The sequence below is a fragment of the Pseudozobellia sp. WGM2 genome (assembly GCF_017810075.1).
GTDB lineage: Bacteria > Bacteroidota > Bacteroidia > Flavobacteriales > Flavobacteriaceae > JADNYK01.
Genome location: NZ_JADNYK010000004.1, coordinates 1 through 57,671 on the forward strand (window position 1 = coordinate 1; position 57,671 = coordinate 57,671).

53 protein-coding genes and 1 tRNA gene (1 of these 54 running past the window's edge) are annotated in these 57,671 nt (G+C 36.2%); 31 read left to right on the forward strand and 23 right to left on the reverse strand.

Annotated features, from left to right (window positions below):
• Positions 1-159 precede the first annotated feature (159 nt).
• Positions 160-402 carry a type II toxin-antitoxin system ParD family antitoxin gene (locus IV512_RS09875; protein WP_209402911.1) on the forward strand — a complete coding sequence of 81 codons (243 nt, stop codon included), beginning with the start codon at positions 160-162 and terminating at the stop codon, positions 400-402.
• On the forward strand, positions 399-701 hold the full coding sequence (locus tag IV512_RS09880) for a type II toxin-antitoxin system RelE/ParE family toxin (protein ID WP_209402913.1): 303 nt from the start codon (positions 399-401) through the stop codon (positions 699-701). Before IV512_RS09875 ends, IV512_RS09880 begins: the two co-directional genes overlap by 4 nt.
• A 272-nt stretch (positions 702-973) precedes the next feature.
• Here IV512_RS09880 and IV512_RS09885 read toward each other — a convergent pair whose 3' ends face one another.
• Positions 974-1,132 (reverse strand): hypothetical protein, encoded by a 159-nt coding sequence (locus IV512_RS09885; RefSeq protein ID WP_209402915.1) that lies wholly within the window; start codon positions 1,130-1,132, stop codon positions 974-976.
• Positions 1,133-1,459: 327 nt separating this feature from the next.
• Here IV512_RS09885 and IV512_RS09890 point away from each other — a divergent pair, with 327 nt between their 5' ends.
• From IV512_RS09890 to IV512_RS09945, 12 genes are all read left to right on the forward strand, one after another.
• Complete coding sequence (locus tag IV512_RS09890) at positions 1,460-2,344, forward strand: hypothetical protein (protein ID WP_209402917.1); 885 nt, start codon at positions 1,460-1,462, stop codon at positions 2,342-2,344.
• 822 nt (positions 2,345-3,166) lie between these two features.
• A complete protein-coding gene (locus IV512_RS09895; RefSeq protein ID WP_209402919.1) occupies positions 3,167-3,871 on the forward strand; it encodes a hypothetical protein in 705 nt (234 codons plus the stop codon).
• Between the two features lie 195 nt (positions 3,872-4,066).
• The gene (locus tag IV512_RS09900; protein ID WP_209402921.1) at positions 4,067-4,987 is read left to right on the forward strand and encodes a hypothetical protein; all 921 of its coding nucleotides are present in this window, start codon (positions 4,067-4,069) and stop codon (positions 4,985-4,987) included.
• A 220-nt stretch (positions 4,988-5,207) separates the two neighbouring features.
• Positions 5,208-5,771: a TetR/AcrR family transcriptional regulator gene (locus IV512_RS09905; RefSeq protein WP_209402923.1), complete on the forward strand. Its 564-nt coding sequence runs from the start codon at positions 5,208-5,210 to the stop codon at positions 5,769-5,771.
• A gap of 169 nt (positions 5,772-5,940) precedes the next feature.
• The gene (locus IV512_RS09910) at positions 5,941-6,801 is read left to right on the forward strand and encodes an alpha/beta fold hydrolase (protein ID WP_209402925.1); all 861 of its coding nucleotides are present in this window, start codon (positions 5,941-5,943) and stop codon (positions 6,799-6,801) included.
• Between the two features lie 80 nt (positions 6,802-6,881).
• On the forward strand, positions 6,882-7,802 hold the full coding sequence (locus IV512_RS09915; protein WP_209402927.1) for an MBL fold metallo-hydrolase: 921 nt from the start codon (positions 6,882-6,884) through the stop codon (positions 7,800-7,802).
• 108 nt (positions 7,803-7,910) lie between these two features.
• On the forward strand, positions 7,911-8,477 hold the full coding sequence (locus tag IV512_RS09920) for a Crp/Fnr family transcriptional regulator (protein ID WP_209402929.1): 567 nt from the start codon (positions 7,911-7,913) through the stop codon (positions 8,475-8,477).
• 77 nt (positions 8,478-8,554) lie between these two features.
• On the forward strand, positions 8,555-9,295 hold the full coding sequence (locus IV512_RS09925) for an SDR family NAD(P)-dependent oxidoreductase (protein ID WP_209402931.1): 741 nt from the start codon (positions 8,555-8,557) through the stop codon (positions 9,293-9,295).
• 337 nt (positions 9,296-9,632) lie between these two features.
• Entirely contained in the window at positions 9,633-10,871 is a 1,239-nt protein-coding gene (locus IV512_RS09930; protein WP_209402932.1) for a C45 family peptidase, read from the forward strand.
• A gap of 383 nt (positions 10,872-11,254) precedes the next feature.
• The gene (locus IV512_RS09935) at positions 11,255-12,013 is read left to right on the forward strand and encodes a hypothetical protein (protein ID WP_209402934.1); all 759 of its coding nucleotides are present in this window, start codon (positions 11,255-11,257) and stop codon (positions 12,011-12,013) included.
• 275 nt (positions 12,014-12,288) lie between these two features.
• Positions 12,289-12,930 carry a cation transporter gene (locus IV512_RS09940; RefSeq protein ID WP_209402936.1) on the forward strand — a complete coding sequence of 214 codons (642 nt, stop codon included), beginning with the start codon at positions 12,289-12,291 and terminating at the stop codon, positions 12,928-12,930.
• A gap of 384 nt (positions 12,931-13,314) precedes the next feature.
• Positions 13,315-14,073: a hypothetical protein gene (locus IV512_RS09945; protein WP_209402938.1), complete on the forward strand. Its 759-nt coding sequence runs from the start codon at positions 13,315-13,317 to the stop codon at positions 14,071-14,073.
• A gap of 117 nt (positions 14,074-14,190) precedes the next feature.
• Here the strand turns inward: IV512_RS09945 and IV512_RS09950 are convergent, their stop codons facing one another.
• Entirely contained in the window at positions 14,191-15,159 is a 969-nt protein-coding gene (locus tag IV512_RS09950) for a transposase (protein ID WP_209402940.1), read from the reverse strand.
• A gap of 414 nt (positions 15,160-15,573) precedes the next feature.
• On the opposite strand from IV512_RS09950, the gene IV512_RS09955 reads away from it, so the two are divergent.
• The 7 genes from IV512_RS09955 to IV512_RS09985 all read left to right on the forward strand — a co-directional run bounded on the left by IV512_RS09955 (position 15,574) and on the right by IV512_RS09985 (position 23,785).
• On the forward strand, positions 15,574-16,485 hold the full coding sequence (locus tag IV512_RS09955; protein ID WP_209402942.1) for a DUF5655 domain-containing protein: 912 nt from the start codon (positions 15,574-15,576) through the stop codon (positions 16,483-16,485).
• 131 nt (positions 16,486-16,616) lie between these two features.
• A complete protein-coding gene (locus tag IV512_RS09960; protein WP_209402944.1) occupies positions 16,617-17,693 on the forward strand; it encodes a nucleoside hydrolase-like domain-containing protein in 1,077 nt (358 codons plus the stop codon).
• A 219-nt stretch (positions 17,694-17,912) separates the two neighbouring features.
• The gene (locus IV512_RS09965; protein ID WP_209402946.1) at positions 17,913-18,896 is read left to right on the forward strand and encodes a family 43 glycosylhydrolase; all 984 of its coding nucleotides are present in this window, start codon (positions 17,913-17,915) and stop codon (positions 18,894-18,896) included.
• 257 nt (positions 18,897-19,153) lie between these two features.
• Positions 19,154-20,320: a serine hydrolase gene (locus tag IV512_RS09970; RefSeq protein WP_209402948.1), complete on the forward strand. Its 1,167-nt coding sequence runs from the start codon at positions 19,154-19,156 to the stop codon at positions 20,318-20,320.
• Between the two features lie 364 nt (positions 20,321-20,684).
• Positions 20,685-21,257 (forward strand): SMI1/KNR4 family protein, encoded by a 573-nt coding sequence (locus IV512_RS09975; RefSeq protein WP_209402950.1) that lies wholly within the window; start codon positions 20,685-20,687, stop codon positions 21,255-21,257.
• An 87-nt stretch (positions 21,258-21,344) separates the two neighbouring features.
• Positions 21,345-22,484 carry an SMI1/KNR4 family protein gene (locus tag IV512_RS09980; protein ID WP_209402952.1) on the forward strand — a complete coding sequence of 380 codons (1,140 nt, stop codon included), beginning with the start codon at positions 21,345-21,347 and terminating at the stop codon, positions 22,482-22,484.
• A gap of 26 nt (positions 22,485-22,510) precedes the next feature.
• A complete protein-coding gene (locus IV512_RS09985) occupies positions 22,511-23,785 on the forward strand; it encodes a hypothetical protein (RefSeq protein WP_209402954.1) in 1,275 nt (424 codons plus the stop codon).
• A 337-nt stretch (positions 23,786-24,122) separates the two neighbouring features.
• On the opposite strand, the gene IV512_RS09990 is transcribed toward IV512_RS09985, so the two are convergent.
• A complete protein-coding gene (locus tag IV512_RS09990) occupies positions 24,123-24,497 on the reverse strand; it encodes a helix-turn-helix domain-containing protein (RefSeq protein WP_100871958.1) in 375 nt (124 codons plus the stop codon).
• Positions 24,498-24,608: 111 nt separating this feature from the next.
• Here IV512_RS09990 and IV512_RS09995 point away from each other — a divergent pair, with 111 nt between their 5' ends.
• Complete coding sequence (locus IV512_RS09995; protein WP_100871957.1) at positions 24,609-24,986, forward strand: DoxX family protein; 378 nt, start codon at positions 24,609-24,611, stop codon at positions 24,984-24,986.
• A 411-nt stretch (positions 24,987-25,397) separates the two neighbouring features.
• On the opposite strand, the gene IV512_RS10000 is transcribed toward IV512_RS09995, so the two are convergent.
• From IV512_RS10000 to IV512_RS10065, 14 genes are all read right to left on the reverse strand, one after another.
• Positions 25,398-26,672 carry a hypothetical protein gene (locus IV512_RS10000; RefSeq protein WP_209402956.1) on the reverse strand — a complete coding sequence of 425 codons (1,275 nt, stop codon included), beginning with the start codon at positions 26,670-26,672 and terminating at the stop codon, positions 25,398-25,400.
• A gap of 365 nt (positions 26,673-27,037) precedes the next feature.
• On the reverse strand, positions 27,038-28,174 hold the full coding sequence (locus IV512_RS10005) for an exo-alpha-sialidase (protein ID WP_209402958.1): 1,137 nt from the start codon (positions 28,172-28,174) through the stop codon (positions 27,038-27,040).
• Positions 28,175-28,513: 339 nt separating this feature from the next.
• Positions 28,514-28,921 carry a response regulator gene (locus tag IV512_RS10010; RefSeq protein WP_209402960.1) on the reverse strand — a complete coding sequence of 136 codons (408 nt, stop codon included), beginning with the start codon at positions 28,919-28,921 and terminating at the stop codon, positions 28,514-28,516.
• Positions 28,922-29,062: 141 nt separating this feature from the next.
• Entirely contained in the window at positions 29,063-32,332 is a 3,270-nt protein-coding gene (locus tag IV512_RS10015) for a chemotaxis protein CheB (RefSeq protein WP_209402963.1), read from the reverse strand.
• A 48-nt stretch (positions 32,333-32,380) separates the two neighbouring features.
• Positions 32,381-32,941, reverse strand: coding sequence for a response regulator (locus IV512_RS10020; RefSeq protein ID WP_209402965.1), 561 nt, complete (start codon positions 32,939-32,941; stop codon positions 32,381-32,383).
• A gap of 10 nt (positions 32,942-32,951) precedes the next feature.
• Positions 32,952-33,386 (reverse strand): response regulator, encoded by a 435-nt coding sequence (locus IV512_RS10025; protein WP_209402967.1) that lies wholly within the window; start codon positions 33,384-33,386, stop codon positions 32,952-32,954.
• Between the two features lie 6 nt (positions 33,387-33,392).
• Positions 33,393-34,574 carry an ATP-binding protein gene (locus IV512_RS10030; RefSeq protein WP_209402968.1) on the reverse strand — a complete coding sequence of 394 codons (1,182 nt, stop codon included), beginning with the start codon at positions 34,572-34,574 and terminating at the stop codon, positions 33,393-33,395.
• A gap of 143 nt (positions 34,575-34,717) precedes the next feature.
• A complete protein-coding gene (locus IV512_RS10035) occupies positions 34,718-36,340 on the reverse strand; it encodes an ATP-binding protein (RefSeq protein WP_209402970.1) in 1,623 nt (540 codons plus the stop codon).
• Positions 36,341-36,895: 555 nt separating this feature from the next.
• Positions 36,896-37,516, reverse strand: a complete 621-nt coding sequence (locus tag IV512_RS10040) for a LysE family transporter (RefSeq protein ID WP_209402972.1) — start codon at positions 37,514-37,516, stop codon at positions 36,896-36,898.
• 210 nt (positions 37,517-37,726) lie between these two features.
• Positions 37,727-37,814: transfer RNA gene (locus tag IV512_RS10045), tRNA-Ser, on the reverse strand.
• 196 nt (positions 37,815-38,010) lie between these two features.
• Positions 38,011-39,957, reverse strand: coding sequence for an OmpA family protein (locus IV512_RS10050; RefSeq protein ID WP_209402974.1), 1,947 nt, complete (start codon positions 39,955-39,957; stop codon positions 38,011-38,013).
• A gap of 12 nt (positions 39,958-39,969) precedes the next feature.
• Positions 39,970-40,896: a type IX secretion system membrane protein PorP/SprF gene (locus IV512_RS10055; protein WP_209402976.1), complete on the reverse strand. Its 927-nt coding sequence runs from the start codon at positions 40,894-40,896 to the stop codon at positions 39,970-39,972.
• Positions 40,897-40,948: 52 nt separating this feature from the next.
• Positions 40,949-43,636: a gliding motility-associated C-terminal domain-containing protein gene (locus IV512_RS10060; RefSeq protein ID WP_209402978.1), complete on the reverse strand. Its 2,688-nt coding sequence runs from the start codon at positions 43,634-43,636 to the stop codon at positions 40,949-40,951.
• 380 nt (positions 43,637-44,016) lie between these two features.
• Positions 44,017-44,511: a CAP domain-containing protein gene (locus IV512_RS10065; RefSeq protein ID WP_209402980.1), complete on the reverse strand. Its 495-nt coding sequence runs from the start codon at positions 44,509-44,511 to the stop codon at positions 44,017-44,019.
• Between the two features lie 426 nt (positions 44,512-44,937).
• On the opposite strand from IV512_RS10065, the gene IV512_RS10070 reads away from it, so the two are divergent.
• The 6 genes from IV512_RS10070 to IV512_RS10095 all read left to right on the forward strand — a co-directional run bounded on the left by IV512_RS10070 (position 44,938) and on the right by IV512_RS10095 (position 50,683).
• A complete protein-coding gene (locus tag IV512_RS10070; RefSeq protein ID WP_209402982.1) occupies positions 44,938-45,942 on the forward strand; it encodes a glycosyltransferase in 1,005 nt (334 codons plus the stop codon).
• A 112-nt stretch (positions 45,943-46,054) separates the two neighbouring features.
• Positions 46,055-47,974 (forward strand): BatA domain-containing protein, encoded by a 1,920-nt coding sequence (locus tag IV512_RS10075; RefSeq protein WP_209402984.1) that lies wholly within the window; start codon positions 46,055-46,057, stop codon positions 47,972-47,974.
• The gene (locus tag IV512_RS10080) at positions 47,971-49,224 is read left to right on the forward strand and encodes a dihydroorotase family protein (protein WP_209402986.1); all 1,254 of its coding nucleotides are present in this window, start codon (positions 47,971-47,973) and stop codon (positions 49,222-49,224) included. The genes IV512_RS10075 and IV512_RS10080 overlap by 4 nt, the downstream gene beginning before the upstream one ends.
• A 10-nt stretch (positions 49,225-49,234) precedes the next feature.
• Positions 49,235-49,549 (forward strand): hypothetical protein, encoded by a 315-nt coding sequence (locus IV512_RS10085; protein WP_209402988.1) that lies wholly within the window; start codon positions 49,235-49,237, stop codon positions 49,547-49,549.
• A gap of 55 nt (positions 49,550-49,604) precedes the next feature.
• Positions 49,605-49,928: a hypothetical protein gene (locus tag IV512_RS10090; protein WP_209402990.1), complete on the forward strand. Its 324-nt coding sequence runs from the start codon at positions 49,605-49,607 to the stop codon at positions 49,926-49,928.
• 95 nt (positions 49,929-50,023) lie between these two features.
• Positions 50,024-50,683 carry an alpha/beta hydrolase gene (locus tag IV512_RS10095; protein ID WP_209402992.1) on the forward strand — a complete coding sequence of 220 codons (660 nt, stop codon included), beginning with the start codon at positions 50,024-50,026 and terminating at the stop codon, positions 50,681-50,683.
• A 30-nt stretch (positions 50,684-50,713) separates the two neighbouring features.
• Here the strand turns inward: IV512_RS10095 and IV512_RS10100 are convergent, their stop codons facing one another.
• Entirely contained in the window at positions 50,714-51,208 is a 495-nt protein-coding gene (locus IV512_RS10100) for a hydrolase (RefSeq protein WP_209402994.1), read from the reverse strand.
• A 22-nt stretch (positions 51,209-51,230) separates the two neighbouring features.
• On the reverse strand, positions 51,231-52,007 hold the full coding sequence (locus IV512_RS10105; RefSeq protein WP_209402996.1) for an MBL fold metallo-hydrolase: 777 nt from the start codon (positions 52,005-52,007) through the stop codon (positions 51,231-51,233).
• Between the two features lie 77 nt (positions 52,008-52,084).
• On the opposite strand from IV512_RS10105, the gene IV512_RS10110 reads away from it, so the two are divergent.
• Entirely contained in the window at positions 52,085-53,545 is a 1,461-nt protein-coding gene (locus tag IV512_RS10110; RefSeq protein ID WP_209402998.1) for a TonB-dependent receptor, read from the forward strand.
• A gap of 73 nt (positions 53,546-53,618) precedes the next feature.
• Here IV512_RS10110 and bcp read toward each other — a convergent pair whose 3' ends face one another.
• Positions 53,619-54,065, reverse strand: coding sequence for a thioredoxin-dependent thiol peroxidase (gene bcp, locus IV512_RS10115; RefSeq protein ID WP_209403000.1), 447 nt, complete (start codon positions 54,063-54,065; stop codon positions 53,619-53,621).
• A 64-nt stretch (positions 54,066-54,129) separates the two neighbouring features.
• Here bcp and nth point away from each other — a divergent pair, with 64 nt between their 5' ends.
• On the forward strand, positions 54,130-54,792 hold the full coding sequence (nth, locus tag IV512_RS10120; protein ID WP_209403001.1) for an endonuclease III: 663 nt from the start codon (positions 54,130-54,132) through the stop codon (positions 54,790-54,792).
• Between the two features lie 234 nt (positions 54,793-55,026).
• On the opposite strand, the gene IV512_RS10125 is transcribed toward nth, so the two are convergent.
• The 3 genes from IV512_RS10125 to IV512_RS10135 form a co-directional block, all read right to left on the reverse strand.
• A complete protein-coding gene (locus tag IV512_RS10125; protein ID WP_100872415.1) occupies positions 55,027-55,608 on the reverse strand; it encodes an RNA polymerase sigma factor in 582 nt (193 codons plus the stop codon).
• A gap of 375 nt (positions 55,609-55,983) precedes the next feature.
• Entirely contained in the window at positions 55,984-56,127 is a 144-nt protein-coding gene (locus IV512_RS10130; protein WP_209403003.1) for a hypothetical protein, read from the reverse strand.
• Positions 56,128-56,201: 74 nt separating this feature from the next.
• A complete protein-coding gene (locus IV512_RS10135) occupies positions 56,202-56,783 on the reverse strand; it encodes an RNA polymerase sigma factor (protein WP_209403005.1) in 582 nt (193 codons plus the stop codon).
• Positions 56,784-57,027: 244 nt separating this feature from the next.
• Here IV512_RS10135 and uvrA point away from each other — a divergent pair, with 244 nt between their 5' ends.
• Positions 57,028-57,671, forward strand: the 5' portion of a protein-coding gene (gene uvrA / locus IV512_RS10140; protein ID WP_209403007.1) for an excinuclease ABC subunit UvrA. It continues 2,134 nt past the right edge of the window; 644 of the gene's 2,778 nt are visible here — the first part of the coding sequence; its start codon is at positions 57,028-57,030; its stop codon lies beyond the right edge, outside the window.

A 57,671-nucleotide genomic window follows, 5' to 3' on the forward strand; every position in this document is an offset into this window, starting at 1 on the left:
AGTATCCAGCCGAACCTCGAAATCACTCTTCTATATCAACTCTTTTATTATTCTAAATATCTTATCTTCAACTTAAGAAACAAACATACGAGCCGAGACGTTGTGTGCAATTTGGCTAGGTTACCAAAATTTGGTATATTCGAGTAAATTTTAGTCAAAATGGGAAAAAACACATCAATATCACTCGGAAATCATTTTGAGAATTTCATCAGAGAAGAGGTGAATTCTGGTAGATATGGTTCGGTCAGCGAAGTAATTCGTTCTGCATTACGTTTATTAGAACGTGAAGAAAAGAAAGAAATAGAACTTATAAAAGCTCTCGAAATTGGAGAAAATAGTGGATTTGTTGAAAACTTTGATCCAAAACAACACCTGAAAGAGTTACATCGTAAACACTTATGAGTAAAAACAAATATCGCATAAGTCAACAAGCGATTGAGGATTTAGACAAAATTTGGCTCTATACGCTTAACAAATGGTCTAAAGAACAAGCGGATAGATATTTCGACTTAATAATAGCGGAAATTGAATTTCTTGCGGACAACTATCTGATTGGAAAATCCGCAGAGCAAACACGAAAAAATTATCGCGTAACGAAAATCAAATCGCATCTGATTTTTTACAGAAAAGTCGAAAATGAGATAGTCGAAATCATTAGAATTTTACACCAGAGAATGGATATAAAGAAACGACTGAAATAAAAAAACTGCACACAACGCCGTGTTCTATGAAAAGCCCTACTTCAGTTCTCTAAAGTTAATATTTAATTTTTTAATTACCTCATAATGTTGTTTTTGGGGTGATGAACCGTTGATAATTCCGATAGGATTATCAATCATTCAACACCTATATAACTTGCTCCGCATCCTATTTGCGATACACCTGTTTTATTAGGGTTTACCGGCATCTGTATAATCATAAATTATAATAGACCTGATCACTTGCTATAAAGATGTGATTTCAACTTATCGAATCACCCACGTTGTTTTGTGGTACGGGTCTCACTACTATTCTGTGAGCAGTCAAGGTCCAACGCCCCTTTCAAACGCCTGTAGAAATTGTTGCTCGGTATACGTTCGCTCAACTGGAAATGTGCGAACAGTTTTTCCTGGTAGTCCTTTTTTCCCTGCATGCCTAAAGTTACGGTCCATCCCCGGATCGGCAATGATCATCAACGACTTTTTCGCTAACTTGTGCAACAGACACAAAACCTATAAACAATACGGGCTTCGGGCTTAATCGAAAGGTTTGTGTATTTTTATGAAGTGACTAAATCATATCAATTTAGCTTTGGTGTAAAAATTATAAAATAAGGTTTTGCTTAGTTTTGTATTGTTATAGGATTTTTTTATAAAAAATCGTACTAATCATAACTTGAGCAATCTAAAAATTGATGAGCCCCTGTTTAATCGAAAAATTACTATTCTCAAGATATATAACTCCAATAACCAACAACCAAATGCAGAAGATTAGTACACTTATTGTATTGATAGCAATTATTACATTAAGCTCTTGTAGATTTAATCAATCGGTGAAAAAAGATTTGATAACAGGGGCATATTCCAGAGGTGATGGAATTGGAGTTGATGCTATTACAATTGAAATAAATGGAGAAACTGACAATAAAAATAAATTTGTCTATGGGCAGAATGTAAGTCTTGTGTTCAACAACGTTACAGGACTAACGAATTCAAACGGAAAGACTTTTCCCAAACTTTTATTATACGTGCTAAAAAATGAGAAAGACACCGTTCTTTACAATCCAAACTTGCTCAAAAGTCTAACTAACGGAACCGAAGCTTCGCCATTGCGATTAAAAGCAAATTTCAGAACTGCTTTACCGCACCAAAGCAATGAAAAATATCAAGTTTTTATTGAAATAACAGATAAAAAAGGTGATGGAAAATTTAATTATGAATTGCCTTTTGTAGTAAAAGAAAACGACTTATTGGATGTAAAAAGTAAAGGAATAGATTACTCAAATATATATTTATGGAATGAAACTCTAAAACAACCTGTTTTAGATAGTAATGTAAGTTCTGAACATCTCTTTATTCTGATACTCAATGATATTGAAGGTTTGGAATTGGTTAAAGAAAAGGTTTTTCCAATTTTCTCACTTAACTTAACTGATAATAAGGGCAAAAAAATAATTTCCGACCCTAATCTTTTGAGCGCTTATGACGAAGTCGGAGTTAGTCCTAAAGAATTAAAAAATCAAGTAACCGCTAAACTTACATTTACCAAAGGAGCAATTAATAATCCTTACAAATTGTCTGCTATATTGAAAGATAAAAATTCGACAAAAGAAATTTACATTTCGACTGAATTATATATAAATTAAAATTGCAAAAGTGATATCTTAGAATTTAATCTTAGAAAGATTGTCTAAAGTTAAATCAGTCAAGCAAACCATATCAGATAAGTTTTTAATACGTAACTACTGTTGCTTGCCTAGTCAACGTGGTCTAAGAATTATTAGGCCATTTACATTCTTCTGTGCTCAGGACGTTATTTCTTCGTTTGCGCTATATTATTCTATTGCTGTCTATTTAAGCACTCTAATCCATAGGATAATTCATTTTTTTATGACCGCCAAAAACCCATGCCAATGGTTTTTTGGTGACCTAGACAATACTCTACAAGTTTAACTGCCTACATGTTCATAACCATTTTCAAAATGATTCACTTTTGATGTTACTTTATATCATATTTAAAGTATAAAAAAAAGGACCATACAACGTATATCTAACACTAAATCGATTGAGGTAACGTTATTAACTGAAATGGAAGATGATGAACATTCAATAAAATAAATCAGGTATGTGATTTAATGTTATAGACAAGTAAGTAACAAATTCATATTGAATGGATTTATGCTAAAATTTAAAAACTTGAAAAACATGGGATTAGCAAACGGGACTAAAAAAATTATTTAAGCTAAAGCCAAGTTGTTATGTAGATATATACCGACGGAGAAACGAAGCGAAAAATGATTAGGTCCAAATGAATCTATACAATAACTAAAGTGGTAGTCAAAACTTAAACCAAGAGTTATACATTTAAATGACTCATTATAAAGCCATTATTCAATATTAAAATAAAAAATAGCAACTTAAAACCCTTAACTTTAGGTTGGTAATTTGTGTTAAAAAAAGTATTAAGTATGTCAATGTGGGAAATAGAAGCCTTAATGGAAAAAACGGTAAGGCTAATAGATAAAAGTGAATTCAAATCAAACGAAAAACGAAATTTGATTTGGAATACCTATAATTTACAGAATCAATTTGATTGTAGTTTTACACATTTTAGGTTAATCGAAATTTTAAAGAATAACGAATATGTTCAACAATATGATATTAGCGATTTTCCTTTGACCAATGGTTATAAAGATTTTTTCTTTGATTTAGTGAATAAAGATTTTGAATGGATTAGACAAATCCCTACGGAAGATTGGTCAGAAAACAATGAAGAAATAGCATATTGGGATAAGGCGAGCAATAAAATATTCGTAGATTTTGCTTCTGATTTTTACACGCTAAATAAAGGAGAGTTCTCGAAGGAATATGATCCATTACATTTTGGTCTAATAATTATTAAAGAGGGGGGCAGGCAAAACGATAAATCCATAGTATATGAATGGGCTTCTTTTTTGGTCAATTATTTACTAGCCTGGTTTCCTTCTAATAAATCAACTACAGAACTCAAGAATGAATATTTTTCTGAAATTAAAGATTGTATACTACAATTTGATTACTCCGATTATAAAGCTTCACACCAAGGGCTGGATATCATTAATATGGACGTAAATTGGTTAGACGAAATGTCTGAAAATCAGAAAGAACTGATTAAATATTTGACCCAAAAGTAACTGCTACTACTAAAGTTCAAAAAACAGTACAAAGCTGGTACTAATCAATAGAACGTTTAACCAAGCGAATAGAAGATAATTAATTCTGCGGAAATTGAGAGTTGTTAAAATATTTTAAAAATTTTCACCTTAGTCACAATACATTCTCAATTATCGAGATAGGGTAAATGATGTGGTGATTGCAATGATACAAATATGAAAACTTTTGTAAAGATAAAAGACAACCTGAGTGAAAAAGAAGTTTCAAATCTTGATACCTTTTTAGAATCACATAATATTTATGGAATAGAGATTTCTTGTTTTGGTGGTGCATTTGGTCCTGTTTGGGATAAAGAGAAAAGTTATAACCTAGATCATATAACCAAACTATCTAATCTGAAAGGTTTGTCATTATTTCTACCTAAAACAACCGATCTAACATTCTTACCGAGCAACCTGAATTGGTTAAATATTGGAGAATTTGATAGTAAGAAAGTATCACTAAAACCAATTGCCACCCTTGACAAACTACTATTTTTAAGTCTTGTTAAAAATTCTAATGATATTGCAGAACTTTCAAAATTAACACAATTACGGCAAGCATCATTTTCAGGGTATAAATTAAATCAACTTGAGTTTGTTAGCGAATTAATAGAATTAGAGAGCTTGTATTTAGGTTTTGGAGGGGGAGAGAATATAAATTTTTTGAATGCCCTACGAAGTTTAAAAAAGCTAGATATATTAAGAATTAGAAGTTTATTCGATATATCGGTTATTTCAAGACTGTCAGAATTGGAATGTTTAAAAATTGAAGACCAAGCGCAAATAACTGAACTCCCTGATTTTTCAAATCTCAAGAACTTAAAGCATTTATCCTTAGTCAATTTAAAGAGTTTAACGGATATAAGTGCACTAGAGAATAGTCATATTAAAGAATTGGTGTTATTAAAGACCAACTTAACTATTGAGCAGTTGAAACCCTTGGTTAAATCTAAAATTGAAAGAATTTGTATTAGTATGAAAAATAAAAATGAAACCCAGCAAATTGAAGAGATTTTAGGAAATAGGATTGTAAGTTATGTTGAGACAGATGCTCAAAGGCAAAATGAAATTGTTTACTACACCCAAAAGCGGTAAACCTTGCACAACCCCTTAAACAGTATCAAGATTAAATTATTTAAAGCCTCTTTACGAGGCTTACTGTTTTTATACAAATATATCTTGAGGCTTTCTAAAGTTAAAGCTAACTGGTTGTGTAGCCCTACCCGATTTGACCTCCTCCCAACTCCTGCAACATTTTTCAAAAAATAATTACCGAACGTTTGGTAAAATATTTTGCAATTTATACATTCGCAGTATGAGACCACAAAAGATTGAAGAGCAAGAGATGCTTAATGGCTTTGCAAAACTTTTTAAGGAGAAAGGATATGAAGGTACTAGCTTGGCTGAATTAGCAGTAGTTACCGGATTAAAAAAAGCAAGCTTATATCATCGGTTCCCGAAAGGAAAAGAAGAAATGGCAAAAGCGGTATTGCTGAGTATCAATGAATGGGTAGAGAAACATGTTTTCAATACGTTAACCAATCCATCACTCTCTCCAGAAGAGCGACTTAAAAATGGATTACAATCCATTCAGAAATTATACGATGATGGCAACACCCCTTGTCTTTTACAAGCCTTCTCAGTGCAGTCTGGAATAGAGGTATTTCATCAACTGATTAATGATTCTATGTCAGATTGGGTGGATGCATTTACAAATATCGGATTGGCATTTGATCTAAGTCAGTCAGCAGCAAAAGAAAAAGCAACTCAAGTGCTTATTGCTATTCAAGGTAGCCTAATCGTATCTAGGGGATTTAATAACCCCAATATTTTTATTAATTCCTTAACTAATATCGAAGCCATGTATACCCAAGAATAAAAAAATTTAACCTAATATTTTACCGAACGTTCGGTTAATAAAAATTATAATACTACAAGTAATTGATATGAAAAAAAAGAAATGGATATACATGTTAGGTATAGCACTAATAATAGGCTGTACAAGCAACATAGGCGACACAAAAAAGATAAATAAAACTGAAAATAAAATGAATCTAATTAAATACAGAACTATAGTAGTCGACGGATTATCAATTGCTTATCGTGAAGTCGGGCATGCAAGTAAACCAACAATTTTATTGTTACACGGTTACCCGTCATCATCACATCAGTACAGAAAGGTGCTTAATCAACTCGGCGATGAATTTCACCTCATAGCTCCAGATTATCCGGGTTTTGGTAATAGTGATTTTCCTTCTCCTGAAGAATATGAGTACACCTTTGATCATATCGCCCACACCATGCAGTCATTTATTAAATTAAAGGGATTGGACTCCTTTGCTATCATGATGCAAGATTATGGGGCCCCTATCGGTTTCAGAATTGCCACTGCGATCCCCGAAAAAGTAACCGCGATTATTACGCAAAATGGCAACGCTTATGAAGAAGGTATCGGTGAAGCTTGGGCAGGTATTAAAGCATTTTGGAAAGATCGCAATGAAAGAACCGAAAAAGCTTTGCTACCGGCATTTACGCTAGATGGCTTAAAATGGCAATATACCCACGGTACTAGAAATGCTGAAAACATCAATCCTGATACGTGGCAATTAGATTATTTACGAATGTCACGGCCTAACGCACACCAAGTAAATTTAGATTTATGGTACGACTATCAAAGTAATTTAGAATTGTATCCTAAATGGCAAAAGTATTTAAGAGAGCACCAACCACCCGTTTTAGTGGTTTGGGGTAAAAATGATGAATACTTTCCGGAAAGCGGTGCTGAGGCATTTAGGAAAGATGTTAAGAAAATAGACTATAATATTTATGATACGGGACATTTTGCTCTTGAAGAAAATGGAGATGAGATAATATCAAAAATTCGAGATTTTATGAATGCTTTAGACTAATTCACAAAGCTTACAACACATTACTGTCGACAGCATAAACAATAGGTTTTCATACCCTAACCAATTGAATATTAAATAAAATGAGAGCAATTTTAAATAGAACATTACTATTATGTAGTATAGTTCAGATACTAAGTGCAAAATCTTTAGCACAAGAAAAACAAAACCCCCTTGTAACCCAAATCGGAGCGGTAGAAGTTATATCATTATCTGACGGGGTTGTGCCGACAGATGCCTTTAAATTATTAAAAGAGGAACATTCGGGCCAAATCGATAGTTTGCTTTATAAGTCTAAAGTAGAAAACCCGGTAAACATTCAAGTCAATGCATTTTTAATTCTGTTAGGGAATAAAAAAATACTGATTGATGCCGGAGCGGGAGATTTTTTAAATATAGACTCCGCAGGAAAACTTGTAGAAAGTTTACGAATGGCGGGGTACCAACCCAAGGATATCACAGATATACTACTAACTCATGTGCATGCGGATCATTCCGGAGGACTAGCGATTGATAATGAAATTGTGTTTCCAAATGCTATAATTCATTTAAACGAACTTGAATACAACTATTATACCGATACTAAGAATCTTGAGGGACTGAAAGAAATGGAACGCGCATTTTTCCTAAAAGAACAAGTAATACTAGAATTATACAAAGACAGAATAAAAACTTTTAAAGGTTCTAAAACAATATTTCCCGGTATAAAAACGGTCCCACTAGTAGGTCATACTCCCGGCCACACGGCTTACTTACTTAAAAGTAGCGCTAGTAAAATTCTGTTTTGGGGAGATATGGTACATATCAAAGAGATACAATTCGTATTGCCAGATCTTGATGATTTTTATGATATGGATATGGAAAAAGGAAAGCGCCAACGACAGAAAGTATACAAAGCTTTAACGCGTAAAAAAACAACTATTGCAGCTGCTCACATTAAGTTTCCCGGTTTGGGTAAACTTAGAGAAAGCAAAAATCGATATGAATGGATTCCTATCGAGTAGCTTAGTTGGTAGTACCAGTTTTTGGTTTAATCTTTTTATGATATTTGACTTCTAATTTTTTACCATTTGACAAACTCCAAGAAATTTTAAGTTAAGATTTTTACGACTATGGATAGGCTAATAAATTATATATTGGAGTTTGGGCAGTTAAACACACAACAAATTGAATTGATCAAACGTAGCGCTCACGAAATTACACTTCGTAAAGGGGCATATTTTTCAGAAGCAGGTAAAATACCCAATCAAGTTGCATTTGTGATAGAAGGTGTTTTCAGAGGATGTTATTATAACTATAAAGGGGAAGATATAACGCGCTGTTTTATTCAGGAAAACAGTATAATGTGCGATTATGTGAATTTTGAGGCCAATGCTGTTTCTTCCGATTATCTGCAAGCCTGTACCGATAGTAAGCTTATTGTCTTTTCAAAGCAAAAGTGGGACGAACTTTCACAGATCATTGTCGAATGGGATGCCATTAAAAATAAAATGGTTCAAAATTGTATGTATCAAAAGTCTAGAAAAAATCCCGTAATCTCCCAAGATGCTACAACACGTTATTTAAACTTCATAGAAAGTCATCCCCTACTGGTTAATCGTATTCCCTTAGCGTATATCTCATCTTATCTAGGTGTAACCCAACAATCGTTAAGTCGAATAAGAAAAAACATAAGTTGATATTGCTTTTTACCATTTGTTAAACAAAATCTCTTTTGACCCCTCTAATTTTATTTCATCATTAAAAATGAAGTTAAATGAAGAGCGTATTAATTACAGGAGGCAACAAAGGTATTGGCTTTGCTACGGCTAAATTATTATTACAGAAGGGGTATTACGTTTATCTAGGTAGTAGAAATACACAAAATGGAGCTATCGCAGTCGAAAAACTCAAATCAGAAGGCCTAACCCATGTAGCGTATATTTCAATAGATATAACAGATAACAATTCAGTCAAAACAGTTTTCAAAGAAATCGCTAACAAAACGGATGTCTTAGATATCTTGATTAACAATGCAGGAATCAATGGAGGAAATGAACCCTACACGGCTTTAGAAGCCAAACCAGAAGAATTTCAAGCTGCATTTGATGTCAATGTGATAGGGGCTTCACGAGTTACACAAACATTTATCGGTTTACTCAAAAAATCTAAAGAACCTCGAATCGTAAATTTAAGTACAAGTGTAGGTTCACTTGCTTTGCAAAGCGACCCGAATTGGCCAGCTTATGAATATGCAAAATATGCCGTTTATGCAGCTTCAAAAGCAGCCTTGAATATGTACACCATACACTTGGCCTATGAACTTCGTGATACCAATTTTAAGGTAAATGCTGTTTGTCCAGGATTAACTGCTACAGATTTCACTTTTGGAAATGGAGGAAACGTAGAGACGGCAGCTAGAAGAGTGGTCAAGTATGCAACGATCGGTAAAGATGGGCCTACCGGAAAATTCTTTAGTGAAGAAACAAACCCTGAAACAGAACTAATAGCTTGGTAATGATAAATAACGCATCGCCAACAATGGTATCATAACAATTGATCAATGAGGTACCAATTATGGAACACTACAGACCGTTTTCCACACTACGTTACATACACTAACCCGATGATACACAATTATTCGTAAAATTTTTATGCTTTTTAAGATGTCAGGTCGCTACGCTCGGTCACCTAAAGGTGAATCCAAATCGCTACACGGCTTCGCCATTTCCGGATGGTGACAAATACGCACCACCAATCAAAACTTTGAATATCAACACCTTCCGCAATCTGGTATGTTCATTTGCATTTCAGTTTTTACGTACCTTTCCGTATGCCAACGAAAATTTAATCGCATGGCTGTATCTAGTCCTTGCGTAAGTGGCCTTAAAACCACCGCAATTCACATTTACAATATGAAAAATGTCATTACTCTTCTTTTTCTAACCTTGAGCATCAGCTTTACAGCTTTTGGTCAAACATTGAAAAACAAAGAAATAAAAATACCAGCCGTTGAATACAGACAAGGTATATACTATTTAGAATTAGATAGCAGTACCCCGTACGAAAGAGGCTACCAACATGGAGCAGCCTTAAAATTTGTCATCAAGAAAGCTTTAAAGAATTTTGAAAATTGGATAAAGGAAAATACATCTGTAAAAATACCTGAAGAGGCCATTTCTGACTTTACCACCAATAGACGGTATATTCAATCGGTTAAAGCTCAATTACCTGAATTGTTTAATGAATTTCAAGGCATTGTTGATGGTGCCCAAGTAAATTTTGACCAACTCTTTGCTTATCAAAGTTTTGATGAGTTCTATTCGTATTTGGAAGCTGGCAATCATTTTAAGACCAATGAAGGTAATTGTACCACAACAGGTGTTTTTGGCAGAAAAAACAAAGCGAACTACCTGACACATAATAATGACCTGCCCAGCTATCATGAAGACGCGGTAACGATACTGAAAATTAAATATCCAAATTCAGATGTAGTCATACTACAACAAACCTTTGCTGGTCAAATCGCTCAAAATGGAGTAAACAATTACGGTGTCGCTGTTGGAATAAATACCATAATAGACCTGCCTGTATCGAACACGGGTATTCCTGTTTCGTTTAACGTACGAAAAATACTGGAGTCAAAAAACAGTGCCGAGGCTCTTGAATATCTCAAAGAGGTGCATTTCGGAACTTCAATGAATTACTTAATTGCGGATCGAGAAACTGCGATTGCAGTAGAAACTTGGAAAGATACTATGAAAGTTATTGATCATAAGAACCGACAATATATAGCGCATACCAATCATACCTTGCAAGAAAACGCAGCTGTTATTTACGAGATAGATGCCGAGGTGAACGATAGCAACTTTGGGTTTACCCATGGCCGATTAAAGCTGGCCAATAAAATTTTAGAAGCCGAGGCAAATGATATAGATTTTGAAGGATTGCAAAAACTAAAAACAACCCGACCTATTCTGAATGGCAGTACACTTATGGGTACCATCATACGTATTCCGAAAAAGGGATTTCCTGTTTTATGGACTACCGGAGGTTCGCCAACTATTTTTCACCACGTTAAATTTACGTTTTGAAAGTACCGCAACTAATACTTGGTATATTTCATTGTTGGCACTCCCCTACTTGCTAAAATTCTTGCGGATTTTCTATTCTTTTTGTATTTTCTAAACTAGGCTTTAAAAACACGTAACAAACCATATTTTGCAGTAAACCTTTGAAATGAAAATTTTAGTATAATGCAAACTCGTATACCTCCTCAAGAATAAATTTTGCAAACCCTTTTCCCATGCATCTTAATGGTTACGGTTTAGATTAAAGTACCATAGTAAAGATTTAATGAACACTTCAATAAGAGTAGCTACCAAAAACGAAATATATAATCAAGGCACTACAAAAAGTAATTTAACACTCATTTCTGTCAAAAGAAAAACCTATTTTAAAAATAGCATTTTTAATTATGGTAATCACTTTACATCAAAATAAGACACTTACAAACCAACTTCCATCTGTTCTGCCTAAATCATGCACGATATGGTTAGAAAACCCTAAAGAACAGATAGAAGAATTAGTAGCTTGGTTCTCAAATTATCATCAAACCGAAGTGGAAATTTTTACCATTGGGAAGTTGAACTTCGCTCCAAAAACCGAAGATTTTCCTGATAATCCACTTCTTAGCAGAATGGAAAGTCATAAATTTTTCCAAGGGTTACCAAACCTTCGAAAGCTCAAAGTGTATGGCTGGGGACTTTTCGACACAATTTCCCATCCTTTGATTGAAGAGTTATACTTAGATGGGTGCCCCATATGGGATCCCGGAGTGTGGAATGGTCCTATCAAAGATGGTATGGTATTTTCTAATCTAAGAAAGTTGGTTTGGGAACGCGCTGAAGACAAGCATGGTTTAAGTTGTTTTGAAGGAGCTGGTTTAGTATGGGCATTAGATCGATCGCAAACACCAAAATTGCTTGAGATCGAGGCATCAGATGCCACATCTGCACAACTTTGTGATATGTCTTTAAAAAAGTCGCAGAAGACACCTTTTGAGAGGGTTCGGATAAGTTCAATATGGGAAGAAGATGAAATTAGGGTCCGTATTAAGAAATTAGAAATAACCTATGTCGATAATACTGTCAACTACGCTGCAATTGCCAAGAAATACAAAATGGCTATCTATAAAGTAAAGGCTGATGGTAGTACAATTCTCATTGCAGATTAGTTTTGGTTGTCTTTCTGTTGATTATATTTTTACTAACCCTTTTTTAAGAGGTTTAAGTTTTGCGAAAGCAGACCCAAAATTCAAGATTCTCTATGAATGAACATATCCAAATATCATTGATTAAAAAAAGGTTTTCAAACCGTTTGTTATAAGACCAAACAAAAGCCTTGCCTCACAGGCCGGTCGGGAATGAAAAGTTTCCTTTACCGGTTCTACTGGCCACAGGCGAGACGTTCTGCCCAAGCTAAAAAAAATCTCGAATTGAAATTAAAACTATGTCACTAGCTAAATTCGAAAAAAATAAACTTTATAAAGTTGCTCTCGGCCTCGCGATATTTACGATAATCTATAATGTGGCCGAAGGCCTTATCGCTACCTACCTCGGGTTTGAAGATGAGAGTTTAGCATTGTTCGGTTTTGGTTCCGACAGTTTTATAGAGGTCATTTCGGGGCTCGGGATCGCCCATATGATCGTAAGAATACAGAAACAACCTGACAGCAATAGAGATAAATTTGAACGAACTGCGTTACGCATTACAGGTTTTGCATTTTACGTATTGGTACTTTCACTTGTAGTAACCAGTTTGTACCATATTTATACGAACCATAAACCGATCAACACTTTTTACGGAGTTATAATTTCTGCAATTTCAATCCTTGTAATGTGGCTTTTGGTGGCTTGGAAAAGAAACGTCGGAAAAAAACTGGATTCAGACCCCATTTTAGCAGATGCGAACTGCACAATGGTTTGCGTTTATATGTCGATAATCTTACTTGTAAGTAGTGGAATTTACGAACTGACCAGTATACCGTACATAGACAGTATCGGAACCCTTGGGCTTTCGTACTTCGCATTCAAAGAAGGAAAAGAATGTTTCGAAAAAGCGAATAGTGATAAATATTGCGGTTGCGATTGATGCAGATATACATTTTCTAAAGAGTAGCTAACTATTAGGTATCGAAATAAGGCCCTGGCAGAAACCAGAGATTGAAATAAGCGCTAAAAAAGATAAGATTTGTCTGGTGATAAACCAATAATCCTCTGCCCCGTTTGTGCAATATTCCCATCTGTAGCTTAGTTTGCCATAATAATTACCGACAGCCAACCATTACGCTTTCCCGTAATCTACTAAAAGCAAAATTTTTTATCTTTCAAGTGGAAAACTAAAGCATACTTCCCTCTACTGCTTTAGAGATTAGAATTGCTTGTAACGTTGTTAACGAGTGAGTACTTATATACCTGAATATATCAACTTGTACATATGTCTGTGCGTTAGGCATAATTTGACCAAACCAAGGAAATGAGTGATTTCAAAGAAAAACAAAACAAACGAATCAAACAAAGTAAAATTTTGTTCTTGATTGGAATTTTACTAGTTGTATTAATTCCAATTATTATAACGCAATTCTCTTTTCTCTTTGATTTTACAAATACTGGGCAAATTGGAGACACAATTGGTGGAATAACGGCGCCAATAACTAATTTAATCGGAGCAATTCTTGTGTACTATGCTTTTCTAGTTCAACTTGATGCTAACAAATTAATTTTTCAACAAATACAGGAAGAAAAAGCAGAACAAAAAATTTCAAAAAACAGAGAATATGTTTTCGAAATTTTCAAATTCTTAAAAGAGGAATTCTATTCATTTACAATAACTAGTGACAAGAGAATTGGTTCTGGAGACCAATCTAAATATGTTTTAGTTGAATATAGAGGAGTTGAGGCTATGGAAAAAATGTTCCATAAACTTATGAAAAGTCACGACAAAAATGACTGGCGTCGTGATAATATCAAATTATTAGAGTTTTTGAACATTATAAGTCTTTTTAAAAATTTCCTAACAAAACTTAATGAAGTTGAAATAGCACAAATTGACAAGAAATTTTTTTTGGAGAACGTTGAATATATCTATACTTCAAAAATTAAAGTGAGTATTGATAAAATGATTCAACCTTGCGAAAAATGTGGAGAATTTCACGGTGGAAACCCAGAACGAATTATTGAAATCAATGATGAAATTCACGAACTGATTGAAAAAATCAAAAAAAACTATGCCTAACAAAGAACTGAGGTAAAAAACAAACAAATTTTTCTTTGATCTGAGACAATACTCTTCTAGGCCCATAGATTCTAAAATCGGTTTCTTTGAGCTTTTTTTATTCAATTCATCTTCTATTTATCTAGGCAATACGGAAACATAAGTTTCGTCATAGGGACTTCCGGACTTTGCAATGGCAAAGGACTGTTTAAGCAGTTTGTTGGCCACCGCTATCAATGCCAATTTCTTGCTCTTCCCCTTGTTCACGATCCGCTCATAGACCTCCCTGCATGCCCTGTTGTGCCTGCAAGCGTTAAAGGCACATAGGAACAACAGGTTCCGAAGCTTTCTATTGCCGACCTTACTTATCCGTGCACGACCTCTTACGCTGCTCCCCGACTCACGTATCGTTGGGGTTATACCAACATAGCTACAAAGCTGTGAGGCCGTTTCGAACTTGCTAAAACCATCGGTCACCACTATTAAGAACAGAGCGGTCTTTTGACCTATGCCAGGTATGGTGGTCAGCAAGGTCAATTGCTCTTGTCGGTCCCCTTTTACCAACGACAAAATCTTTGATTCGATAGCTGCCACCTCCTTATCGAGCTGCTTCTTGTTGCGTATCAAGGAACGATATACAAACGTTGAGGGTATGCCCAAAACAGCTTCCCCATGAATCTTGTTCTTGGTTGCCGTACGCTGTTTCAAATAAGAATCCAATAACCTGAACAATTGCAGGCACTCACTCTGAATATCCGTCAAGGCACTGTAAATAGGCACTTCATTGGTCAATGCATAATCACAAATAGCCTTTGCATCGCTCTTGTCCGTTTTTACCTTAGCCAGTTTCATCTGAATAAATCGTTTTATCGACAAGGGATTTACTACCGATACCGCTACTCCATTTTTGTAAAGAAACTGTGCCAATCTGTAATGGTAATATCCCGTGGCTTCCATAACGACCAATGAGTCCCCCGGTAAGGCCTTCAGGAATTTCCCGAACCCAGGTCCATCGTTATTGTAATGGTCATGGCCAGTGCAACTGCCATGTACGTCAAAGAAATCCTTACTGATGTCCACACCGAAAGTTTCTTTATATTTATTCATAGGAAATGATTTATGAAAGAACTGGCTACCGGTGCCACAACAACTTGAAAACGAGATCTAGGTCTCACAGAACTGAACGTGGTTCGAGTAGTAAAAGAGAGAGGATTATCAATGTTGACGAAGTCGAACGCTTCAACGTATAACTTAACCTTAATTCTCTCTTTTGTTCTTTCTGGTTATATCAACAATTTAATGAGAATCAAACTTAAGCCGTATAAAAAATTTGCTAGTTTTAGCTAAACCAAAGTTAGTTGTTCGTTTGCTAGCTCCTGATTCTCCTTCGGAAAATCCTCGCACACAAACACGCAACTATTCTATACATACCCGTGCGCATTCAATAGAAAAAATAAATGGCAGATAAATTAATAGGGAAGAATTGAAGGAATTAGAAGAGCTAATAGAAAAATTTTAGAAATGGCATTATTTAAAATAAAACATCAACTTGAATACATAAAAGAAATGCCTTTTAGATTAGAGAAAGAGATTCAAGTCTTAACAGAGCATAACTTAAAAGCAGTTTTCGGGCTTGACTTTGTAAAATCTGAATTTGCACTCAATAATTTCAGAATTGACACATTGGCGTTTGATAAAGAAGCAAACGCTTTTGTAATCATCGAATACAAACGTGACAAAAACTTTAGCGTAATCGACCAAGGATATGCCTACTTATCTTTAATGCTAAACAACAAAGCTGATTTTATTCTTGAATTCAATGAAAATTTAGATAAAACTTTAAAACGAAATGACGTTGATTGGTCTCAATCAAGAGTTCTATTTGTCTCGTCAGCTTTTACTAATTACCAGAGGGAAGCCATCAACTTCAAAGATTTGCCAATTGAATTGTGGGAAATAAAAAGGTTTGAAAACGAAACAGTTTTTTTTGACCAAATTCAAAAAGCAGGTGCTCAGGAAAGCATTAAAACAATCTCTAAAACAGATAATACAATTGACAATGTCGCTAAAGAAATAAAGGTTTATTCAGAGCAGGAGCATTTAGAAAATGTAACTGAGGAAATAAAGGAGCTTTATGAAAAACTTAAAAGTGCAATACTGAATTTCGACAACATTGAAGTTAAGCCTAAAAAGAAATATATAGCCTTTGTTTCAGGGCGTAATGTAATTGATATTCACCCTCAACGAAAAGCACTAAAAATGTGGCTGAATATGAATATTGGCGAACTTGATGACCCAAAAAACTTAATGAGAGATGTTTCGACAACAGGACATTGGGGAAATGGAGATTACGAACTACAAATTAACTCTGATGATGATTTGGAATACATTTTAAGTCTTGTGAAACAGTCAATTAAGAAGAATAAAAAATAACGAAATGTCAACAATTAGTATATTGCAATGCTCACTCCGATATGCTACGATACCATCACGGAACGTTACCTAATTTCTAAATTTCACACCCACCCCAAACAACTATATTGAAATAGTAAGAAAAACCCCAAATGACCACCACCAAGGCTATAAAAAACAATTGGGCGTTACTACGTTTTAGTATCCTGTTTATCTCATTTGCGCAACGTGAAGTCTCAGCGCAAACTTTTGATGTTATCATCGATACCGACCTTGGTGGTGATCCAGATGATATTCAATCCTTATTCAGGGCGGTACACTATAGCGATGTCCTTAAAATAAAAGGCATTATATCTACCCCAAATACCGATATTGAACTTCACCCTTGGGATACTGTTCCGCATACGATCCTAATTAAAGATTGGATAAAACGAATAGATGTCGACCAACTTCGAACAAACGGTTATAACGATTTAATGACCGAAAGCGAACTACTTTCGCTCGTAAAAGCGGGATCGAACAAACCGGGCAATCCCTCAACAGCAAAAAGCAGTGAAGGCTCACAATGGATCGTTGATATTGCCAAAAACTACACCAAAGAAAACCCATTGTACATACTGGTTTGGGGCAGCATGACCACCACGGCACAAGCCCTATTTGACGCACCCGATATTGCCGGTAACATTAGAATGTATTATATAAGTTCATCGAATACCTTACATGACCCTGCAAGTAGAGATTTTGTATTTGAATTTATGCAAAATCAATACCCAGAACTGTGGTGGATAGAGAATGGAATACTTCCCAAGGGTACCCATGAAACGTTTCGCGGCGTCTATCAATCGGGTATACAAGACGGGGAATGGGGTTATACGAGGTTTACGGCGGCCAATATCCGCAATCACGGCTCTACCCATAACGGCTTATTTAAAGAGAAGTGCGGTGATGTATTTCCGTTGGCCAACTATCCAAAGCATAGCCTAAAAGAAGGCGATAGTCCGTCCATCTTGTATCTCATAGCTCCCGTAATCGGGCAGCTGGGTAATGTGAACGACCCAACACAAGAAAGCTGGGGCGGGCAATTTAGACATTTCAATAAAGACCGCTATCCAAACTATTATGTCGATTTAGACAAATCACCCGAAGAATGCCAATATACCATCGGAAAATGGCGGTATGACGTGATGAATGATTGGAAACTAAGATGGGACCGTTACGATACTAATTAACGAATAGATCACTACCATCTACATAGCGGCTATAGCGATTCGTACTCGTAAAGTGGTGCTACGATTTCTTCAAAGCAGTAGCTGCTAAATAGCTAAAAATTAGAATATTTGGCAGATAGCGTTAATTTACTAAATTTGATAACTTACAATAAGTGTTAATGTTACACAGTAAAGACATACTTCTACCCCGCAGTTCATTAACACCTTAAAAATCGCTAAATGATGATCGCTATTAATGGTAAACAATTGCTTTTTACGGCCTGTTTGGTATTGACCACAACTGTAGGGTTGTCACAAAACCCATTAAATTTTGGAGAAGGAATGCTTTCTGCCGACCCCTCTGCCCATGTATGGGAAGACGGTAGGTTGTATGTATATGCATCACACGATGAGCCTTGCCAAGAAGATTTTTGGATGAAAGATTGGCGTGTATTCTCTACTGACGATTTGGTGAATTGGACGGATCATGGCGCCATTATGAACGTAAGTGATATTTCATGGGCCGATAATTATGCCTGGGCACCAGATGCCGCGTTCAAAGACGGGAAGTATTACTTCTGTTTTCCGGCCGGTACGGGGTTTAAAGACCGTGTAAACCCTGAGAACAGCACCAAGTGGATGGGCATAGGAATTGGAGTAAGCGACTCCCCTACGGGTCCGTTTGAAGACCATATAGGCGCACCATTATGGACAGAGCCTTATGCCAATGACCCTTGCCTATTTATCGATGATGACGGCACACCTTACTTGTATGTACATGCCATGGGAGCAGATTACAAGGTGATTGAGCTTACCGACGACATGAAGGCGGTAAAAGGAGATTTTGAAAAAATGGATATGGGCGGATATGAGCCAAAAATGGAAGGTCCGTTTGTTTTCAAGAGAAACGGTAAATACTACTATACCATTGCCGAGAATAACAGAGATCTATCATATTACATGTCAGATAGCCCAAAAGGACCATGGACGTATAAAGGTATTTTTATGAAGCAAGAGCATGATAGTAACAACCATGCCTCTATGGTAGAGTACAAAGGCCAATGGATGCTTTTTTATCACAAATGGTACGAGAACAACAGCGGTTGTGAAGACCAAAAATTAGAACGGAAAATAAATGCCGAATACCTGTACTTTAATAAAGACGGTACTATTAAACCTCTAAAAAGAACGGAAAAAGGGCTTACGGCCAAGTATAAAAAATAGAGTAGTACTTTACTCCAACCATTTATATTCAAACTGTAATCAACTTCAAACGATTACAGTTTTTTTATGTAATTTACCCTTTTCTAAGCTTGACCTCCCCCCGAGATTAGGTTCGATTATATCACCAAATTGTTTCAAGTCTGAATTGTGGAAATTCATCGAAAATGTAATTTTTGAAAAGTTTCCTTCCCTCCCCTTCTACTAGCAATTTAGAGAACCGTTACATCCAACTAAAACTAAAAAGTATGCGTACTTTAATGAATACGATCACAACACTGACCTCTTCAATTTTGCTCATCGTATTGGTATTTGGTTGTAACTCAAAAAACAAAAAATCTGTTGAAAGTACTCAAAACGCTGCTTCTCAAAATGTACTTTCCCCGGTAATCGATTCTATTCATTCAGAGATACATAATGGAGATTTTGGATTGATCGACCGTTTTATGGTCACACAAAATGAAGCGGTATTGGCCGATTTTAAATATGAGCAAGATTATGAAACCATTGTTCAAGAATATGATACCACCCATCATCAATACAATTTCAACAGTGTAGAGTGGCACCCCTATTACAAAGAAACCGAATTGCACACGCTACAGTCCGTCACTAAAAGCATTACGGCTATCCTATTTGGCATTGCATTAGATGCTAATCCCGATTATTCCGTCACAGATAAAGCTATGCCACTCTTAACCAATGAAGAGGATACTATTCGAGATGCACGAAAGGAAAAAATAACTATTGAAGATTTATTGACCATGCGGAGTGGTTTAAAGTGGAATGAGGAAACTGACCACAACGACACTACCAATGACTGTTTTAGACTAGAAGCTAGTGACCACTGGATAGATTATGTTTTAAGCAGGCCTATGGATACATTACCAGGTTCAAAATTTGTATATAACGGTGGCGGCACCGTTCTGTTAGGAAAAATCATAAGAACTATTACAGATAAACGAATTGACAAATGGGCTGAAGAAAAATTATTTGGGCCACTTGGCATTACCGAATACTATTGGAAAGAAACTCCCGATGGAGAAATCGATACGGAGGGCGGCCTATATCTTAAGGCAGAAGACCTGGCCAAAATAGGGTCGTTATTGTTAAATAAAGGGAAATGGAACCATACACAAATTGTTTCTGAAAATTGGTTCACAACATCCACGAGCCCTATAGTAAAAGGGGTTAAACCCCACTGGGGCAATAAGACAGGGTATGGCTATCAATGGTGGATTCCCGAATACAACGATGATGGCAAACCCAATATTTACGCAGGCAACGGTTATAGTGGGCAGTATTTGATGATGAATCCGAAATACAATTTAATAGTCGTCTTTAATGGTTGGAATATTAATGATCAGCCAAAAAAGTCAACTTGGCGGGTTTTGCAAGACCGAATACTGCCGGCGCTTGAGAATAAATAACTTGGTATACGGGTAAGTTTATAATTCGTTGATATTTACATTAGTTTAAGTCTTCCACACTATAATATGCACCATGTAAAGCAATGCCAATTTGAACTAAAATTCTGAATAATTATTTCTTCCACTCTTGGTATGACGTCTATATTTTCCACTGAATTCATAAAAAAATAGGACCCGTACGGTAATAACCGAATACTATCATCATTATATCTTCGTTGATAAAAAAGATTCAAGTTGTGCATTTAACGTAATAATTAAGCTATCTGAAAATTATACTTAAAACTAAACCCCTTGGCACTCATTAGATATGAGATATTTAATTTCTGTATTAATTTTATTCATTAACTGTTCTAATATAAATGAAATGAAAATCGAATTAGAAAAACTTGATAGTCATTTGAGAGAAAAGCGTCCAGACTATTATAGTAAGCTCCAAAAGCCTTTATCTGAAGCGCAAATTTCAGCTTTAGAAGCTGAATTTGATACGAAGTTGCCCAATGATGTAAAAGAACTCTATTTATGGAAAAACGGGCAAGCATCTGACTGCTACGTAGCCTTGGTAAATAATTCATTGTTCGAGCCATTAGAACAAGTCTTAGCAACAAATAAAGAATTTACCGAGATGATAGGCTATGATTTTACTATTGAAAATTGGTGGAACAAAAACTGGCTACCCATTTTAGGTAACGGTGGCGGCAGTTATATCTGCTATGATCTAGAAGGTATATTTACTGGAGAAAAAGGACAATTGGTAGAATATTGGAATGAATATAATGACAGGCCCGTAATCGCGCCAAGTCTTACGGATTTTATAAAAAAGATGAATCAATATTATGACGAAACACCTGCCGAAGAATTTGATGAGTTTTTTGATCTTAGTGATGACATATCTGATTGGAGAAAGGAATTTATTGTAGACCAACCCATAAAAAAATAGATGTTTCCAAACATTTGAAGCAATTGAAAAATGAAATATGCATCAATTCTGTTTTTGTTAATCGTAACAACTAATTGCACAAATAAAATGGATATAAAATCAATACCGTATAACAATCAATTAAAAAAATTACAGCTTACCGATATTCCGTTCAATACAGTGGTTTTGACTGAAATTCCTGAACCTTTTTACACTGATTATTCGCACCATAAAAATGAAATTGCCCGAAATCATAAATCATTCGATACCCAAGAGTTCAAATCTTTATTGTTAGAACAATTGTCGGAAAAACTTGGCGAGAATGTGGTGCGACTATTGTTCATTACCCCAAAAGAAACAGGGCTGCCCTACGATGCGTTTGCCTATTTATCGAATAAAGAAATTGTAGCCCTGCATATTGATAAAAATTTGAATTTAGACCAATGGATGAGCATTGTACTTGAAAGACAATATAAAAATCTTGAAAGGGATAAATTAAAGGGGCTGTTTGAAAGTCAACCAGAGTTAAATCCGAATCCACAATTTATGTTGACCTTAGGTAAAGGTGAATTTTCAAAAAAGATGGTGAATTCTGGAATGTTAGTAGATGAACGCCCGTATGAAAATACCGGAGCCTACCTGCACAAAAGGGCACCCGAACAATACAACGAGGCAAAGATTGCCAAAGAAAAGCAGCACTACATTAAAAAATACATTGATACCAGTGGCGCTAGCATTAACTCCGACCAATTGTCACAATTGTTCAACGAATTTCTTACTACTAAAAGTTTAAGTCCAAACCCAGCACAAAACAACGAAAGCGTTTATAGTGAGTTTGAATCTTTGGCAAATTATAAATATCCGGAGGAACTAAAAGTACTATTAAACCACCATAACGGTATTGAAAACACAGGCTTTTTATCTGCTGAGCAAATACTTGCCGAATGGAAGAATTGGAAAACCATTTTCGACGACCCCAATTGGAGGTTGGCCGATTTAACGGGTAACAACCACCCTGATGGCAGAAAAACCATAGGCATGTACACCAACCCTTATTGGGTGCCATTTTTGAGTACATCAGGCGGAAATTTCATTGCCATAGATTATGCCCCGGGCAGTAAGGGTACATCGGGCCAAATTATTGCATTTGGTGCCGATGAAATAAAAATTCGCTTTATCGCCGAAAACATGGAAGACTTCTTACGGCAATTTATAAATGGTGATAAAGTTTTAAATAACGGATTTTAGATTATCAATTCTATAACACATAATTCATGTTCTGGAAAAGCAAAACAAAACTACCTGCAGAAAAAAGCATTACATATATTCAGCATAATATCTTTTTTATTGAACGGCTTATAGGTACAGAAAATTTTACAAGCTTCCCGTTGATAAATCCCAATGAATTTCTATTGGATTTTGATGGCACCAAGGAAGGGGCTCTGTTGCTTTTTAAAAAAATAATTGCCGTTTTAGGGCTAGAGGAAATAGCGTTCAAACTAGATTTTCATTGGGAAAAACCAGTAAAATCTAAACTCCACGAAGGTATTATAGATTTAGCCAGTTTATACCAGAAAGAGAAACTTACTTTAGGCACTTATAAGGCAGAGAAAGAAAAATATATTGTTTCTATAGAAATGTCGTTGCTCAAGAATGCCCATATTCTTGTTTATACAATGGCGCATGAGCTATCACACTACATCTTACTTACACAAAAGAAACTTTTCTACAATGATGAAAAGCTTACCGATTTAATGACCATGGTCTACGGTTTCGGAAATTTCTGGTTGAATTCACAAAACTGGAAAGCTAATTCTTTAGACCATACGATGGGGTATTTTACGAAAGAAGATGGGGCCTATGCCATGGCTTTTCTCTTGAACTATAGAAATGTACCGATAACAGCTTTGCACGGTTTAGATAAGTCTGCCCACAAGCTATTGAACGACTACGGTCAAGCCATAGAAAAATCAGATGTTAAGGCAATGGGGGATAAAAACCACTTTACCGATGCTGAAATCAACACCAGGTTGACCGCCCCTTTGATTGATTACCTATGTGATATTCTAAATGATGAATTGTTAGACTATTCGTATACCGATGGGGTTTTAGCGCATATTATGCTTTACAATGACTACGTAAAAAAAGGCAAGGGAAAACTGTTTTCTAAAAGAAGAACTGATGTTATAACAGCTATAAACAATGAAATACACAAATACATAGATCTAACTTTAGAAGAACAAACTTTAGTAAATGGTGCTTTTAAGATTTTTGACTTATATGGTAACAAGCCGCTTTCGGAAAGTTCTTTTAACGATATTAAAGTAACATGGAAACAAAATCTGGAAAGCAGAAATGAAATGCTAGAAGAAATTTTAGAGCATATTGAAATCACAAAAAAACTAGATCCACAATTAATGCACCCGCTACGAAAAGAGCTGTGCCATAAACTTATCCCCTATTTAGAAATGAAAATTGTTGACGAATACGGAGCTGAATATTTGCAACCATCGCTGAACAAATCAAAGGGCCTGTATGCTAATCAATAGCCGTTTTTAGAAAAATGGCATTTCCCCCGCCCTGACCGCTATGCGCTCCGTAATCCTCTTTTAGTATTCGCTAGGTTAGTGCTCGCCACTCTTGAGCCAAGACCACTGACCCTATAAATTTATCTGCATATTTCTATGCCACAAGCCAAAAAATTATAAAGAACCCTTTTTTCATATCACGGGCTACATAGTCAAGCACCAAGACTCGCATAGCTTATTAACCCGCAGATTTACACAGGTATGGATAATTGATTTTCAAATTTTAAAAATGTAAATTATTCGTCATGCGAAAAGTTGGAATCCGGTCTTAACGATACAAAACATCGCTCACCTCAAATCAGGTACGATTAGAGCTTACTATCTCCGAATTTGCCCCAAATATTTTTTTTCTATGATTGACCCCCCAATTATATAATTCAAAAATCACTTTTTCCAATGTTTTGGAATGCTCTGTGGGCCTATATTCTGTTCTTACCGGAAAACCGTTTAAAATAGTTCTGGTAATTAACTGATTTTCTTCCATATCTTTCAATTCCTTTGACAGTACTTTAGTACTTAGTTTTGGAATACTACGTTCAATTTCCCTAAAGTGTTTATTTCCTTCCCAAATTGAAATTAAGATTAAAAGTTTCCATTTACCACCTATTACATCTAATGTATCTCGTACAGGTAATAAAGCAGACATACATTCCTTATGCTCTTTCTTTTTCAATGCTATGGAGTTTTGATTACCTCAAGGTAACTGATTACCTCAGGGTATCTGATTACCATTGGTAATCAAAATTAGTTAATTTTGGCGTATTATTAATGAAAACGATTTAAAATGAAAAACAAGGTTCTCACAGTTTTATGTATTCTATTCGGGTTAATGATGATTAATTCTGGTCTAAACAAATTCTTCAATTATATGCCAATGCCGGAAATGTCTGAAGAAATGATGCAAATAATGGGCGGATTTATGACCATAAAATGGATTTTTCCACTTGTGGCAATTGTAGAAATTATTGGTGGAGTATTAATTGCAATTCCGAAAAAAAGAGCATTGGGTGCAATTGTAATTCTTCCAGTTATGATAGGGATCTTTGTGCATCATTTAGTGCACGATATGGCAGGTATTGCAATAGCAGCAATTTTATTAGCTATTAATATTTGGGCAATTATTGCCAATTGGGATAAATACAGACCAATTATAGAAAATTAGTTGAGTAATTCAACTTTTAACTTAACCTGGTGCTGAAATAACACTACTGATAACCAAATATCTAAGCCATAGCGAAATTTACACTTCGTCTGTGGTTTTTCATGCATTTTGAGGCTGCTCTAAACCAAAAAAAAGCATCTAAATGACCTCCTCCCCCAAAATTAAGACAGCTTAAAAGTAAAGTTTTCAATTTATATATCTCTGCAGCATTATCCCAGATATAGCTCAGTTATATAGCATTTTGCTAAAACTCCGTTGTGTACTCTTTTTTTGGTTTTGACATGTTTTCTAGGTTATTTTAAACAGTCAAAATACTCTTTTTTTAATGGCTAATTAAATGGAGTAAGTCCACTTGAAAGACCACAAAGCATAATGGTCCAAACCTGTAGCGCTTTTGCCCTTGAGGTATACTTATTCAACGTGAAAAATCGATATAAACTCTGTGGTATACTCCTCTATGACGTTCGTTGAGGGTGTAACTTCAAATTTATTAGAAATAAAATCGTGGTAGGAATCAGATTGTATAAAAAAATCAGAGTTATGTAGCTCTAAGTCATTAATTTGCAGTAATTCATACTGATCAATAATAGACTGCGGTACCTTTAGGTTAATAGGATAATTATTTTTCTCTGAATGAATTCTCCAATTTGTATAAGAACAAGAATCTGAATTGGGGCTACGCCATGTATTTTCTTTTCTAATATACTCAAAATCGGTGCTAATTTCAAAATTGGCAATCTCAGTATTTGCGATATCTAGTATTGGCTCATCGGGAAAGATAATTTCTGGTTTTGGCCCATGACTAATATAACTATAATTAAAATTTTCAAAATCAATACGCAAAAGTGTCTCATAATAATCAAATTGGTCTAAAAATCCTAAGGGCAAAGGATCTTGAACATCTGTATTAATTTGTTGTAGAATAAGATAGCCTAAATCATGCTTTCGGTTTTCACCTTTTACCTGACCTACCAACCTGAATATATTAAAAAGATTTGGAGGGAATGGAGGCAGATAGGCGTAAGAGTCATATTGTTGAAATTCATTAAAATTGAAGGTCACAACTTCATCTAATTTAGGACTCTCAAAAAACTTATGTTTTAGGTTTAGATCCCCGTCCATGATAGATACCAAATAATTAGTGTTTTCAAAAAGATTAGTTTTACTGAACTCCAATCTCATGGCAGTCTTAGAGGTATTCGGAATAACCGTGCCACTAGCTGTATAATCAATCCTCGGTGTAGATATAGAACTACTCTTAAAGAGTTGAAAGCCATCATTGCCCGGAATATCAGATACGATAAGCTCAAATTTCCCTATTGCCTCAGGTGTATCGTTTTCGCTGATGAATACTCCCTTATTTGGAACAGACCACCTACTTCCTTTTGCAATTTGAGGAAACGTTTCTATGTCATGAGTAGCATCTCCAATACATGTTTCCAAGTTCTTAAATTGGACTTTAAGAAGAGTGACTGAAAAGCTGTCCGGAATGCTATCGCTCCTTTTCTGAAAAATTAATTGTTCTCCATTTTCAAAGGCGAGATAGTCTAGTAATATTCCCTGAGCATCGTGCAGTATGATCCAATTGTCTTGATTTTCTTCTGTTTGATAATGTTTATCTACATCTAAAGTGAAATAAATCTCTTGTTTAGGTTCTTCCGGGGTTAGTTCAGCTATTTCTTCCATACCCGGTTCATTTGTAGAACTTGAATCTTTTGAACAATTTAAGATGATAGTAGAGAGAAGAAAAAGAGAAATTATATTGAGGCACTTCATATCAGATAAGGTGTTTTTTTAAAAACTTAAATGATCTACATAAATTTACTTTATAAATTGTCTTCAACTGTTTTTCTCACTCCTTTTCCGACGTAAACTTAATTTTAATGGATGTAAGCCTTACTTTTTGTAGCTTCCCATATATTTAGGACAGTTTAAAATTTAAATTTTTAAACTACATACCTCAAATTGACAATTGGTATGATGCTAAATAAATTAAACAATCTCATTGTAGATTGAAGTGCGTGAATGGCCTCTTTAATTTTACGATGGCACTACTTGCCCAACTTTTTAGGGTCTACAATAATATGCTTTACCGATTCTCTGTTATAGGTATAGGTGGCATGAACCATACCATCAGCAGTTTGAATAATTGCCGGGTAAGCGTAACCATGTACCGAAGTTTCATTTTCTATGGTCATTATCGGCTTCCAATCGATACCATTATCTGAAATCGCCAAATTCAATAAATCTCTTCCACGATTTTCTTTGGTTCGAACCTTATGGTTATAAATAAGAAGTTGTCTGCCATCTTTTAAGGTTACGGCATCGGTACCCGAATTGGGGTTGGGCAAATCGATGCCCTTGACATCGCTCCAAGTCTGTCCGTTATCTTCTGACCAAGACTGCCCTAAAACGCCTTGCCTAGTACGGGCCAGCATCATTAATTTACCATCTTTCATCTGCATAATACTCGGCTGAATGGCATCGAAGGTAATTCCGTCGTGAATAGGGCCGATGACCTCCCAATTTTTCATATCCGCATCCGATTTTTCAAGATGGATTTTCCAGTAGGTCTCGTCTCCCTCGATACGTTCACTACTCGACGGATGTAAAATGCTTCCATCGGGCAATTGAAAAGATTTGTTCTTCACAGGGCCTAACAAATGCCCCACTTTTTCATCTTTGCCAATTTTCTCACCCGAAGACCAAGTATAACCGTCGTCTGTAGAAGTTTTCATCATTCCCCACCAATCTCTAGGGTTGGGCCCTTCCTTATAAAACAGATATAACGGCCCGGTCTTGGTTTTAAAAAGTACCGGATTCCAAGTGGCATAGCGAAGAGTATCGTTATGAAAGCCATTGGCCACTTCAACGGGCCACGTCCAGTTACCATCTTTATAATGAGAGACTCGAATACCCACATCGGGGTGATTTTCGTGTGGACCCGCAAAAAATGCAGCGACCAATCCGGAAGGAGTTTCAACTATCGTTGAGGCATGTGCGCTAGCTTCTGGTTTATCATTCAAATCATAAATAAACTCCCTTGTAAGCAGTGCTCCCTCCCCTACCTTTTCTAAAGGGGGAATGAAAAATTTGCCGGTGACATCATTTGGTTTTTTCGATTTATTTTGACCATAGGTCACAGTTGTCACAACTAAAATTAAAACAGCTATTCTTATAAACTTCATATCCTACAAATAAAATCACATACTTTTTAACAAGCGAAATATACAAAGTAACCCTAATATAAATCTGCCTAATTTTTAACCTAAATAGATGGTTTATTACCCTCTGAGAAATTTGATATAGCCAACGCTTAAAATTAATGATGAAAATCGGGCATACCCAAACTCATTATCTCAAAAAAAACCTCAAATAGTAATTCTTGAAACATGCATTTATTTACTGGTAATGTACAACTTCAATTTCTGCCGATTACCAGTTAAATTGTTTACAATGAGGAGCCGGTATGGGATTGCAACACAGTTAGCAATGAATGGCCAACAGGTCTATCAGAAGATAACTTATCAATCAAGGCTTGCAAAATTGGGATATAAGTTTTTAATAAGCTCTATAATTTTATCTTCGGTCATTGGTTTTTCGATATAATCTACCACATCAAAAAACGCTAACGCCTGCTTTTTGTCTGAAGGTCTTAAAGACGAAGAGAACATAACGATTTTAGATTTGGTTTCCATTCCATTTCTTTCCCAAGCATTTAAAAAATCGAAACCGTCCATAATAGGCATATTGATATCCAAAAAAATTATATCAGGAAAGATATAATCTTCTTGCTCCAATAACTCAATTGCCTCCTTACCGTTCATAGCAATAACAACAGATTCAGCAATACTCAAATTATCGATTATCATTTTGGTTAAAAATCCAGCTACATCATCGTCATCTACCAGCATTATTTTTTTTAGTCTTTCCATCGTTAGAAGGAGTTTTAATTTTAATGGTTAAAGTATATGAAAAACCTCTAGGCCTACAAACCTTATTCTTAGTGATTTTCTTATAAAAGCAATCGGTCAACCCATATAGTACTTCAATTGATACAATTTTTCAAAACATGTTTACGACGCCCTAACCTGAAAAAAACAGAAGAACGTTGCACCCTTACCCGGGGCACTTTCTACCTCTATTCGGCCCCCATAACTTTCAAGTATCGATTTGGTAATATGTAGACCAATACCTTTACCTTCGGTATCTAGGTGAAATCTTTGAAAGAGACCGAACAACTTATCTCTGTAAATGGCCATGTCCATTCCACGGCCATTATCTTTTACCGTTATACAGACCTCATCTTCTTTTATAAAGGAAGAGATAATCAATTTTGGGGCTAGATTGGCCTTACGATATTTAATTGCATTGGTAATTAAATTTTGTAGAATACTATGAAGGTGTAGTTCGGGAAAATATACTTTATCGTTTTCAGAAAAATTTCTAACAATTCGGGTTTCGCTGCTTTCGATCAGATTACTTATTCCCTCTTCCACCCGAGTCAGCACTTTATCAATACTTATATGCTCTGATTTAAGGTCAAGACTTTTTTTAATGGCGATTACCTCGTTGAGCGTTCTTATGGTACTGTTCATATTAGACACCGATGTATAAAGCCTTTTAAAAAGGGCCATACCATTTTCTTTAATCGAATCGCTTCTTTTAAGAGCGTCTAAAAGGGCTTCTAGATTGGTAATCGGTGCCTTTAGATCATGAGATGCTACATAGGCAAACTGCTCCAATTCTCTGTTGCTTCGCGCCAATTCTTTCGTTTGGGCATTGAGCTCCGTCTCGATTTCTTTGATTTGACTTATATCTATAAATGTAAAAATTACTCCCTTTATTTCCTTTTTGGTCGTTTTGTACAAGGTGGCCCGCATCAAAAAAGTTTTACCACCTAAGGCCATTACTTCTTTTTCGATCGGCAAAAAGTGCTCAAGTACTTTTTTTGCGATATCGATTATTTTCAGAGACCCAAAGGTGTGGGTAAAATCTCCGACATAGCGACCAATATCGGATGGTGTCACTTTTATATAGGGTAATAATTCATTGGTGAATCTTCTAATGCAAAACTCATTATCCAAGAAAAGGGTAGCTATGTTAGTGCTATGTATAAAATTTTGTAGATCGTCGTTCAACCCCGACATTTCATCTAACTTGTCTTGAAACTCATTGTTGACCGTATAAAGCTCTTCATTGACCGATTGTAGTTCTTCGTTACTGCTCTGAAGTTCTTCATTGGCGGCCATTAATTCTTCATTGGTCGATTGAAGTTCTTCGTTTGAAGTTTCCAATTCTTCAATAGTAGTCTGTAAATAGTCTTTGGTTTCACCCAAGTCTTCTTCTAAACGCTTTATATAGGCATCTTTTTCATGGTTGTAATCGGCACTTACAGAATTGTATTTGCCATGCCCATTAAAATCGCCTTTTACCATCGTTTCCTTAAACGTGATAATGAAATACCGTACTCTACTCAAAGGTTCAAAATAAGGCTTGACCAAAATTTCTAAAAATTCGGATTCCCCGTCTGAAGAGTTGATTATAGGAGATGTAACTTTTGAATTCTCATTTTTGGCCTTCGATACTATATTGCTCAAGGTAACATATAGGTTCTCATTGACCATTTTGAAAACGTTCAGGGTAAAATGCTTCTTGGGTAGCTTTATATACTTGTCTATCTCGCCGGCAACATGTACCACTTCATCTTTCTCGTTGATTATGACCGAAGGAAAAACAAGATCCTCTAATAGAACGTCTTTAAAGTTATTGACCATTTTGGTCTTTGAGACTCCTAAAGTAACAACCTCTGAATCTATATTTAGATTAGAAGTACCCAATTTTTCCTTGCGAGGGACAAGTGGATATAACTTATTGATTTCACCAATTTTTATGGAAGAAACGTTCTGAAATATTTTATACTTCTTATCAATTTCCGCAAAAATTTTGGAATAACTGCCCGTATTTTCACTTGAACCTAAAAATAGGTAGCCATTCTCCCTAAGTGAATAATGAATAAATGAAAGAATTTTTTCTTGAATATCAGATTCAAAATAAATGAGCATATTTCGACATGTGACAAGGTCGATATTATTAAAGGGAGGGTCTTTGACAATATCGTGCCGTGCAAAAATGACCATATCTCGAATAACTTTTTTTATTTCATATCGACCGTCTGAAAATTTAAAATATTTTTTTCGCAGTTCTTCGGAAACCCCTTCCATCAGGTTGGTAAAATAAGAGCCCCTACTCGCAAAATCGACCGACCCTTGATTGACATCAGTAGCGAAAATCTTTACATTGATATTCTTGTTCTGATCGACCATTTGTTCTTTGATCATAATGGCCAAGGTGTAGGCTTCTTGGCCTGTAGAGCACGCCAATACCCATATGCGAAGATCTTTAGATTGTTTTTTTACCAAGGTTTTCAAAACCACATCATCTAGAGCCATAAACGCTTTGGTATCACGAAAAAAAGAGGTGACCCCTATTAACATCTCTTCGGCAAGCGTATTCAGTTCTTTGGTGTTATCTTTTAAAAGTTCGTAATAATCGTTGAAATTTGGTATTCCGTTCATATTCAATCGCCTCTCTATACGGCGAAAAATAGTAGCTCTCTTATAGCGCCTGAAATCAAAGTTGGTTTTCTTATATATAAGTTGAAGTATCTCATCGATTATACCGCCCTCATCTGAACTTATCATTTCCTTTTCCTGCTCAATTTGGGAAATCAAGGCATTAGGTTCTTTGATAAACTTCTCGATTATCTTCGGCATTTTAGAAGGGGGCAGAATAAAATCAACAAGGCCCGTACTAATGGCACTTTTTGGCATGCTATCAAAAGCTGCGGTCAATGGATCCTGCGCGATGACCATACCCCCTTTTTGTTTGATAGATTCAACACCCAACATGCCATCGCTACCCGTCCCTGAGAGAATAACGGCAACCGCCTTGTCTCCGACATCGGCTGCAAGAGACTTAAAAAATATGTTTATCGGCAGGTTCAGGGTTTTGGCGCCTTCTCTACTTTCTAAATGTAGCCTGCCTTTTGATAGCGTTATATTTTTATCTGCAGGTATCGTATAAACGCAATTTGGGCGAAGCACCGTATCGTTGGTGGCCCTACTGATCGTAAGTCTCGTATGCTTTGCCAAAAGCTCTGGCATCATTGACTTATAGTCTGGAGAAAGATGTTGAATGAGCACAAAACTAAGGCCGCAATTTTCAGGCACATTTTTAAAGAAAGCGTTGATAGCCTCTAACCCACCGGCAGACGCACCAATACCGATAATATAAGATATTTTAGCTGCGCGCATTTCATCGCTTGCACTTTTGACCGTTTCCATTTATATATCTTTCATTTACATTGGTGAGTTTTGAATCAACTTCAACTATTATTTTAGAAATTTTTTAATCGCATCTTTAAGTTCTCTATCTTCTAGACTCTCTTTATTATTGTTCTGATTCAAAAATTGATTGATTTTGCTCAATAATTCTTGATTGGTAGATATTCTTGCCTCTATTTTTCGATTGGTTCTTTTCAGCCTCTTATTATACCAAGCCTCTTCATTGTTGCTGAAAATCCGTTCTACTTCACCAACGAGTTTTGACAGGTTAGATTTAAGCACAAAACCAGAAGCACCATTCAAAATAGTCTCGGCAGCAATCTCTTCGCCTACAGTACCGGTAACGAAAACAAAAGGAATTTCTTCATCGAACTCGGTAGTCAACATCAATGCCTCAAGGCCAGAAAAAGTAGGTAATTTATAGTCGGATAGAATAAGATCGGGCTGAAAGTTTTCTAGATGCACCAAAAAGGAATCCTTATCATCGACAACACGAGAAGTTATAAAAAACCCCCCATTTTCAAGTTCTCTACGTATCAGTTCCGCATCTTCTTTGAAATCTTCAAGAATGAGAATTTTGATGTTTCTTCTTTTGTCGGCTAAATTCATGGTCACTATATTAAGAGGAGATGTTCAAGGTCAACCAATAAGTTCCTAAATTTTGAATCGATTCGGTAAACTTTTCAAAATCAACTGGTTTTACGATGTAACTATTGGCCCCAAGCTCATAAGCCTTTTTTACATCTACTTGCTCATCAGATGATGAAAAGATTACCACGGGTATTTCTTTCAGCTTATTATGCTGTTTTAAATGTTTTAAAATTTCAAGACCGTTTACTTTGGGCAGTTTTAGATCTAACAATAGTAATTTGGGCATTGATGAGGCAAACGGGTCTTTTGAAGAATTTTCAAAGAGATAATCCATGGCCTTCTGACCGTCTTCGATTACCTTGGTGCTGATCGTGAAGCCGCAATTCTTTAGGGTTCTAAGAGTTAGGTCTATATCTTCAGGACTGTTTTCAATAAATAATAGCTCAATAGGTTTTTCCTCCATACATTTTTATAAAACAAAATTAAAAGTAGCTCCTTTATAATCATGGCTTTCACCCCATATTCGCCCACCATGTTTAATGATGATTCGGCGAACTATGGCCAGTCCTACCCCTGTGCCCTCAAAATCGACATCTTTATGTAGTCTTTGAAAAACTTCGAACAGCTTAGAGCTATACTTTTCATTGAAGCCAACTCCATTATCTTTCACATAATATACCGTCTCTTTATTAACCATTTTGCTACCGACCTCAACAAGTGCACTCTTTCTCGTTTTCGTAAACTTGAGCGCATTGGATAAAAGATTGGTTATCATAATGGCCAACATCGAAGAATCTCCCTTAGCATGGGGCATAGAATCGCTTACGTTGAATTTCACGATGCGATTTGGGAAGTTGTCGCCGGTTAGCGTATTCCAACAGGTCTGAAACAACCGTTTCATATCTACCGTTTCAAATGAAATCTGCTGACTACTGATTTGACTATAACGAAGTATATTTTCGATAAGGTCTTCCATCCTCCTCACATTACGTATAATGGTCTCGGTGACCACCCGACCGTCAGCATTTAATTCTTTGGCATGGCTTTGCAATAAAATACCGCTATAACCGGAAATGGCCCTTAGGGGAGCTTTTAGATCATGGGATACCGAATAGCTAAAGGCCTTTAGCTCGTTATTGATTTCATATAGTTCTTGAGTGCGTTTTTCTACGGTCTCTTCAAGGGAAGCACGAATTTCAATAAGCTCTCTTGTTCGTTCTTCCACTTGCTTTTCCAAGTTTTCCTTAAGCATTTTTAAGTGCTCAGTTCTAAGTCTTTGTTCGGTAAGGTCTTTGGTTATTTTAATATATCCGGAGACTTCACCTGCATCATCGTAAAGAATCGTCACGACCACATGTGCCCAAAATCGTGTACCGTTTCTTCGAATACGCCAACTTTGACGTTCGACTCTACCAGTTTCTTTTGCCTCGGCCAATATTTGATGTGGAATGCCTTTTGCCCTATCGGCTTTAGAGTAAAAAATATCAAAATTTTCACCAATAATCTCTTCGGAATTATAACCTTCAATAATTTCTGCCCCTAAGTTCCAGCTACAAACGTTTCCGTCAACATCCAAAAGAAAAATGGCATAGTCTTTAATCTCTGAAACCAGGCTAGAACTCAAATCGGACATACTACCTAGTTCATTCATCACACGAAATATTTTAGAGGATTTGGTAAGTAGGAAAGAATGAATCTTACCATATTTAAATTTACCAAAAATTATTACATATATCGAATTTAGAAACAGTTTTTGTAAAAAAAATATTACATAATATACTGAGCGATTATATATTATTCTACTCCCTTTAGACTGAAATAAAAAGTGGCGCCTTTGCCTATTAGCGCTTCTGCCCAAATTTCGCCTTTATGAAACCCTACAATTTTGCGGGCAATGGCCAGACCAATACCAGTACCTTTAAACTCATCTTGTGTATGAAGCCGATGAAAAATGAGAAAAAGTTTGTCGTAATGTTTCATATCAAAACCGGCACCATTATCTTTTACGAAATAGACATTCTTATTTTCTTGGGTTTTGAACCCAATGCTAACCATAGCATTCGACTCTTTTGAAGAATACTTTAAAGCGTTGGATATCAAATTTTCGAAAACCTTACCTATTAAGACTTCATCGCCAATAGCTGGTGGTAGACTCTCTATATACACGTTAATTTTCGACTGCATCGATATTTTTAGGGTCTCGGTTACTTCTTGTGCCAGACGGTGCATATTTATAGGCTTCGAAGCTAAGCCCTGCTTGCCTAAATGGGCCAGGTTGAGCAAAGATTCGATAAGATTGCCCATTTCGGCCCCGTTTCTCGCTATGGTAGCCAACATTTTCCGTCCGTCTTCATCTAAATTGTCATGATAATCGTTCTGTATGATTTTGGCATAACTATTAATAGCCCTAAGTGGTGATTTCAAATCATGGCTCAATGTGTACGAAAAAGTTTCAAGTTCTTTATTCGATTTGGTTAGTTCTGAAGTCCTACTCTCTAAATCCTCTACCGTTGACCAAAGATCATTTTCCGCTTTTTGTCTGGCCCTATCCGTTTTATTTAATCGGCTAACTACGGTTAAACTGATTATAAGAAAGAATACTATAATGCTCAAGGTTAAAATCGCCATGCCAAAATCTAGCCCGTATATTTCCTCAATTTGAAATTGAAGTATTAATGCCCCGACAAAAACCGGAACGATAACAACCATTGGAACTATTCGCCTTGCCACCTTGCCTCCCACATTCTCACTACTTATCTGTGCGGTAATACCCATTTTGGGTCGTGATAGCAGTAATGCCACTCCCAAAAGTAAAAAACAGAATGCGGTGTGCACCGCCATAGGAATCTTTACCAAAAGTGAATAAAATAAGTCGACAACATATAAGTATCCAATGAATGAGAGCAATGATAAGGCCATAATCCCAAAAGATAGAATCTGATATATCCATAACATCAGGGGGCCTTTAACCTTGTAAAGAAACAGATTGATAGCCATCATCAAAAAACACAGTGCCGTGTTTGAAGCCATTCTGTTCGAGAGATATAAATTATTGTCTTCTTGTAAGTCTTCTCCAAAAAGATATGAGTCGATACCCTCCTGAAAATTAAATACATATTCAGCTAATTTTATGAGCACAATAATTAAAATAAGGCTAGCCACAAGCTTACCGATTCTATTCAACTGCTCTTTACTGTCGGATACTAAAATCAGGGACGAACCGGATAGAATAAATAAAACCGCAGTAAGCGGATTCATGGATACGGTTTCAGGAATAACTTGTTTCAGTAGATCTAAATCAAAAATCCAACCAAGTAGAACAACAAATGAAATACCTATTACGCCGTACGCCTGATATCGAGCCGATTGATAATAGTTCTTTTGAAGCGTATTGAACTCTTGATTTAGGGCCTGCATTTCGGGTATGAATTTTAATCTTATAAAATTGAAATCAATTAGCTTAATTGTTGCTATACGTCAATTTTAATAAGATAACTAGTTGAATTGATAAGCGGAGATTCAAACTAAAGATATACATATTTATAAGATTATTCTTCTTTTGAAATAAGTATTAACTTATATTGAAAAAGATTGAATAATATGGCCCGTCAGATAGACACAATTCATTTAAGAGAACACTTGTCGAAGTAAGTTTGTCACTCTACAGTTTCTCAGTATTCTTCTTATGAAACAAATAATGGCAAATAAAGTGCTGATGTGTTTATGGACTCTTGAAATTAAATAATGTAGAGACTTGTTCTTTACAAGGAAAGGGTTCAACTTTATGAAACTTCGAGAAACTAGTATAGAAGACCTGAAAACTCACGGTTTCTGGAGCTGTATGCATTATTAAACAAATAAAAATATGATTTCATCATATTAAACCCCATTCGTAAAATGAAACCTATATAGTGACGATTGTACATTTTTATCAGTACAGTATCACTTCGTAATTTTGTTGTTTACGAAAACTTATTTTAATAGATAAATAAAGTTTCCAATACCCACAATACCCGTAAGGCAGGCTAAAATTAAATCCATTTTACTTGCTAAAGAAGTAATCCGTTTTTCAATTTTTGGGGCCAACATGGCATATACCGAATATATGGAATAGGAGCCCACTGTAGATCCGATAGAAAAGTACAGACTATTTGTAAAGGAATAGGTGAATAATTCCATACCAATAAGTATCGAAATTGACGTAAAGTAGAACGGAATAGCAAATGTATTTAGCAAAGACATACCTATGCCGTGCAAATAGGCTTTTGATTTATCTATTTCTTCTTTTTTCCTCTTCCTATTGGTAAAAAAATGCAATCTGAAAAAGTTAAGGGACAGAATAAGCAGAATACCCGTACCTATTTGTTGTATCAAGGTTATGTATTCCGAATTTTCCATCAAAACATTGGACAGGTAGGCTCCGATATTTGCTTGAAAGAATAATACAGTGGCAAAGCCGGCGATTAAATAAAATGCTGATTTACTGCCACACCGCAGACTAAATTTAACGACGGTCATGTTCAAGAAACTAGGAACTATACTACCGCTGGCAGCGACAATAAAACCTAAAAGAAGGCAAACTATAAAATTCATATTTTACTTTGAAGCAAATGAACGACTAATCGAATAATTCTATGAGTCGCTTCAAACAATTAATAGATGCAAAAGAGAAGTAACTGTCTTATAGACCTCTATATTTTCACTACCTGTTCTCTTATGATTTCTTGAAAATACCAAAGTCTTAAAAAACAAAAACCGCTAGAGTAAACTCTGCGGTTTTCTATTTTCAAGCTCGATGCTTGATGGCGGAGGAAGAGGGATTCGAACCCCCGGAGGTGTGACCCTCAACAGTTTTCAAGACTGCCGCATTCGACCACTCTGCCATTCCTCCTTAAGCGGGTGCAAATATAGAAAGGTTTTTTTTTACCTAAAAGATTTCGCTTTATATTTTTTAATAAAAATTAGTCGTAATCGATTAAACAATTGTTATTTAGTGCATTAAAAACAGAAAGGGTACCTACAGGCACCCTCTCAACTCCACAGATCTAATGTACTAACCGAAAATTAGCATCTTTGAAAGACAAATACTATTTGGTATTCACGCTTTCATTATTCTTTGATATTACAATAAAGTCTGAGCGGCGATTTTCTAAATGCTTCTGATTATTACAAATAACACCGTTAGAACATTCATTTTTGAGTCGATATTCGCCATAACCAAAAGCACTTTCTATTCTGTTTTCGGCGATACCCTTTGAAATGAGATACTTTTGTGTTGATTTCGCGCGCTTATCTGAAAGCACTAAGTTGTAATCATCGCTTCCGCGAGCATCGGTGTGTGATTCTATTTTAATTTTTATTTCAGGGAATTTTCGCATAGCGAACAACACTTTTTCCAATTCTATTTCAGCCCTGGCGGTAATGTCCCATTTGTCATAATCAAAATAAATAGGTTCAACTATTATCTTTTGAATATCGCCATCTTTCTTGACTATGCTCGAAAATTCAGTCAGGTAAACCCTATTTTCCAATGAGGGAGACTCTGGGTTCTCACCTGTTTCTATAGAAACTATTTCTTTAGAATACCCTGCTTTAGAAAAGGCGATTACATTTTTCTTCTTACAAGGGATGGTCAGATGATAATAGCCGTTCTCGTCGGTTCGATAAATAGTAACCAGTTCATCGGTCAGGTTCTTTAACTCGACATTGGCCTCAGCAATAGGCTCACCCGTTTTTTTATCTATAACATAGCCTGCATATTCTAAACAATCGGCTGGTTTTGCCTTTTCGAAACTATAGATATCGTCATCGCCCATGCCGCCGACCCTATTTGACGCAAAATAACCACTACCCTTATTCTCTCCTCGTATAAACGAGAAATCATCCATATTGCTATTAATGGGCGTACCCATATTAAGAGGCATTGAATAATCGTTCTTGGCAAAAATCACCGAACCGAACACGTCTAGACCTCCTAAGCCATAATGACCATCCGAAGAGAAATATAGTGTGTTATCCATTATAAAGGGAAACATTTCTCGCCCTCTGGTATTGATCGCAGGCCCTAGATTCATAGGGTCTGACAAGACATCTCCGGCATTATTCAATTCAACTACGTAAATATCGGACTCCCCATAACCACCGGGCATATTTGATGTGAAATATAGAAACCTACCATCAGGGCTCAACATCGGGTGGCCACAAGAGAAATCTTTACTATTGAAACTTAATGAGGTTACATCGACCAATTCATTTTTCCATATTTTTCCTCTTAAAATCTGCATGTTAGAAAGGCCCTCTTCATTGGCACTCAACTTATTTTTCTTTTTGAGATAGTTTCTGGTAAAATAGACCGTCTCACCATCCCAAGAAAAAGTCAATGTGGCATCATGATAAGAAGATTCAAGGTTGTTCAAATATTTTTCAGGAATAAACCCTTCATCGTTCGGTCTGGTAATATATAAATCTAAATAGGGCTGTTTGTTCCAAGGATAAAGTTCACCTCCAGACTTGATCGTATCTCTAGCCGATGCGAATATTAGACCGTCTTTGAATAGCATTGGGCCAAAATCGGATTTTTTACTGTTGAAGTATTGGTTCTCGATAACAAACCTCTCTTTCTGCTCTAGAAGGCTATCGAGATACTTTTTTTGCCCCATTATCATGGTCAATCTATCTTTGTCGGTATAGAATTCTCTTAAAAGTTCGTCGGCTCTTTCGCCTTTCAGACTCGCTTTTAAGCTTTGAACCAATTTGATAATGTTGCCTTCGCCTACTTCTTTGCCCTGAATTCTATAAAGCATATCATACCATTTGACCGCTTCTTGATACCGGTTCATATTGAAATAACTATCGGCCAATTTTTGAATCGTATTGAGCGAAGGACGTCGTTTTGCCTTGGCCAAATCTTCATAAAGGGCTATCGCTTTATCGAACTTAAAATCGGTGAAAAATTGATCGGCTCTTTCTTCTTTATTTTGGGAGTTCGCCATTAGGCTACACCCCATAACGATGTAAAGTATTATTTTTCTCATAGTAGGTTAGTTTTAAAAGAATCTTGGAGATAATGCCCGCTTCTTGCTATCGAAGAGATTATATTTTAAAATGATTTCGTGCGAACCATCGTTATAACTTTGAAGACCGGTGGTCGAATAATCGTAAGAGTAACCTAAAAAGAAACTCTTTGCAAGGTGAACCCCTGCCAAGGCGCTTACCGAGTCATTGTAGCGATATGCCAAACCTAGGGCCAAAATTTCCTTTACAAGAAAATTACCGGAAACATCAACCGTTATCGGTGCACCTGCTACATGTTTAGTTAATAAAGTAGGCTTGAACTTTAAGTTGTCGGATAGGTCGAACACGTAACCGGCCATGGCATAATACTGGCTTTTTCTGTCGGTTACCGTTGCATCATCATTGTTATAAATTTCTGAATTCAGAAAATTATGGGTCGATACTCCCAAATACCAATTATCGCCATAATAATAGGCTCCAGCGCCAAAAACCGGTCTGAGCTCATTTAAGTTTTGAGCGAATATTGGGTCTTGCCCATCTTCATAAGAGCCTTTAGACCAATCAACCTTTAAAACGTCTATTCCAGCATTAAGTCCTAGAGATAGCTTTGATTTATAACCTACAGGTATTTGATACGAAAAGTTTCCGTTGACATCTATATTATTTCCTGCACCTATATTGTCACTAACAAAGGTCAGGCCCAATCTCACTTTTTCACTGAATTTACCCTGAACGGATAAAGACTGTGTTTCAGGAGCGCCCTCAATACCTACCCATTGCGAACGATGCAGTAAATTTGCCTCTACAATGCTATTTTGCGTAACATAACCAGGGTTGAGTACCATGGTATTGTACATATATTGGGTATACTGAGCCGTCTGCTGTGCAGATAGCCCCTTTACCAAAAAGAACAAATGGCAGAGAAGGATGTATTTGAATATATCTTTATAAGTTTTCATGTATTTTGCTATTAAATTGGTAATGATTTGGGGGGATAGGTCGTGTTGAGGTCTACCTTGCCAATTGCAACCAGCCCACAAGGTTTCTTTCTAGTTCAGGAATATCCAATACGTAGTAGTAAGTACCCGAGGGCAAATGATCACCTCTCTTCAGAACTCCGTTAACATTGGCCAATCCTGTCCAAGTGTTTTGGTAATCGGTTGTTTTGTATACTAGATTTCCATTGCGGTTATAGATTTCAAGTGTATTTGAATAATTTTCGATACATTGAATTTTGAAAACCTCATTAAATCCATCGTTGTTCGGTGAAAATTCATTGAAAACCTTCAAACAGAATTCTTCGCCGAGCACCATTCCGCAAGAAGTTACACTTACATCAAGAGTTATTGATTTATCGGTGTTACAGCCAGAAATGTCTTCATAGGAAACTGTAACACGGGTGTCTTCAAGTTCGGTCCATCTTATAGTCACAAAATCATCGGTAGTCGTACCACCTGCTGTAATAGCACCACCTGTGACTTGCCATTCATAAGTTGTTTTATCACTTCGGGTAGTGTAGGTATAACTACGGCCGCGACAGGCCTCTTCCGATTCACCGATCAAGATGATGGCTTCGAAGTCATCTTCAAGAATTGTAACCGTTATTCTTAATCGGGTACTGCTCTCACAACCATTTTCGACGGCTGCAACATAATAACTTTCGCCATCGACCAAAGGTGTTGCAGGGTCTATCATATTACCTTCCGAGGCACTATCATAGAAAACAACATTTTCTTCATTTATCTGAATATCGGCAACTATAGGATTTTGACTATCACAAAAAACTTGATTTTCTGAATTTGTAGTAGGTGCTGGAACATCTATTATCTGAATAGTTATCGCCACTCTCGCTAAAATAGAAGTAGGTATACCCAAAATACCCGCAAAATAAACTTCACCATCAACCAATTGAGTAGAGGCATCAATTTGCGCGCCGGCACTAAGATCGTCGAACAGAACTAAATTTTCTGAGTCTAGCTGCACATCGGCAATCGTTGCCAAATCAGTTGCACAAAATATTTGTAATACGTTATCAATTACCAACTCAGGCAGCTCTACCAAAATTTCATCGTTGGCAACGCAAATACCATTGTCAATTGTTACTTCTAATATATTATCAGGGTCAGAAACCAGGTCAACGGAGTTCACAACTATCTCAAAAGTAGAATCAGCTTGTACGACAGCATCGAAACTTTGCCCGTTTATTGCCAAAGAAATTACTTCACCAGAATTTACATCTCCGGAGACGGTACCCGTTATAGTGGCCATATCTTCACCATCAAAAATTGAAATGATGTCTTCTATAGATTTTACCACCATTGAACTAACGGAAACATTTTTATCGAAGTCATTGACTTCAACTGTTACCGAAGCCAAATCACCGGGAGCGTTGGTACAACCGGCATCTTGATCGGTTACCGAAACATAGTAAGTAAATGGGGTATCGGCTTCGCTTAGACCAGAAATAATCAATCTACCATTTTCATCAATTTGGTATGTAGCCCCACCCGATATGGTGCCATCGGTAATTTCAGAGTTCATATCAGCATCAAAAAACCATGAAAAATCGCCTTGAATTTCACTCGATGGAACGAGAACAACATCATTCGAAGAACAAACCATGTTCTCATTACCTTGAATTGTAATGCTCTCTTCAGTCGGTATGGCCCTCACGTTCACCCGCGCCGCTGTACGAGGAGACTCTTCTGAACAACCCACCTTGGCCGATGCCACATAATAAGCTGTATCAGCATTAAGAATAGGAGTTGTGAACGTATCACCCGAATTATTAGTATGCACTAAATTTCCACCTTCCTCGGCATCATACCATCTTAGTTCAACTCCATTGTCATTCTCTACTGTAGCCACTAAATCTGCTGAAGTTCCTTCACAAATAAAAACCCCCTCTTCACCTGAGGGTACCGTTGGCTGCCCAGGAGCTGAATAAACTTCGTAAATACGTATTTCTTGCCCAATATCTACACCGAGTAAAGATGATAGGTTAACGTTTATTTCATCAATTGGCTCGTTCACTTGAAAAGCGATTGTAGCGATCTCATCATTCTGTAATAAACCCAATGCATCAACGTCAAGTAAATTTGCTAAATTACCAATGGGTATTGCAGTATCTGAAACCCCTTGACCAGTTACCTCTATTTGGTTCATTATACCCAAGTCCAATAAAGAGGGGGCAATACTCATTAACATGTAATAAACATTAGAGGTATCTCTAGGTTGATCGAAGTGAAAAGTCTGTTCCACATTGGCAAGGGCACTAATAACGCCTAGTCCTAATTCTGAATAGGTGTCGAAATCACCATCTATAGCCGAATCAGGGTCAGTAACCCCAGCACCACCTAAGCCCAGAATATCAATAATCAAACCTTGACTATCTGTCGTTGTCGAGCTTGGTTGGCCACATAGACTGTCTGGCATTATCGACCATGTCAACCTATCTATAATGCTTTTCCTTTTCGAAAAGTTTCTATTAATTTTAATAGCGTTCGACTCGTTAGGGTAAAAATTTTCGAATCCATCTACTACAACGTTTTCGTAATCGAAATTTAAAAAGCCACATGTTGCTAATTTATGTACATTGACAAACTCCGATGCACGAATATGATGATGTGGGAAAATAGAAGAATATAGAAGAAAAAATACTAAAAAATAATTCTTGTTAAGAGTAGTTTTCTGTATCATACAATATTATTTGTAAGTTTAGTACTACTACAACATGGAATTATTCTTTAAATTATTGACATTTTTTAAAACATCTATGAATAGTATTTTTCTTCGATAAATGGTAAACATTTTCGTTAAAATACATCTTACACATGCATTTTAACGGATGCCAAATAAGGGTTTAAATACTTTTATTTAAAGATTTTAAGATTCAAACACCTTAAATGAAAAATATATATTAACTGAAGAGAAGATATTGACAAGGTAGAAGCAAATACTTTATGGTTTTAACCACATACTAAAGAAGCAACGCATTAGCTATAAAGTAAAAGTCCCCGACTTACTTTATAAGTCCGGGACAAAAAACAACTTTGAATTTATTATTCTTGATTTTAACTTTAATTGTAAAATAACTGAGTAAAATAAAAAACACCATTTTGGTCAGCTGTAACACTAACAGCTGTATACTCGAAATTACCTTCCATTACCTTTTTATGTGTTGGGCTATTCTTCCAAGCTTCCAAAATATCTTCTGCATTGGTGAAATCCATTCCTAAATTCTCAGAAACAAAATCAGCATTTGCATCTAGGGATAAATTGGAAGCACGTAAATCAAAATTATCGTGGCTAATAACACCCTCGGAAATCATATAGTCGTTATGTGAGCTTGCATACTTATAAGCAATCGAACTAAATTCTAAAGAGTTAAGTCCGATTGAAGTTCTGTATTCGTTTACCACATCAACAACTTCTTGTTCAATCGTAGAAATGGTTACCTCTTTAGCGGTTGCCGCAACAGATTCGTACAACTCATTTTCTTCAGCGGTCGAAGAAGAACATGAAGTCATTAATGTTGAAATTGTAATTAAGATTAAAATTGAGTAGCGTACCATAGCTTTTTTGTTTTTGCTTTCTTATACAAAGGAACGGTAGATTGTACCCAACCCTAAGTAATCGCTATATGTGGTAAGCTTTGATCGTCTAAGTGCTCTTTTTGGTAAGTATTGGTCTTACAAAAAAGTAAGGGCTTTTTTATATCCCCTTTTTACGACCGTATGACGGAATTTTTGCACTTAATCAGCTCTAAATTTAGTTTTGACGAGACCCCATAATTTGCTTTAACGATGAGGGGGTTAAAATTTCAGTTGTTATGCACTGTAAATCAAAAAATGGTCAACAACCCAAGTAAGATAATTCCTAATTCATAAAAGTTGGCTTGTCGGCCATTCTTTATTTAATCGGATACTTCTTCTAAACATTTTATATTTACTGATTAGAATAAGACGTAACTTATAATTTGTTCTTCCTCATGTAAGCCTATGAATATGCTGGTCAGTATTTTAATTCCGTTTAAGAATACAGAGAAGTATTTGGAAGAGTGTCTCCTGTCCATCATCAATCAGAGTTACAAAAATTGGGAAGTTTTGGCCGTTAACGATTATTCAACAGATAGTAGCGCAGAAATAGTAGCACGGTTCGCAAACATTGACAAGCGCATTAAGCTATATTCCAATAAAGGTAATGGTATTATTGAAGCCCTTCGAACTGCCTACAGTTTGAGCACGGGTCATTTGATAACAAGAATGGACTCTGATGACATCATGAAAGAAAATCGGTTGGAGGTTATGGCCAGCTCCCTGAAAAAATACGGAAAGGGACATTTAGCCGTAGGGCAAGTACGCTATTTTTCCCATAGAGGAATTAGTAATGGTTATGAACGATACGAGCAATGGCTGAATCATTTAACTAAGACAGGTGATAATTATTCTGAAATCTATAAAGAATGTGTTATACCTTCACCTTGCTGGATGACCTACCGAGAAGATTTAGACGATTGCGGTGCATTTACCCCTGATAGGTACCCAGAGGATTACGACCTTACTTTCCGATTTTATGAAAACAATTTCAAGTGTATACCTTGCAATCAAATACTTCATATGTGGCGTGATTATGATACGCGAACATCTCGTACCAGTGAACATTACGCCCAAAACTATTTTTTAGATATTAAACTTCATTACTTTTTGAAATTGGACTACGACCCCAAAAAAGTATTGACCGTATGGGGTGCCGGGTCTAAGGGTAAAGAAATCGCTAAAGGTTTGAAAAAAAGGAACATTGACTTTTACTGGCTGTGCGATAATCCAAAAAAAATCGGTAAAGAAATTTATGGTAAAGAAATGCATCATTTCTCATTATTGACTGAGTTTAAAAATCCTCAGAGTGTAATAACCGTTGCCAATGAAGATGCCCAAAAAATGATAAGGGCTTATTTAACAAAGCTTGAACATAAGACTTTGGTCGATTTTTTCTTTTTTTGCTAGTTTGAACATTATGTCATGGGTATTTCAGCTCTTTTAAAGGTGAATATCGGCTTGATCAATAGTTTATGGCCTTGCTCCTTTTTTGACTATCTTTACCCACTCAATTCAGGAAATGCAGTTTAAATATCCAGAACTTCTTTGGGCCTTATTTCTTCTCCTGATTCCCATTTTTATTCATCTTTTTCAATTACGCCGTTTTAAAAAAACGCCTTTTACCAATGTAAAATTCTTGAAAAAGGTAGTTGTGGAGTCTAGGCGTAGCAATGTTTTAAAGAAATGGCTCTTATTAATTACTCGATTATTGCTTCTAGCAGCTATGGTAATTGCATTCGCACAACCTTTCTTCGCAAAAAAACAAGCCTTAAAAGAAAAAGAGACCGTAATATATCTTGATGATTCTTTTAGCATGCAGTTAACTAGCGAAGGTGCACCAATTTTACAGAGTGCGGTTCAACAATTGATTAAATCAATTCCAAAAAATCAAAAATTCTCGCTCTTCACGAATAAGTCCACTTATAGAAATGTCTCAATTGAGCAACTTCAAAACGATTTACTATCGCTTGCTTTCACGAATAAGCAATTAGGGTTGAATGAAATATACTTAAAGGCCAATACCCTTTTTTCTTCGGACGACAGCACACAAAAAAACTTAATACTCGTTTCTGATTTTCAGCAAAGAATGGGGGATAATGAAATAAATATAGTCGATGACGGTAAAGTTAATCTGGTACGCTTAACTTCCGAATCCACTGCTAATGTCTCTATCGATTCCGTTTACATCAAGAGTATTGCAGACAACCGTCTTGACCTAAGTGCATCGTTATCAACCTCAACTGATTTAAAAAGCATACCAGTATCACTCTATAACGATACTACCCTAACAGCTAAAACCTCAGCTAAATTTGATGGGAATAAAAAAGGGGAAGTGAATTTCACCATTTCTAACAATGAATCTTTTAGAGGCAAAATAGAAGTAATTGATCAAGGCCTTAAATACGACAATCATTTATATTTCAGTATCGGGGAAAAAGAAAAAATAAGGGTACTTGCGATAGGCCCATCGAACAGTGATTATTTAGAGCGAATATTTTCTCAAGAAGAATTTCAATTTTCGACAACGACCCTGAGACAACTGAACTATAGGGAAATCGAAGAGCAACATTTAATAATACTTAATGAGTTGCCCACGATGCCGAGTTCTTTGGCTACAAGTATAAAGGCCTTTGTTCAAACCGGGGGGCACTTCGTCGTAATACCTTCGGCGGAAATTGAAACGAACACATACCATCTTCTTACCGCTAATTTTGGGGTGACTTATGGTGCGGCTGCATCGACGGAAAAAATGATAACCCATATCTCATTTGAACATCCGTTATACGAGAATGTATTTGAAAAGAATATTTCGAACTTTCAATATCCCAAGGCAACAAAACACTTCGCTCTACAATCAACGGCGGCATCTGCGCTGTCTTTCCAAGACCAATCTCCTTTTCTGGTTTCCGGAGCTAATTTTCACTTCTTTACGGCGCCAATTTCAGGTGATTTTTCGAACTTTCGTAATTCACCTTTAATCGTTCCCACATTCTATAATATGGCGCTCAATAGCCTTAAGACTCCCCAATTATATAATTTACTCGGTGAGTCTAACACCGTTGATATACCCATTCAACTATCAAGTGATGCCATACTTAAGATTGCGAAGAAGGATTATGAAATGATCCCCCAGCAGCAGTCTTTAACAAATAAAGTAAGCTTAAACTTTAATGATGAAATAGATGTCGATGGCATTTTTGACATCATTGATCAAGATAATATTATCAATCAAATAAGTTTCAACTTTGACAGAGCTGAAAGTAACCTGAACTATTTAAACTATAATGAAATAGAAGCTTCGACCCATTCTGAATCAATAGCAACGCTATTCGAATCTATGGAAAAGGACAATCGCGTAACAGAGCTTTGGAAATGGTTTATTATTTTAGCGTTGATTTTGCTAATGGTTGAAATACTCCTTCAAAAATATCTTAAATGAACATCCTTTTAAAATCGGCCAAAATAATTGATAACACCCAAAAGGACCTTCATTTAAAGATTAGGGACATTCTGATAAAAAACGGGACTATAGACAAAATAGCTTCGAAAATAGAACCAGAATCAAAGACCAAAATTGTTGAATATGACAACCTTCACGTCTCCATCGGTTGGTTCGACAGCAGCGTTAGTTTTGGCGAACCCGGTTTTGAAGAACGTGAAACTATTGCCAATGGTCTTTATACGGCCGCCAAGAGTGGTTTTACCGATGTAGTACTCAACCCGAACGGTCACCCGGTGCCCGACAGTAGTTCTGATATCGTATTTCTTAAGAATGCCGCTAAAGACCAGCCCACAAATTTATATCCCTTGGGTACCCTTACCATGAAAGGTGAAGGTGAAGATTTAGCAGAATTGTATGACATGAAAAATGCCGGTGCAGTTGGCTTCTATGATTATAAAAATCCTCTTAAAAATTCTAATTTGCTGAAGATTGGCTTACAATACACGCAAAATTTTGATGGGCTTTTACTTTCGTATCCGTTGGATGCTAAAATAGCAGGAAAGGGTATTGTTAACGAAGGTGAAATATCGACTAAATTAGGATTAAAAGGAATACCCGCCCTAGCGGAAGAGCTTCAACTAGCAAGAGATTTATTTATTTTGGAATATACCGGGGGTAAGTTGCATATACCAACAATCTCGACGGCCAATTCTGTGAAGATAATTGCAGATGCCAAGAAAAAAGGCCTAGATGTTACCTGCAGCGTGGCTGTTCATAATTTATTTTATACCGACGATGTTCTTGAAGATTTCGATTCTTCCTATAAAGTAATGCCTCCATTGAGAACAACAAAAGACGCAAAAGCTCTAATTAAAGGCTTAAAGAAGGGGACTATAGATTTTGTGACCAGCGACCACACACCATTGAATATTGAAGAAAAGCGGGTCGAATTCGATAATGCCTCTTATGGTAGTATCGGTCTTGAAAGTGCATTTGGCGCTTTGAACAAGATTTTAGGTACGGAAATGGCAATCGGACTTCTAGCCAAAGGTCGCGAAAGATTTGGCATCGAAACTCCGCAAATAAAAGAAGGTGAGTTGGCATGCTTGGCTTTATGCAATCCGAAGGAGGATTATATTTTCTCAGATAACGATATCAATTCAACCTCTAAAAACAGCATGTTTCTCGATAGCACGTTAAAAGGCCGAGTGTACGGCTCAATAAATAAAGGAGTATTTACCAACTGAAATTAATACCATGAACCAGACAACGATAGACGAAGGAAAAACTATAGCTATCATCAGTTACTTAACATTTATAGGGCTAATAGTTGCCTATCTTATGAACAATAGTAAAAACAATGAATTTGCGAAATTTCATATCGGGCAATCGGTACGAATAGTAATTGCAGGGGTTGCCAATTCGGTTCTCTCTTGGTTTCTGCCAGGTTCACTTTCCATTATAACCACGGTTATAGGTATGCTGTTATTGGTTTTAATAATTCTGGGCATTGTTAACGCGGTTAACGATAAGATGCAACCCTTACCGGTTATTGGCACTGTCGGTGAATAAGCAAGTTGAGTTTACTGATTGATTGTTTATATTATCTTAAGACCTTTATAATCCTATGAATACTATTAAGGAAGGTAAGACTGCCGCTATCATTGCATATTTTACGATTGTAGGGGCTTTGATAGCCATGAGTATGAACGCCGAACCGAAAAACGAATATACCCGTTTTCATACTCGGCAAGCTTTTGGCCTGCATCTTCTTTTTATCGCCTTCGGAATACTTTCGAGTAACTGGGGCAACATGTATTCATTTTTTGGTTTAATGCTGTGCTACACCCTCTTGTGGTTTTATGGTTTTATGGGCGCCTTGACAGAAAAATATCAATCTATTCCTGTTCTTGGGCCCTATTTTCAAAAATGGTTTACATTTATCAATTGAAAATAGTAAAGTACATCACCCATTATAAAGAGTATTGGCGAATTCAATCTACTAATATCTCAAATTCAGAATAGCAAACCCAAATCCAAATCAATATGACTACCGCCCCGTTATCATTAGAACATTTAATTCGACCATCTTCGGTTCAAGAAGGTAAACCCGCTGTATTATTTATGTTTCATGGTTACGGCAGCAATGAAGAAGATTTATTTTCCTTTGCCCCTGAACTACCTCAAGAACTCTGTATTGTTTCCGTTCGTGCCCCCTACCCTATGGAACCATTTGGCCATGCGTGGTATGCTATTAATTTTGATGCGGACCAAGGCAAATGGAGCGATGATGAGCAGGCTAAAGATTCAAGGGAGAAAATCGTTTCTTTTATTGATGAGGCTTGTTCCACTTATGGTCTCGATAATGAAAGAGTAACTCTTTTGGGCTTTAGTCAGGGTACCATATTGAGCTACTCTGTTGCCTTATCCTATCCTGAAAAAATCAAAAATGTAATTGCCCTAAGCGGTTATATTAACGAATCGATTCTAAAAGAAAATTTTAAGGATAAGGATCATAGTTCATTAAAAATATATGCTTCTCACGGTCAGGTAGATCAAGTTATACCCCCTGAATGGGCACAACGCGCTCCAGAATTTTTAAAAAATTTGGACATTGAACATGTGTACGAAGAGTTTCCCGTAGGTCACGGTGTTTCACCACAAAATTTTTACGCATTCAACAAATGGTTAATCGATAAATTTTGATTATTTGTATTCTATAAACAGAAACAGCTCTTAATTGCTTCGCGTGTATAGCAGGTGGTCAAGGGTAGTGAAATCAACTCCTAAATCATCCTTTAATTCATACTTGATCAATAATTCGCCCCAATACTTACCATCTGAAAAGTCGGTCAGTATCCATTTATGGTTAAGCACTTTAATTTTATTGATTTTAAAGTCACTTTCCATACCCTCATACGGTATTAATGGATTATCGCCTTGACTTTCGTTAGTTTCCAATAGTTTATCGGCAATATATCGAGATGGGTCTTCTAGGTTTAAATGATCATAATACGCTAGGGCATCATCATTATTTTCTAATGAAAAGTATTGCATTTCAAGAACTTTCAACTGTGAGGTCCGCACAGAATCTTTTAATTCTTCGATTTCCGTTTGAAGATTTGAAATGTTCTTTTCTTTCGCCTCGGCCAAGTTACCGCTACTAACGAAGAGATAGAGACATATTAATGACATAAAAATAAATAAGTAAAGGAATATTTTACTTTTCATAAAGCTTGTAGGTTTTAACAACTTATACTTCTATAACGAGATTATCGTACGCTAAATGTACACCGGCAGGTAATTTTTTTTCAACTTCCTCATGAAACCCCAAAAGATGACTGATATGGGTCAAATAAGCCTTTTCTGGTCGTATATCTTCAATAAATTTAAGGGCTTCTTCAAGATTAAAATGTGAATGATGAGCTTCTTCCCGTAGCGCGTTTACCACTAATACCTTTGTTCCGTAGATTTTCTCCTTTTCTTCATCATCGATGGTCTTTACATCGGTCAGATAGGTAAAGTCGAAAAAACGGAAGCCGAAAACCTGAACCCGATTGTGATTGGCCTCGATCGGTATTACATTCATATCACCAATAAAAAAAGACTTACCCTTTTCTATAACATTAACGGCAACTGCTGGCGCACCAGGGTATCTATTGGCATCTGTAAATATATAATCAAAACGTCTTCGAAGAGAATCGGAGACACGCTGCTGGGCATATATGGGTATATCGCCTTGTCGAAAAAAAAAGGGCCGAATATCATCTAGACCCGCTGTATGATCCGAATGCTCATGAGTAAATAGAATACCATCTAACTTTGAGACATCATGAGTGAGCATCTGCTGTCTAAAATCCGGTCCGCAATCGACAACATAATTATAATCGTTCCATGAAACCAGTATAGAGACTCGTAGCCTTTTATCTTTTGTATCAGTACTTAAACAAACGGGGTGTTTGCTACCTATTATAGGGATTCCTTGAGAAGTGCCCGTACCCAAAAAAGTGATTTTTAATGGCTCTTTCATCTGCTCTCAAATTTATAACTAAATAATTTAATAGATTACCCGATCTTATTAACTTTGTTTACATCTAAATTGTTAAAATGGCTTCAGTTCTAAGAAGAGATTCCACCTTCGAAAACATTCCCTCAATAAAGGCTAAAACCCTTAGAATCAACCTAAACCCCGATATCTATGGTACCTTCGCCGAGATAGGTGCTGGTCAGGAAACTGCTAGACATTTTTTTAGGTCGGGGGGAGCTTCAGGTACCATTGCTAAAGCAATGAGTGCCTATGACAAAGATTTTAGTGACGCCGTCTACGGTATCGAGACCGATGGTCGCTATGTAACCCAATCTCGTTTAAAGAAAATGCTTTCGCATGAGATGCGATTGATGGAAGAACGAATCAGTAGAGATAGGCACCCTGATCGTTTGTTCTTTTCTTATGCCAATACGGTCGCAACCATAGACTTCTCAAAACGGTATAAGGGCCACGGTTGGGTCGGTATTCGTTTTCAATTAGACCCTAAGCAGAAAGAATTCGATGAAATTGTCTTACATATACGATTTAAACAGAACGAAGCACGCTTGCAGCAAGAAACCTTGGGTATATTGGGCGTTAATTTAATTTATGGTGCATTTTACAAATACCATAAGCCAAGAAAAATGCTCAAATATTTATACGACCATATTGATAAAGATACGGTCGAGATAGATATGATCAATTTTTCAGGACCTAACTTCAAGGATGTAGACAACCGCTTGATGAGTCTTCAACTGATTCGTAACGACATGACCGATGCGGTTATGTTCGGGCCAGACGGAAATAACTTGTTACCCGCAGCCGTACTCTACAAGAAAAATATTCTGGCCCTTAGAGGTAGTTTTCGCCCTGTGACCAAGGTGAATATGGATATGTTTCATAAATCACACGATATTTTCGTCAGAGATCAGGCAGTAGACCAAGATAATACTATCGTGATTTTCGAAATCACCCTTTCTAACTTAAAGGCATCGGGTGAAATAGACGAACAAGATTTTATGGATCGTGCAGAACTGCTATGCGCTTTAGGCCATACGGTTATGATTTCTAAATTTCAAGAGTATTATAAGTTAGTTGAATATTTGAATAATTACACCAAGGCCAAGATTGGCTTGACCATGGGCGTAAACAATTTGGTCGATATTTTCGACGAGAAATATTACCGACACCTTAGTGGGGGTATTTTAGAAGCCTTCGGAAAATTATTTTTTAAAGAACTTCAGGTGTACTTATACCCAATGAAAAATGCAGAAACCGGTCAAATTATGACCAGCAACAATGCTAAGGTTCACCCGAGAATGAAAGAACTTTATAAGTTCTTTAAGTATAATGGCAAGGTGATGGATATTATTGATTACGACCCCGAAATTATGCACATTTTTTCAAGGGATGTTCTCAAGAAAATCATTAATGACGAAGAGGGATGGGAAGATATGTTACCGGAAGGTATACCGGACACCATTAAAGAAAAAAATCTTTTTACCCGTAAGCTTCTAAAAGACGAAGACGATAAGGTTTAAAAAATTACCTCAAAAAAAATCCCGAGAATATTCGGGATTTTTTTTTTGAACCTACTCCGGGTAAAACTGATTTCTAACCTAAGATTTGTGCAGCGTGATCTTTGGTTTTAACCTTTTCTATCACCTTTTCGACAAAACCCTCTTCATTGAGTACAAACGTTGTTCTAATAATGCCTTCAAACTCTTTTCCCATGAATTTTTTTGGTCCCCACACTCCAAATGTATTGATAACAGTGTGGTCTTCATCGGCCAATAAAGGAAAAGGCAACTCATACTTTGCCTTGAAATTAGATTGCTTCTTAACCGTATCTGCACTAACCCCAAGTAGCTCATAACCAGCCGATTTCAATTCGTTATAATTATCCCTCAGATTACAGGCCTCAGCCGTGCACCCTGGAGTATTTGCTCTTGGGTAAAAAAAGACAATTAATTTTTTGCCTTGATAATCCGATAATTTTATGATGGTTTCGTCTTGATCCTTTGACAAGAACTCCGGAACCTGGTCGCCCACTTTCAACATATGAGTAGATATTTTAAGTTAAATTCGTATTTCTATTCTAATTATCAAACGAAACTAAGTAAAAATGACTAAAGCCGAAAAGGTTGAGTTTACAATTAAAACTTTACAAGAATTATATCCAAAAATTCCGGTTCCGTTAGACCATAAAGACCCATATACCCTATTGATAGCTGTATTAATGTCGGCTCAAAGTACCGATGTCAGGGTCAACCAGATTACTCCGGTACTTTTCGAAAGAGCCGACAACCCATGGAAAATGGTAAAGTTGTCGGTAGAGGAAATACGAGAAATTATTAAACCTGTTGGCTTATCTCCAATGAAATCAAAAGGTATTCACGGACTATCGAAAATACTGATCGATAAGTATAATGGAGAAGTTCCTGCAGATATCGAACTTTTGAAAGAACTACCCGCAGTTGGCCATAAAACCGCAAGTGTAGTAGTATCACAAGCTTTTGGCATACCCGCTTTTCCGGTAGATACCCATATACATCGCTTAATGTATCGATGGGGTTTTTCGAATGGTAAAAATGTGGTGCAAACTGAAAAAGATGCCAAAAGACTGTTCGCAAAAGAATTATGGAACGATTTGCACCTTCAAATTATCTGGTACGGAAGGGAATATTCACCAGCCAGGGGCTGGAATTTAGACAAAGATATTATTACAAAGACTATCGGTAGAAAGTCTGTGCTTCAAGAATATCAAAAAGCAAAAAAGTCTCGATAAGTGCGAGACTTTTTTGCTTCTTAATTTAAACTGTTCTCAAATCGAAACTTCTCGTATTCGATAACGTGTAACTGCTTTGAGAAACCCAATAAAAATTGGATTGTCTCTGAACTTGTTTTTACGATTTCACCTCTTTCAAGGTTATCAGAGTAGATTTTTTCCATAATAGTTGCATAGTTATACTAAGGATAACGCAACTACATATGAAATATTGTTATATGTTTTGGCTCGCTTTTAATTTGTCAGTACGATATTATGCTTTTCGATAATCTTGCGAAGGTTGATCAATGCATAACGCATTCTTCCTAAAGCCGTGTTTATACTAACTCCGGTGTTTTCAGAAATTTCTTTGAAGCTCATGTCTTTGTAGATGCGCATCTCTAAAACTTCTTTTTGATCATCTGGTAATTCTTCTACCAAATGTCTAAGATCTGTGTTGATTTGATCTTTGATCAATTGTTTTTCAGCATTTAATTTTTCATCTCCGATTACCGAAAAGATATTGAAATCATCATTTCCTTCGAACATTGGCATTCTCTTGTTCTTTCTAAAATGGTCGATGATCAAGTTATGGGCGATTCGCATAACCCAAGGTAAAAATTTACCCTCTTCACTGTAAGTTCCTTTCTTAAGCGTACGAATGACTTTAATAAAGGTATCTTGAAAAATGTCTTCAGTAATATCTTTATCTAAAACCTTAGAATAGATAAAACTTGAAATTCTTTGATTGTGACGGTTGATTAAAATTTCCAAGGCTTTTTCTTCCCCGGCGATGTAATCTCTTACTAATACTGAGTCTTCGGTCTGTAGGTTCATGTGTGCAGCTTTTTTGTTAAGATTTGAGGTCATTAGTTATGTTTTCGGTTATTAACCCTTTGAGGGGTAGCTTGTTTATTTCTGAGATAAAACTAGAAAGATTGAGCCTTGCAGAAAAAACATTGTTGTCAAACTGCCAGTTTATGATGTGAAACCCTACTTTTTCTGTTTTCAATAAAATAAAACGAGAAGTGGTGCGTTGGAAAATGCGAAAACCTTTGAAAACAAGATGTTATGGCTTTCTATTATATTGAACTTCTTGTTGAAGCCTATTCTATTATAGTCTATTGACAAGCGTATACAGTGTATATCAACGAAAAAGCCTTAGTGTTAATCACCAAGGCTTTTTAATATTATAGTTATGAACCCTATCTATCAGTTCATATTCGATTCAAACTTGATGCCTTCAGCTTCTATTATCTTAAGCGATTTAGAATAATCTAACAGAAACTTTATCGTTGACTCATCTGCCATTTGAATATTCTTCTCACTTTTTTCTGTTACGTAAATTTTTCTCATATCTATATCGGTATTGTTATGCTATAATAACGCCACTAATATATATATAATAAATACCTTCGACCTAAGGCCGATTAATTCGTTAAAACAATATCGTTCTGCTCAATTATTTTTCGAAGGTTTATAAGGGCGTAACGCATTCTACCGAGTGCGGTATTTATACTGACTCCGGTATTCTCAGATATTTCTTTAAAACTCATATCTTTATAAATACGCATTACCAAGACTTCTCTTTGATCGGCAGGTAATTCATTTACCAACATACCCAAATCGCAATCAATCTGATCTTTGATAATTTGACGCTCGGCATTTAGCTTATCATCACCCAATAGAGAAAAGATATCGAAACTATCTGCCCCATTGAACATGGGCATTCTACTACTCTTTCTAAAATGGTCTATGATAAGATTATGGGCAATACGCATAACCCAAGGCAAAAATTTACCCTCTTCATTATAAGCACCTCTTCTTAAGGTCTTAATTACTTTGATAAAGGTATCTTGAAATATATCTTCGGTAATATCGCGACTATTTACTTTTGAATAAATAAAGCTGCTCAATCTTTGATTATGCTTATCAATGAGGGCTTCCAGTGCTTTTTCATCACCGGCAATATATCTTTTAATGAGAAGGGAGTCTTCGAGTTGTACATCCATAGCAATTACTTTTTTAGTTAAAACTAGCCTCCTATTCCATTGGAAAAGGTGCCGTAGTCAATCGTTCTAAACTTTAAAAAGTAATTTTATTCTATAGGCGTATTAACATTTTGTTGGGTTCAAATATAGAAAAAATTAAATGGTTCATAAAAAAAATTTCATACGTCCATTTTTTATTCTCTATAGGTTTATACGTAATTATTTTTAATATGGTTCATCGTATCTTTGCAAAAGATATATGAAAATGGCAGTAGAACTAGAGGTCAATCCGAAAAACAATATCATTATTAAAGGTGCAAAACTGCACAATCTAAAAAATATCGATGTTGTAATACCACGTAATAAATTAGTAGTAATCACGGGCTTATCGGGATCTGGAAAATCAAGTTTGGCATTTGACACACTTTATGCCGAAGGTCAACGTCGCTATGTAGAAAGTCTTTCATCATATGCGAGGCAGTTCTTAGGCAAACTTGATAAACCTAAAGTAGATTATATAAAAGGTATAGCCCCAGCAATTGCCATCGAACAGAAGGTGAATTCTACAAACCCACGGTCTACTGTCGGTACCACTACTGAAATTTATGACTACCTGAAATTGCTATTCGCAAGAATTGGTAAGACCTACTCCCCAATTTCAGGTAATGAGGTAAAAAAGAATACGGTGACCGATGTAATTACGCACGTTAAGAATTACAATGAGGGAACCAAACTACTCTTACTAGCACCGATTAGAATAGATAAAAATAGAGACACCTTGAAATCGCTTCAATTGCTCTCGAAGCAAGGTTATGCGCGAATAAAGTATAAAAGAAAAGTTTTACGAATAGATGCCGTACCCGAAGATATTTCACGAGAATTTGACCTAGTAGTAGATCGGGTAATCAT

What these genes read in the sequence shown, in the direction of transcription:
- IV512_RS09875 (WP_209402911.1), top strand. Translation starts at nt 160, where the DNA reads ATGGGAAAAAACACATCAATATCACTCGGAAATCATTTTGAGAATTTC.
- IV512_RS09880 (WP_209402913.1), top strand. Translation starts at nt 399, where the DNA reads ATGAGTAAAAACAAATATCGCATAAGTCAACAAGCGATTGAGGATTTA.
- IV512_RS09885 (WP_209402915.1), bottom strand. Translation starts at nt 1,132, where the DNA reads ATGCAGGGAAAAAAGGACTACCAGGAAAAACTGTTCGCACATTTCCAG.
- IV512_RS09890 (WP_209402917.1), top strand. Translation starts at nt 1,460, where the DNA reads ATGCAGAAGATTAGTACACTTATTGTATTGATAGCAATTATTACATTA.
- IV512_RS09895 (WP_209402919.1), top strand. Translation starts at nt 3,167, where the DNA reads ATGTCAATGTGGGAAATAGAAGCCTTAATGGAAAAAACGGTAAGGCTA.
- IV512_RS09900 (WP_209402921.1), top strand. Translation starts at nt 4,067, where the DNA reads ATGAAAACTTTTGTAAAGATAAAAGACAACCTGAGTGAAAAAGAAGTT.
- IV512_RS09905 (WP_209402923.1), top strand. Translation starts at nt 5,208, where the DNA reads ATGAGACCACAAAAGATTGAAGAGCAAGAGATGCTTAATGGCTTTGCA.
- IV512_RS09910 (WP_209402925.1), top strand. Translation starts at nt 5,941, where the DNA reads ATGAATCTAATTAAATACAGAACTATAGTAGTCGACGGATTATCAATT.
- IV512_RS09915 (WP_209402927.1), top strand. Translation starts at nt 6,882, where the DNA reads ATGAGAGCAATTTTAAATAGAACATTACTATTATGTAGTATAGTTCAG.
- IV512_RS09920 (WP_209402929.1), top strand. Translation starts at nt 7,911, where the DNA reads ATGGATAGGCTAATAAATTATATATTGGAGTTTGGGCAGTTAAACACA.
- IV512_RS09925 (WP_209402931.1), top strand. Translation starts at nt 8,555, where the DNA reads ATGAAGAGCGTATTAATTACAGGAGGCAACAAAGGTATTGGCTTTGCT.
- IV512_RS09930 (WP_209402932.1), top strand. Translation starts at nt 9,633, where the DNA reads ATGGCTGTATCTAGTCCTTGCGTAAGTGGCCTTAAAACCACCGCAATT.
- IV512_RS09935 (WP_209402934.1), top strand. Translation starts at nt 11,255, where the DNA reads ATGGTAATCACTTTACATCAAAATAAGACACTTACAAACCAACTTCCA.
- IV512_RS09940 (WP_209402936.1), top strand. Translation starts at nt 12,289, where the DNA reads ATGTCACTAGCTAAATTCGAAAAAAATAAACTTTATAAAGTTGCTCTC.
- IV512_RS09945 (WP_209402938.1), top strand. Translation starts at nt 13,315, where the DNA reads ATGAGTGATTTCAAAGAAAAACAAAACAAACGAATCAAACAAAGTAAA.
- IV512_RS09950 (WP_209402940.1), bottom strand. Translation starts at nt 15,159, where the DNA reads ATGAATAAATATAAAGAAACTTTCGGTGTGGACATCAGTAAGGATTTC.
- IV512_RS09955 (WP_209402942.1), top strand. Translation starts at nt 15,574, where the DNA reads ATGGCATTATTTAAAATAAAACATCAACTTGAATACATAAAAGAAATG.
- IV512_RS09960 (WP_209402944.1), top strand. Translation starts at nt 16,617, where the DNA reads ATGACCACCACCAAGGCTATAAAAAACAATTGGGCGTTACTACGTTTT.
- IV512_RS09965 (WP_209402946.1), top strand. Translation starts at nt 17,913, where the DNA reads ATGATGATCGCTATTAATGGTAAACAATTGCTTTTTACGGCCTGTTTG.
- IV512_RS09970 (WP_209402948.1), top strand. Translation starts at nt 19,154, where the DNA reads ATGAATACGATCACAACACTGACCTCTTCAATTTTGCTCATCGTATTG.
- IV512_RS09975 (WP_209402950.1), top strand. Translation starts at nt 20,685, where the DNA reads ATGAAAATCGAATTAGAAAAACTTGATAGTCATTTGAGAGAAAAGCGT.
- IV512_RS09980 (WP_209402952.1), top strand. Translation starts at nt 21,345, where the DNA reads ATGGATATAAAATCAATACCGTATAACAATCAATTAAAAAAATTACAG.
- IV512_RS09985 (WP_209402954.1), top strand. Translation starts at nt 22,511, where the DNA reads ATGTTCTGGAAAAGCAAAACAAAACTACCTGCAGAAAAAAGCATTACA.
- IV512_RS09995 (WP_100871957.1), top strand. Translation starts at nt 24,609, where the DNA reads ATGAAAAACAAGGTTCTCACAGTTTTATGTATTCTATTCGGGTTAATG.
- IV512_RS10000 (WP_209402956.1), bottom strand. Translation starts at nt 26,672, where the DNA reads ATGGAAGAAATAGCTGAACTAACCCCGGAAGAACCTAAACAAGAGATT.
- IV512_RS10005 (WP_209402958.1), bottom strand. Translation starts at nt 28,174, where the DNA reads ATGAAGTTTATAAGAATAGCTGTTTTAATTTTAGTTGTGACAACTGTG.
- IV512_RS10010 (WP_209402960.1), bottom strand. Translation starts at nt 28,921, where the DNA reads ATGGAAAGACTAAAAAAAATAATGCTGGTAGATGACGATGATGTAGCT.
- IV512_RS10015 (WP_209402963.1), bottom strand. Translation starts at nt 32,332, where the DNA reads ATGGAAACGGTCAAAAGTGCAAGCGATGAAATGCGCGCAGCTAAAATA.
- IV512_RS10020 (WP_209402965.1), bottom strand. Translation starts at nt 32,941, where the DNA reads ATGAATTTAGCCGACAAAAGAAGAAACATCAAAATTCTCATTCTTGAA.
- IV512_RS10025 (WP_209402967.1), bottom strand. Translation starts at nt 33,386, where the DNA reads ATGGAGGAAAAACCTATTGAGCTATTATTTATTGAAAACAGTCCTGAA.
- IV512_RS10030 (WP_209402968.1), bottom strand. Translation starts at nt 34,574, where the DNA reads ATGAATGAACTAGGTAGTATGTCCGATTTGAGTTCTAGCCTGGTTTCA.
- IV512_RS10035 (WP_209402970.1), bottom strand. Translation starts at nt 36,340, where the DNA reads ATGCAGGCCCTAAATCAAGAGTTCAATACGCTTCAAAAGAACTATTAT.
- IV512_RS10040 (WP_209402972.1), bottom strand. Translation starts at nt 37,516, where the DNA reads ATGAATTTTATAGTTTGCCTTCTTTTAGGTTTTATTGTCGCTGCCAGC.
- IV512_RS10050 (WP_209402974.1), bottom strand. Translation starts at nt 39,957, where the DNA reads ATGAGAAAAATAATACTTTACATCGTTATGGGGTGTAGCCTAATGGCG.
- IV512_RS10055 (WP_209402976.1), bottom strand. Translation starts at nt 40,896, where the DNA reads ATGAAAACTTATAAAGATATATTCAAATACATCCTTCTCTGCCATTTG.
- IV512_RS10060 (WP_209402978.1), bottom strand. Translation starts at nt 43,636, where the DNA reads ATGATACAGAAAACTACTCTTAACAAGAATTATTTTTTAGTATTTTTT.
- IV512_RS10065 (WP_209402980.1), bottom strand. Translation starts at nt 44,511, where the DNA reads ATGGTACGCTACTCAATTTTAATCTTAATTACAATTTCAACATTAATG.
- IV512_RS10070 (WP_209402982.1), top strand. Translation starts at nt 44,938, where the DNA reads ATGAATATGCTGGTCAGTATTTTAATTCCGTTTAAGAATACAGAGAAG.
- IV512_RS10075 (WP_209402984.1), top strand. Translation starts at nt 46,055, where the DNA reads ATGCAGTTTAAATATCCAGAACTTCTTTGGGCCTTATTTCTTCTCCTG.
- IV512_RS10080 (WP_209402986.1), top strand. Translation starts at nt 47,971, where the DNA reads ATGAACATCCTTTTAAAATCGGCCAAAATAATTGATAACACCCAAAAG.
- IV512_RS10085 (WP_209402988.1), top strand. Translation starts at nt 49,235, where the DNA reads ATGAACCAGACAACGATAGACGAAGGAAAAACTATAGCTATCATCAGT.
- IV512_RS10090 (WP_209402990.1), top strand. Translation starts at nt 49,605, where the DNA reads ATGAATACTATTAAGGAAGGTAAGACTGCCGCTATCATTGCATATTTT.
- IV512_RS10095 (WP_209402992.1), top strand. Translation starts at nt 50,024, where the DNA reads ATGACTACCGCCCCGTTATCATTAGAACATTTAATTCGACCATCTTCG.
- IV512_RS10100 (WP_209402994.1), bottom strand. Translation starts at nt 51,208, where the DNA reads ATGAAAAGTAAAATATTCCTTTACTTATTTATTTTTATGTCATTAATA.
- IV512_RS10105 (WP_209402996.1), bottom strand. Translation starts at nt 52,007, where the DNA reads ATGAAAGAGCCATTAAAAATCACTTTTTTGGGTACGGGCACTTCTCAA.
- IV512_RS10110 (WP_209402998.1), top strand. Translation starts at nt 52,085, where the DNA reads ATGGCTTCAGTTCTAAGAAGAGATTCCACCTTCGAAAACATTCCCTCA.
- bcp (WP_209403000.1), bottom strand. Translation starts at nt 54,065, where the DNA reads ATGTTGAAAGTGGGCGACCAGGTTCCGGAGTTCTTGTCAAAGGATCAA.
- nth (WP_209403001.1), top strand. Translation starts at nt 54,130, where the DNA reads ATGACTAAAGCCGAAAAGGTTGAGTTTACAATTAAAACTTTACAAGAA.
- IV512_RS10125 (WP_100872415.1), bottom strand. Translation starts at nt 55,608, where the DNA reads ATGAACCTACAGACCGAAGACTCAGTATTAGTAAGAGATTACATCGCC.
- IV512_RS10130 (WP_209403003.1), bottom strand. Translation starts at nt 56,127, where the DNA reads ATGAGAAAAATTTACGTAACAGAAAAAAGTGAGAAGAATATTCAAATG.
- IV512_RS10135 (WP_209403005.1), bottom strand. Translation starts at nt 56,783, where the DNA reads ATGGATGTACAACTCGAAGACTCCCTTCTCATTAAAAGATATATTGCC.